A 56079-nucleotide genomic window follows, 5' to 3' on the forward strand; every position below is an offset into this window, starting at 1 on the left:
GCCCCGCGGGCGTTGCGCCGCGGCTGGTCGGGGTTGGGCTCCACCTGCTCCAGCGGGATCTCGCGGTGGCGCATCTTGCCGGACAGGCCGAACAGTGCGGCGTTGCTGCCCCCGCCGCTGCCGGTGCGGCTGAGCGCCCGCTTGAACAGGCCGGCGTTGGAGGTGTCGAGCTTACGCGCCATGGCGCATCTCCTCCCCGGCGAGCGCCAGCAGGGCGTCGGCGATCTCGCGGTAACTCTCCGCGCCCGCGGAGTTCGGGTTGTAGGCAAGGCCGGGGCGCCCGGCCATCACGCTCTTGGAATAGTCGGCGGCGCGCTTGACCGGAGAGAAGAGGTGGAGTTGCTCCGCTGCGGCAAGCTCGCGCAGCTCCTTCATCACCGTCTCGTCCTGAAGGCGGCGCGGGCTGTACATGGTCGGTAGGACGCCGAGGATCTGCAGGCGCGGATTCACCAGCTCGCGCACGCCGGCGATGGTCTCGAAGAGCTGCGGGATGCCCATCATCGACAGCATCTCCGTCTGGGTCGGAATCAGCAGCTGGTCGGCGGCGTTCAGCACCGAGACGGTCAGTTCGCCCAGATGCGGCGGGCAGTCCAGCACCACGAAGTCGTACTGGCCGGCGAGCTGAGCAATCTTGGCGCGCAGGATCAGCGTGCCGTTGGGCTGGCGCAGCAGCTCGCGGTCGGTCGCCGCCAGCGAGATGGAGGAGGGCAGCAGATCGAAAGCGCCGTCGCAGACCGGAGTCATGAACTCCCGCATCGGCCGGCTGGCCTTCAGCGCGTGGGTCAACGTCGCCTTGGCCAGTTCCCGCTCGTGCGGATCGACGCCCAGATGCACGGTGGCGTTGGCCTGCGGGTCGCAGTCGATCAGCAGCACGCGCCGCCCCGATTGGGCGAGCAGCCACGCGACGTTGACGCAGGTGGTCGTCTTGGCGACTCCGCCCTTCTGGTTGGCGGCGCAGAACACCACCGGGGCCGCCCGCACCGCCGCCGCCGCGGGGATGCCCACCGGCTCCGTCGCGGTCTTCAGGGCGCCCGCGACGTTCTGCGGAATCCGCTCCGCCCCGGTTTCCCAGCGGGAGATCTTGGCGCGGTCGTAGCGCCGGTTCAGCCGTTCGTTCAGCCAGCCGACCAGAGCCTGCTGGTTCATGCCGCGCTGTTCGCGGTAGCGGCGCAACTCCTCGCCGCTCATCTCGTGGGCCACGGGGGCATCCCTTATTTGGGGTGATCGCGCGGGCACCATGAGTCATGTTGATGGTGGTGTCAACTGCCGTGCAGCACATGTGATGACGCTTCGAAACGGACATGGATGCGAGCCTCGGCGTGGAACAAGGGGGGCGCGCTGCGGCTTTCCAGTGGTGCGAAAGGCCGCTATGGTCGCGGCCGAAAAAACCTGCGCCAGGAATCGTGAGGGAGACCCAATGGACGCCGACTCCATCCGCGCCGCCTACCGGCGCTACGCGCGCTTCTACGACCCCGTCTTCGGGAACCTGCTGGCGTCGGGCCGGCACGCCGCCGTGAAGTGGATCAACCGGCGAGGCGGCCTGCGCGTTCTGGAGGTGGGCGTGGGCACGGGCATCTCCCTGTCCGACTACCGCAAGGACAACCGCGTGGTCGGGATCGACCTGTCGTCGGACATGCTGCGCGTCGCCCAGGACCGGGTGGACCGCGAGCGGCTGGAGAATGTGGACGGCCTGCTGGAGATGGACGCCGGCACGCTCGCCTTCGCCGACGGCAGCTTCGACCTCGTGGTCGCCATGTATGTGATGACGGTGGTCCCCGACCCGCAGGGCACGATGAACGAGCTGGAGCGCGTCTGCCGTCCCGGCGGCGACATCCTGATCGTCAACCATTTCGCCGCCGACAAGCCGGGCGTTCGCCGCTCGGTGGAGAACTGGATGGCGCCCTTTTCCAAGAAGCTGGGCTGGCGGCCCGACTTCACGCTGGACACTCTGATGTCCGGTTCCCGCCTGAAGGTCGAGGAGTTGCAGACCGTCCCGCCCTTCGGCCTGTTCAGCCTGCTGCATTGCCGCCGCGAGGCCGCCACCCCCGCCTGACGGCCGGGGCATAAGCGTCAGGGAACTCGACCGCGGCCATTGCAGTTTCCCTTCCGGACCTGGATCGACCGGGAATGGAAGGGGCTCCATGGCGTGGCGATGGGCGCGGCGGTGCGCATTGCTCTTGGCGGGGATGCTGACGGCCGTCTCGGCGCTGCCCGCCGCCGGGGCGACGGTGACGCTCGCCTGCAGCGGGCTCGGCATCAGCTTCGACCTGTGCCGCGACGGCGCCCAGGAGTGGGCGCGGCGCAGCGGGAACGAGGTGCGTTTCGTCTCCCCGCCCAAGGGGGCGAGCGAGCAGCTGGCGCTCTACCAGCAACTCCTTGCCGCCGGATCGGCGGACATCGACGTGTTCCAGATCGATGTGGTCTGGCCGGGCATCCTCGGCAACTACTTCATCGATCTGAAGGACCGCGCCGGGCCGGATGTTGTTCGCCAACATCTTCCAGCGATGATCGAGGCCGCGACGGTCAAGGGCCGGCTGGTCGCAATGCCCTGGTTCGCCGACGCCGGGGTCCTCTATGCCCGAAAGGATCTGCTGGAGGCCCACGGGCGCCCCGTCCCGCAGACCTGGGAGGAGCTTCAGGACACCGCCGCCCTGATCCAGCGGGCCGAGCGCGCCGCCGGGCGCGACCGCATGTGGGGCTATGTCTGGCAGGGCCGCGCCTATGAGGGCCTGACCGTCAACGCGCTGGAATGGATCGCCAGCCGCAACGGCGGCACCATCGTCGACCCCGACGGCACCATCACCATCGACAACCCGCAGGCCGCCGAATCGCTGGCCATGGCCCGCGGCTGGGTCGGCTCGATCAGCCCGCCCGGAGTCCTCAATTACATGGAGGAGGAGGCGCGCGGCGTCTTCCAGTCCGGCAACGCCGTCTTCATGCGCAACTGGCCCTACGCCTGGACACTGGTCAACGCGGCCGACAGCGCGGTCGGCGGCAAGGTCGCCGTGGTGCCGCTGCCCAAGGGCGGGCCGGGCGGGCACCACACGTCCACGCTGGGCGGGCAGTTGCTGGCGGTCAGCAAATTCTCCGCCCATGCGGACGAGGCCGCCGATCTGGCGCTTTACCTGACCGGGGTGGCCGAGCAGAAGCGCCGGGCTATCCACGGCGCATCCAACCCGACCATCCCGGCGCTCTACGAGGATGCGGAGGTGGTGGCCGCCAATCCCTTCTTCGCGGCGCTGGCCGACTCCATCGCCAACGCGGTCAACCGCCCGGCCCAGGCGACGGGCATGCGCTACAACCAAGTGTCGGCGGAGTTCTACGCCAACGTCCACGAGGTGCTGACCGGACGGCAGGACGCCAAGGCGATGCTGCCGGACCTCAAGGAGGCTCTGGTCCGCATCAGCCGGGGAGGGCGCTGGTGAGCGGTCTTCCGCAATCCAGTCTGGAGCGGCAGCGGCGCCGGGCGGCGTGGCTGTTCCTGCTGCCGATGCTGATCGTTCTGGCGGGGGTGGCCGGCTGGCCGCTGTTCCGCACCGTCTTCTTCTCCTTCACCGACGCGACGCTCGCCACGCTGGACGGCTTCCAGGGGGTGGGGCTGGACAATTACCTGTGGCTGCTGCGCGATCCCGTCTGGTGGCGGGCAGTACGGAACACGCTGGTCTTCACCGTGGTGTCGGTGGGGATCGAGACGGCCTTGGGGCTGGGAATCGCGCTGATCCTGAACGCGCATCTGCCGGGACGCGGTCTGCTGCGCGCCGCCGTTCTGATCCCCTGGGCGATCCCAACCGTGGTATCGGCCCAGATGTGGGGCTGGATGTTCCACGACCTCTATGGCGTGGTGAACGCCGCCCTGATGGGGCTGGGGGTGATCGCCGAACCGAGGGCCTGGACCGCCGATCCCGATCTGGCGCTGCCGGTGGTGATCGCGGTCGATGTCTGGAAGTCCACGCCCTTCATGGCGCTGCTGATCCTGGCCGCCCTCCAGATGCTGCCGCGCGACCTCTACGAGGCGGCGCGGGTGGACGGGGTGCATCCGGTGAAAGTGTTCCTCCGCATCACCCTGCCGCTGATCCGTCCGGCGCTGATGGTGGCGGTGCTGTTCCGCACGCTGGACGCGCTGCGCGTGTTCGACCTGATGTATGTGCTGACCGGCAACAGCCGGTCCACCATGTCGATGTCAGTCTACGCCCGGCAATATCTGATCGACTTCCAAGACGTGGGCTACGGCTCCGCCGCGGCGACTCTGCTGGTCCTGGTGCTGGCGGTGGCGACCGTGCTGGCGGTGACGCTCGGCCGCGTCCGCGTCGATGCGGGGAGGTGAGGGAATGGGCCTGAAGCGCATCGCCTTTGCTCTCGTGGTTCTGGGAATCGTCGCCTGGGCGGTGTTTCCCTTCGCCTGGGCCATCGTCACCTCGCTGAAGGCGGGCAGCGCGCTGTTCACGGTGGAGGCATGGCCGTCGCAGCCTTCGCTGGCGAATTACGCGGCGATCTTCAAGGAGCAGCCCTTCGGGCGGAACATCCTGAATTCGCTGGTGGCCGCTTCGGCGGTGGTGGCGCTGTCGCTGGGGCTGGCGGTTCTGGCCGCCTACGCGCTGGGGCGGGTGCGCTTCCGCGGGCGGGGGCTGCTGCTGTTCGTGGTGCTGGGCGTGTCGATGTTCCCGCAGGTCGCCGTGCTGTCGGGCCTGTTCGAGCTGGTGCGCTGGCTCGGCCTCTACAACCGGATCGGCTCGCTGGTGCTGTCCTACCTGATCTTCACGCTGCCCTTCACCGTCTGGGTGCTGACCACCTTCATGCGCGAGCTGCCGAAGGAGCTGGAGGAGGCCGCCATGGTGGACGGCGCCGGCCCCTTCGTGATCGTGACGCGGGTGTTCCTGCCGCTGATGGGGCCGGCGCTGGCGGCGACCGGTCTGCTCGCCTTCATCGCCGCCTGGAACGAGTTCCTGTTCGCCCTGACCTTCACCCTGACCGACGACGCGCGCACCGTGCCGGTGGCGATCGCGCTGATGTCGGGGGCCAGCCAGTACGAACTGCCCTGGGGCCAGATCATGGCGGCGTCGGTTGTGGTGACGGTGCCGCTGATCGGGCTGGTGCTGCTGTTCCAGCGGCGGATCGTATCCGGCCTGACCGCCGGCGCTGTGAAGGGGTAGGGCGATGGCGGGCGTCACGCTGCGCGGGGTGCGCAAGAGCTTCGGGCGGATCGAGGTCATCCACGGCGTCGATCTGGAGGTCGCGGACGGCGAGTTCGTCGCCTTCGTCGGGCCGTCCGGCTGCGGCAAGTCCACCCTGCTGCGCCTGATCGCCGGTCTGGAGGAGCCGAGCGGCGGGGACCTGTTCATCGGCGGGCAGCGGATGAACGACCGGCCGCCGGCGGCGCGCGGCATCGCCATGGTCTTCCAGTCCTACGCGCTCTACCCGCACATGACGGCCTACGAGAACATGGCCTTCGGCCTGACGCTGGCGCGGACCGACAAGGGGACCATCGCGGAGCGGGTGCGCGACGCCGCGCGGCTCTTGCAGATCGAGGACCTGCTCGACCGCAAGCCGCGCGACCTGTCCGGCGGGCAGCGCCAGCGCGTCGCCATCGGGCGGGCCATCGTGCGCGAGCCGCAGGTCTTCCTGTTCGACGAACCGCTGTCCAACCTCGACGCCGGCCTGCGCGTCCAGATGCGTCTGGAGATCGCCAAGCTGAAGGCCGACCTGCGCGCCACCATGATCTACGTGACCCACGATCAGGTGGAGGCGATGACCCTGGCCGACCGCATCGTCGTGCTGAACGCCGGGCGGGTGGAGCAGGCCGGCACGCCGCTGGAGTTGTACCACCGCCCGCGCAACCGCTTCGTCGCCGGCTTCATCGGCTCGCCGGCCATGAACTTCCTGGACGTGGTCTCGGAGGGGCGGGCGGACGGGTCGGTGCGGGTGTGGTTGCCCGGCGGGGTGCCGCTGGACGTTGCTGTGGACGGCGCCGCGCCGCCGGCGGGCACGCCGCTGACCTTGGGCGTGCGGCCGGAGCATGTCGGGCTGGCGGACGGCGGGGCCGGGCTGCTCGCCGCCATCCTGGCGGTGGAGCGGCTGGGCGGCGAGACCCATTGCCACGCCGCGCTGGAGGATGGGCAGCGGCTCCTGGTCCGCCTGGACGGCGACCGGCCGGTGGCGGCGGGCGAGCGCTTGCGCTTGAACCTGCGGGGCGAAACCGCGCATCTCTTCGGTCCGGACGGGCAAAGGCTCTGAGCGCCGTGGCGGGGTGAGCTGCACCGCTTTCGAATGAACTTGCGGGCGAAGCGGCGGTCGGCTTGAATGCCGCCATGGACATCATGACTCCCCGGCAGACCGACATCCTGGCGCTGGCCCGCACGCAGGGGCGCGTGCTGGTCGACGATCTGGCCGCCCGCTTCAACGTCACGCCGCAGACCATCCGCAAGGACTTGAACGAGCTGTGCGACCGCCGCCTGCTCCAGCGGGTCCATGGCGGCGCCGTCGCCGGATCGGGGGTCGAGAATCTCGGCTACGAGGCGCGGCGGCTGATCGCCCAGGACGAGAAGCGCGCCATCGGCCGCCGCGCGGCGGAGCTGGTGCCCGACAGCTCCTCCCTCTTCATCAACATCGGCACGACGACGGAGGAGGTGGCCCGCGCCCTTCAGGGGCGGAGCGGGCTGGTGGTCATCACCAACAACATCAACGTCGCCAACCTGCTGCGCCCCGAGCCGCACATCGAGGTGATCGTGGCCGGCGGCGTGGTGCGGCGGTCCGACGGCGGCATCGTCGGCGAGGCCGCCATCGACTTTTTCAACCAGTTCATGGCTGATTTCGCGGTGATCGGCGCTTCGGCCATCGACGAGAGCGGGGCGCTGCTCGACTTCGACTACCGCGAGGTGCGGGTGTCGCAGGCGATCATGGCGAACGCCCGCCACGTCATCCTGGTCGCCGACCGTGGCAAGCTGGAGCGCACCGCCCCGGTGCGCATCGGCCACATCTCGCAGGTCCACACTTTCGTCACCGACGTCCTGCCCTCCGACCGGCTGGCCCGCATCTGCCGGGAATCCGGCGTGCGGGTGGAGGAGCTGTTCCCCGACCGCGCGACGGAGCCGGAACCCCAGGACTGATTGAGGGGAGGCGGGGGATCACACCAGCCAGACCCAGACGGTGACGACGAGGAGCAGCGACGCCGTGGAGGCGACGCCGATGGGCAGAGCCAGCCGGTAGATCGCGGACTCCGCCTTGGTCAGCCCCAGCAGGCTGGAGGCCAGCACGATCCGGCCCGGAGTCAGCAGCGTGCACACGCTGCCGGCCACCACCTGGATGGCGGCGGCGGTGATCAGCGGCAGGCCGCTGCCCGAGGCCAGATTGACCTGGATGTGCATCATCAGGGCGTTCGACGCCGTGTTGGAGCCGGTCAGCATCCCCGTCGCCGCCCCCAGCACCGGGACTGCCAGCACGGCGGCGGAGCCCGCCACCGCCTGCCACGCCTGCCCGAAGGCCGTGGCCCCGCCGGAGGCGGCCATGAAGGCGGCCAGCTCCACGAAGACCAGGGTCGCCGCCATCGGGACCAGCGCAGCGCGCAGCGCGGGGCCGGCCACCGCCAGGGCGCGCCCGCGCGGCAGGCTCGCGAGCATGACCAGGGCGATGGCGACCAGCCATGTCGAGGGGTGGCGCAAGAGGGGCATCGGCGCCAGCCCGCCGAATGGGTCGAGCACCAGCCGGTCCGCCGTCCAGCCCGACAGCGGTGGCACCAGCCGCGTCGCCATCAGCCCGCCGACCAGAACCACGTAGGGCCACAGCAGGGCCAGCAGCCGCGACAGGCCGGCGGCGTCGCGCGGCAACCGCCGCGCCTCCACCGCCAGCAGAAGCACCGCCGTCGCCAGCCCGCCGCCCAGCTCTGGCGCCACGTAGCGGTTGGTCAGCCAGAGCAGCCCGGCCAGCGCCAGCATCAGGGCGACGTCCCTGGCCCGGTCGGTCAGGCTGGAGGTCAGGCCGGCGCCGTGGATCAGCCGCCAGAACACCAGCAGCAGGCTGGGCAGCACGACCACCATCAGAGCGGCGCTGGCCGTCCCAAGCTCGGTGAAGGACACGCCGATCAGCTCCGCCCCGACCCGCGTGCCGACGCCCAGCGCCCCCCAGGGGGCGAGCATCTGGCTGAACAGGCCCAGCGCCGCGGCGTGGGCCGGCGGCAGGTTCAGCGGGCGCAGCATGGCGAGCGCCACCACCAGCCCGACGCCGAATCCGGTCACCGATTCGGCGAAGGGACCGGCGAGCAGGCAGGCGACGAAGACGGCGCGGCGGCGCTCGGCCGGTGTCTTCGCCTCGACCTGCGCCTCGGCCTTGACGGCGCGGGCCTCGAAAGCGCGGTGGAACAGCAGGCCCGCCGCGATGATCGACATGGCGTGCCACGCCAGCCAAGCCCCTTCGCCGGCCTTCAGCGCGACGGTGGGAAGCAGGCCGGGCAGTCGGGCCAGCCAATCCGGAGCGGTGGCGCCGCTCGGCTGCGCCACCATCAGGGCCGCCATCAGCACCCCGGCGGCCAGCGCCATGCCCGCGGTTCCGGCGGTCAGCATGCTGACGCGCCGGGACACCAGAAGGGCGACGGTGGCGGCGAGCGGCAGCAGATGGAGGGTCAGGGGCATGATCGACACTAGGGACCGTGATTGAAGCGTGCTGATATACTAATATCGGTACGTTTCAGCCAGCCCCATCGGTCTTTGCGCGGCTGCCCCGCGCGCCCGGCCCCTCCTTCCGAAGGTTCAGGCGCCCCCGGCGCCGCGCAGCAGGGCGATTTCCGACAGAAGGTCGTCGATGGCGGCCAGCGCGAAGTCCAGCGCGGCTTGGTCGGTCAGGCGACCGTCCTTGATCTTCTCGTGCACCATGCCGATGACCACCTGCGGGCGGGCGATGACCCGGCCCATCATGCCGGACAGCGTCTCGCGCATCTCGTGCTGGGCACGCACGCCGCCGGTGAAGGCGGGGGAGGCGGTCATGATGAGGATCGGCTTGCCCCGCACCGGCGACTTCATGGCCGGGCGCGACGCCCAGTCCAGCGCGTTCTTCAGCACGCCCGACATGCCGTAATTGTATTCCGGAGAGATGATGACCAACCCGTCGGCCGCGGCGATGGCGTCGCGCAGGGCGGTGGCCGGGGCGGGTGTGTTCTCCGCGTCCAGGTCGGGATCGTAGGGCGGGATGTCGTTCAGCGCGAACAGCGTCATCTCCGCCTTGTTGCCCGCCTTGTTGCCCAGCGAGTCGGCGAGCGTGTTCAGCACCGCGGTGCAGTGGGAGTGGCGGCGGATGCTGCCGGAAAGACCGAGAAGGCGGACGGGCTTGGCGGTGTCGGTCATCGTGGCTGTCCTGTTGCGGTTTGAGAGGGATGTCCGTTCCAACGGTGCGCGTGGAGGATGGTGCCGCCCCCGCCATCGCTCCGCAACCCGGAGGAACCGATGGCCGGCGCCGATCTTGAATCGGGACGGACTCCGTAGAATCCACAATAGGGGCGAAGCGCCTCGAAAACGTTTAAAATACAAGACAAATCGCCGATTTTCTCAACGCCAGCAGTGACCTAGCGGATGGACGGCTCCCTGAACGCCTCTGACTTAGGTCGGGTAGGGTGCGACAATATGGGGGTGATTTTCTGGCCTTAATACAGTAGAAATAAAACTTAAGTAGTGTTTTATGCGTGTTCTCCGCGACGGGGTGCTGGCTTATGCGCGATAATGGACCGGTTACGAACCGCGAAATCGAAATGACCGACGATATGCTGCTTGTGTCGCGAACCGACACCCGCGGCAAAATTACGTTCGTCAATAAAGCATTCGTTGATATTAGCGGTTTCTCAGAAACGGAATTAATCGGCGCCCCCCACAACGTTGTCCGTCATCCGGACATGCCCCCGGCGGCCTTCGCCAACCTGTGGGAAACCATCAAGGATGGCCGGCCGTGGGAAGGTCTGGTCAAGAACCGCTCCAAAAACGGTAACCATTACTGGGTGAAGGCAAACGTCACCCCGATCACCGAGAAGGGCGTGGTGACGGAGTACATCTCGATCCGCACCAAGCCGACCCGCGAGGCGGTGGCGGAGGCCGAGCGCATCTACGCCGAGATCCGCGCCGGGCGCGGCCAGCAGTACGGGTTGCTGGACGGCCAGATCGTCCGCCGCGGCTTCGGGGTCTGGCTGGGCAATCTGGCGTCCAGCATTGCCGGACGGATCGTGGCGACCACCGGCCTGCTGCTGCTGACCGTCATGGTCCTCGGCTGGCTGAGCCTGACCGGCAGCGACAGCGTTGAGGTCTTCGTCGGGCTGATGCTGTTCGGCCTGCTGGTGGCCGGCGTCGGCACGCTCAGCGTTCTGGGCACGGTCCGGCGCCCGCTCGGGCTGGTCGAAACCCATCTCGACGCCATCGCCCGCGGCGACCTGATGACCAACGTCCCCAGCTCCGGCGTGGCGGAGTTCGCCCGCATCCGGTCGCAGATCCGCGCCGTCAAGGCGAAGCTGAGCTACTCCATCCAGGAGCGCGCGGAACGTCAGCGCCAAGCGGAGGAGGAGCGCATCACCGCCCTCCAGGCCATGGCCGAGACGGTGGAGCGCGAGGCCAGCCACGCGGTGGAGCAGGTCGCCCTGCGCACCGGCGGCATGGCCCAGGACGCCGATGCCATGGCGACCTCCGCCGAGCGGGTCAGCATCAACGCCCAGAACGTCGCCGCGGCGGCGGAGGAGGCGCTGGCCAATGCCCAGACCGTGGCGGCGGCGACGGAGGAGCTGGCGGCCTCGATCCGCGAAATCTCCGCCCAGATCGCCCATTCCAGCGCGGTCACCCGCCGCGCCGTAGAGAACGGCCAGCGCACCCAGGGCACCATCCAGTCGCTGTCCGAGGCGGTCGGCCGCATCGACGAGGTGGTCAAGCTGATCACCGACATCGCCAGCCAGACCAACCTTTTGGCGCTGAACGCGACCATCGAGGCGGCGCGTGCGGGCGAGGCCGGCAAGGGCTTCGCGGTGGTGGCGCAGGAGGTGAAGAACCTCGCCAACCAGACCGCCCGCTCCACCGAGGAGATCACCCGCCTGATCGCGGAAATCCAGGGGGTGACCAGCACCGCCGTGGGTGCGGTGGCGGAGATTGGCGACACCATCGGCGAGATCGACCAGATCTCCAGCGCCATCGCCGCGGCGATGGAGGAGCAGGCCGCCGCCACCCAGGAAATCAGCCGCAACGTGGTGGAGACCTCCAACGCCGCGCAGGAGGTGTCGGTGCGCATCGCCGCCGTCTCCAGCGACGCCGACCAGACCGGTTCCCAGGCCTCGGGCGTGCGGGCCGGTTCGGACGAGGTGGCGACCAGCATCGACGAGTTGCGCCGGGTGCTGGTGCGCGTCGTCCGCACCTCCACGACCGACGCCGACCGCCGCCGCAGCCCGCGCTACCGGGTCAACGAGGCGTGCATCGCCGTGGTGCACGGGCGCGACCAGCCCGGCACCCTGACCGACCTGTCGAACGGCGGCGCGATGCTGAACGGGATCGCCGGTCTCGGTGTGGGCGACCGCGGCACCCTGCGGCTCGACCGCTTCGGCCTGACCGTCGCCTTCGAGGTGCGGGCCATCGACAAGGCGGCGGTCCATGTCCGCTTCGCCGAAAGCGACGTGGCCCAGCCGCGCTTCCGTGACGTCTTCACCCAGCTCACCCGCGGGCTTCAGCCGGTGGCGGCCTGACGAATTGCAGCCTGTCCTGAAAAAGCGACGGCCCGGCGTGCGGAACGCCGGGCCGTCGTCGTTTCGGGCTTTCCCCCGTCAGCCCTGTGGCTTGTCCACGCGGTAGCGGAAGTCGCAATGGCTGGCGCCCTGCATGATGGTCTGCGTCCGCTCCATCTTGATCGACGGGTCGTAGCCCGTGCAGAAGGCGGCGTCGCGGTTGCAGGACAGCAGGTGTCCGATGTGACCCAGCCCCATCTCCCGGTACATCTCGGCGTAGCGGCAGCGGGTGACGTTGTAGTCGAACCGCGTCTCGTCCTGGTGCAGCACCTCCAGCCGCAGCGCGTCGTCCTTGGTCCACAGCGGCTGCAGGTCGGCGAAGCTTTTCAGGCTGGTGCCGTTCGGCTCGGTCGCGGCGAAGGCCGCGGCGGATTCCACGGCGGCGCGGGTGATGGCGGCGCCCAGGATGTCCTGCGCCACCGCCTCGCCCAGCCGGGCGGCCATCTCCTCATAGACCGGCTTCAGGATCGCCGCCTCGATCCCGCGGCGCTCCAGCATGCCCATCGCGGGCTTGGCCGCGGGCGTGTCGGTCGGTTCGGTCATCGGTGTCTCCGTCTCAAGAAGCCGTCAATGCGCATGCCCGCCGAGATAGGCTTCGGCGATGCGGGGATCGTCGCGGAGCTGGGCGGCCGGTCCGGCCAGCACGATGCGCCCGTCCTCCATCACCGCCGCGTGGTCGGCGACCCGCAGGGCGGCGCGGGCGTTCTGCTCGACCAGCAGGATCGACACGCCCTCCGCCCGGATGCGCTGCACCAGATCGAAGATTTGGGCGACCACCATCGGGGCCAGCCCCAGCGACGGTTCGTCGAGCAGAAGCAGGGCCGGACGGCGCATCAGGGCGCGGGCGATGCACAGCATCTGCTGCTCGCCGCCCGACAGCGACCCGGCGTTCTGGCGCAGGCGCTCCCTCAGGACCGGGAACATGTCGAGCATCCGGTCGAGTTCGCCGAGCCCGATGTCGCCACCGCCGAGCACCAGATTCTCCCGCACGCTCATGTTGGAGAAGATCTGGCGGCCTTCCGGCGCCTGCGACAGGCCGAGCTTGACGATGCGGTGGGCGGGCAGGTTGGCGATGGGCTCGCCGCGGAAGGCGATGCCGCCCCGGCTCGCCCGGTAGACGCCCGAGATGGCCCGCATCAGCGTCGTCTTGCCGACGCCGTTGGAGCCCAGCACGGCGACGATGGCGCCCTGCGCCACGGTCAGGTCGATGCCGTGCAGGATCTCCTGCGGCCCCATGGTGACGTGCAGGTTCTCGATCGCGAGGATCGGCGCGTCGGAGTGCGGCTGGCTCATGCGTCCACCCCCAGATAGGCTTCCAAGACCGCCGGATCGCGGCGGATGGCGTCGGGCGGGCCGTCGGCGATCTTGCGGCCGGAGGCGAGCACCAGGATGCGCTGGCAGATGCTCATGACCAGGGTCATGTCGTGTTCCACCAGCATGATGGTCAGGCCGGTGCTGTGCAGCCGCTTGATGAAGTCGGCCAACGCTCGGGTCTCGGTGTCGTTCAGGCCGGCGGCGGGCTCGTCGAGGATCAGGAAGCGCGGCTGCATCGCCAGCGCGCGGGCGATCTCCAGATACTTGCGCTGGCCGTAGGGCAGGTTGGCCGCCAGTTCACCCGCCACATGGGTTAGGCCGACGGCCTCCAGCGCTTCCCAGGTGCGCCGGCTGATCTCGGCGGAGCGGGCGCCGCCCCCGGCGAGGGAGCCGAACAGCGCCCCCAGCGCCCCCTGCGGCAGCGCGCCGACCGCGCCCACCGACACGTTGTCGAAGACCGACATGTTCGGGAAGACGCGCAGGTTCTGGAAGGTGCGACTGATGCCCAGCCGGGCCACCTGGTTGGTCTTCAGCCCGCTGATGGTCCTGCCGTCGAAGGCGACGGTGCCCGACGACAGCGGCGTGAAGCCGGAGATCAGGTTAAACAGGGTGGTCTTGCCGGCGCCGTTGGGACCGATCAGCCCGACCAGCTCGCCCTCGTCCACATGGCCGGTCACGTCGTTCACCGCCAGCACGCCGCCGAAGCGGCGGCTGACGTTGCGGATGTCGAGAAGATGGGTCATCGCCAGCCGATCCCTTCGCCCTTCACGGTGTTGCGCCACGCCGCCCCCAGCTGGCGCCGCGCGAGCTGGAGCGCGGAGACCTCGCCCAGCAGGCCCTTCGGCAGCAGCAGGATCGACAGGAACATCACCAGACCGACCATGATGTTGCGGAAGTCGCCGAAGGCGCGCAGCCCTTCCGGCAGCAGGATCAGCAGAAGCGCGCCGATCACCGCGCCGGGCAGGCTGCCCAGGCCGCCCACCACCACCATCGCCAGGATCAGGATGGATTCGGAGAACTTGAAGTCGCCCGGCGAGATGTAGCCGGTCATGTGCGCCCACAGGCTGCCGGCCACCCCGGCGAAGAAGGCCGACAGCGTGAAGGCCTCCATCTTCAGGCGCGCCGTGCTGACCCCCATGGCGTCGGCGCATTGGTCGTCCTCGCGGATCGAGCGCAGGGCGTTGCCGTAATAGGAGTGGCTGAGCCGCCCGATCGCCAGCACGCACAGCGCCACCACCGTCGCCACCGTGTAGTAGGTGGCCAGCCGGCCCGACAGGCTGAAGCCGAACAGCTCCAGCCCCTTGGTGACGATGATGCCGTTGGGGCCCTTGGTGAACTCCACCCAGTTCAGCATGACCAGATAGAGCATCTGCCCGATGGCCAGCGTCGCCACGGCGAAATAGATGCTGACCAGCCGCATGGTCGGCAGCGCCACCAGGAAGGCGATCAGCGCCGCCACCAGACCGGACAGCGGCAGCGTCACCGTGAAGCCCAGCCCGAACTTGGTGGACAGCAGGGCGGCGGTGTAGGCGCCGACCCCATAGAAGGCGGCGTGCCCGAGATGAAGCAGCCCGGCCACCCCGGTGACCAGATGCATGGAGGCGGACAGCAGGATGAAGATCAGCGCCAGATTGGCGATCTGGTAGAAATAGCCGCGGTCGAAGCCGGCCAGCACGGCCGGCAGCCCGACAAAGACCAGCAGGGCGAGCAGGAGCGGAATCAGAGCGCCTTGCCCGCGCCGCGGCGCCGACAGGTCAGACACGTTCACGGCGCGCTCCAAACAGTCCGTTGGGGAAGAAGATCAGGGTCAGGATCAGGAAGCCGTAGGCGACCATGTCCGACCAGCCCGACGACACGAAGGTCGTCGCCATGCTCTCCGAGATGCCCAGGATCAGGGCGCAGATCACCGCACCGGGGATCGAGGACAACCCGCCCATCACCATGGCGACGAAGGCCTTGATGCCCGGCACGAAGCCCATGGCGGGGAAGATGGCGCCGTAATAGAGCCCGGTCAGGATGCCGGCCGCCGCCCCCATCATCGAGCCGACGACGAAGGTCATGATGATGGTGCGGTCGGTGTCGATGCCGACATACTTGGCGCCCAGCGGGTTGTTCGACACCGCCCGGATCGACAGGCCGATGCGGGTGCGGGTCAGCAGATACTGGAGACCGATCAGCATCGCCGCGGCGACGCCGAAGATGATGAAGTCGCCGGTCACCAGGATCACCGGCCCGATGCGCACCGGCGTGTTGATGAGATACTCGAACGGGACGGAGCGCATCTGCGACCCGAACACGATCTCCAGCGCCTCGCGCACCACGATGGACACGGCGAGCGAGGACAGCAGGGTGGATTCGCGCATCGCCCGCGACTTCAGCGACGCTTCGTCGGTGAAGCGGCGGAAGGGTTTGAAGGCGATCCGCTCCAGCGAGAATCCGGCCATGGCGCCGATCGCCAGGGCGATGAAGATCACCGCGAAGATCGGCGGGGCCGTCGCGGAAATCAGCACCAGCCCGGCGAAGGCGCCCAGCGTATAGACCTCGCCATGGGCGAAGTTGACGACGTTCAGCACGCCGAAGATCAGCGTGAAGCCGATCGCCATCAGCGCGTAGGTCATCCCCAGCGACAGCCCGATGGCGAGCTGCTGGAGGTAGTAGGGGTCGATCATGCGGGCCGTTCGCTGGAGATCGTTGTCTTATCGGGTCGGTCTGTACGAAGCGGTCAGTCGGCGACCGGCACGAAGGCGCCGCCCTTGACCTCGACCTTCACCAGCTCCTTCTCGGCTTCGCGGTCGGCGCTGAAGCTGGTCTTGCCGGTCACGCCGGGGAAGTCCTTGGTCTCGGCCAGGGCGTCGCGCACCTTCTCGCGGGTCGGGTTCGGGTAGGCCTTTTCGACCGCAGCCAGCATGATGCGCACGGCGTCATAGGCCTGGGCCGGGAACTGGCCCGGAACCGCGCCGTTGGAGGCGGCCTTCCACTCCGTCACGAAATGCTGGATGTGCGGGGCCGGATCGGTCGGCAGGAAGTTGGAGGTCAGGTGCACGCCCTCCGCGGCTTCGCCGGCCAGCTCGATCAGCTTCGGGCTGTAAGCGGCCGAGGTCGAGTAGACCGGCGTCTTGATGCCGAGCTGCTGCACCTGACGCAAGAACTGCGCGCCGTCCTCGTAGAAGAAGCCGGTGTAGATGGCGTCCGGCTTCGCGCGCTCCAGCTTGCTGATCAGCGAACGGTAATCCTTCAGGCCGCGGTTGAAGAACTCGGAGAAGACCACCGTGCCGCCGTTGGCCTTTACGCCGTCGGTGAAGCCGGAGACGACGGACTGACCCCAGTCGGTCTGCTCGGCGATGACGGCGATGTTCTTGTAGCCCTTGGACAGCATCCACTTGGCGTTGTAGGGGCCTTCCTGCGCCTGGGTGGCGATGTTGCGGAACTGGTACTTGGAAACCTTGGTGTAGTCGGGGTGCGAGGCCGTCTGCGAGAGCTGCGGCATCCCGGCGTCCTTGTAGACCTGGGCCGAGGCCATCGACACGCCCGAGGTGAAGTCGCCCAGCACGCCGACAATCGCCTTGTCGTCCACGAACTTGCGGGCGATGTTGGTGCCCTCCTTGGCGTCGGAGCGGCTGTCCTCGAAGACGATCTCCGCCTTGAAGGGCTTGCCGGACGCGTTGAACTCGGCCAGGGCGATCTCGGCGGCCTTGCGGAAATCCTGGCCGTACTGGGCGGTCTCGCCGGTCAGCGGCAGCTGGTAGCCGATCTTCACGGTGTCGGCGGCCAAGGCGGTGCCAGCCAGCGCGGCTGTCATGAGGGCGGCGAGGGAGGCGGTCTTCAGGGCGGTCATCGCGGGTGAACCTTTCTTGTGAAGGCCGGCTTCGAGGCCGGTGTTGGGCAGCGTCGTACGGTTGGGGGGCTTGCTCGGCTCAGGCGGCCTTGGGGCCGGGCAGGACCTTCAGGCGGCAACAGCCTTCGTCGCCGGGCTTCCAGGTCTCGCCGCGGAAGACGAAGCCGGCCGCCTCGAACAGGCCGCCGTCGATGGCGCCGGCCATGTTGCAGAGCAGTTCCAGATCCTCGTCGGACTTGCCCTGGGCCTGCCACGCCTCCTTCAGGGGACAGCGGTGGAAATGGATTTCCAGCGCGTTGCCGTCGCAGCGCTTGATCTCCGGCGCGAACATGGAATCGCGGTTCGGGATGCCGTCGAGGAAGGCGTGGCACAGGCCGGCGAGGTCGTCGGGGCCGTGCGCCGCGTACTTCACACCCATCGCCTCGCCCAGGCGGCGGGTCGCCTCGCGCCCGATGTCCAGCGCCGTCTCGGTGCCGTAGCGCTCGCGCAGCACGTCGAACATGTGGGCGTAGGACGCGGCCCGCATGGCGTAGGCGTTGCGCAGCTGCGTGGCGTGGTCCGGGGCGGCGCCAGCGGCGGGTGCAAAGGCCGGCGGCTTGGTGTCTTCAGTCATCGTCAGATTTCCCGGATGTCGTTCCAGCGGTATTGCAGGAGTTTGAACGGCCCGATGCGTTGCAGCAGGTCGTTGAAGGGCAGGGGGCGCGGCTCGGTCAGCGGCAGCGCCAGCTCCGCCGGATCGCGGCCCAGCGCGGCGTAGGCCAGCTCCCGCCCCAGCGAGACGGACAGGGCGACGCCGCGCCCGTTGCAGCCCGCCCAGGTGAAGGCGTTGGGGCCGAGCTGATGGACCCGCGGGGTGTAGTCGGTGGTCATGGCGATCCGCCCGTTCCACACATGGTCGAACCGCAGGCCGCGCAAGGTCGGGAACATGGAGGCCAGACGCAGGCCGACGATGCGGCGCAGCCGGTCGGCCCCGTCGATGGGAACCAGCAGTGCGCCGCCGCTGACCAGCCGGTGGTCGGCGGTGTAGCGCATGAAGCGCAGGTCGCCGTGGGTGTCCGACATGGCCTGACGGCCGGGCAGGATGCTGCGCCGCTGCGCTTCGTCCAGCGGCTGGGTGGCCATCTGCCAGGACAGGACCGGCACGACCTCCGTGCGGATCTCCGGGAAGACGGCGGCAGTGTAGCCGTTGGTGCCCAGCACCAGGGCATGGGCGGTCACCGTGCCGGCCGGCGTCCGGGCGACCCAGCGGTCGCCGCGCCGCTCCACCGAAAGGACCGGAGAGTTGATGAAGACCGACGCGCCGGCCTCCACCGCCTTGCCGGCCAGCCCGCGGGCCAGGGCCAGCGGGTTGATGTGGCCGCCGCTGCGGTTCATCCAGCCGCCGTAATAGACGTCGGTGCCCAGCAGGGCCGAAATGCCGGCGCGGTCGAGAAGCTCCACCGGAGCGCCGCGACTGCCCCACTGCTTCGCCCGCCGTTCGGCGATGGCGATGCGGCCCGGCGAATGGACGGGCTGCACCCAGCCGGTCTGCTCGGCCGCGCAGTCGATGCCCAGACGGCGAATCAGGGCGAACAGGGTCTCGGCGCTGTCGCGGATCAGCGCGACGAAGCGCTCGCCCCGTTCCGGCCCGAATTTGGCGACGAGGTCCTCGGGATCGGGGCGGGTCAGGGTCGGGATGACCTGCCCGTTGTTGCGCCCGGACGCGCCGCGCCCGATCTCCGACGCCTCCAGAACGATGGCGCGCTTGCCCGATTCGGCGGCGTGCAGGGCCGCCGACAGGCCGGTGAAGCCGCCGCCGATTACCAGCAGGTCGGCCTCCACCGCGTGTTCAAGCACCGGAAGGGCGGGCGGCGGCGGAGCCGTGGCTTCCCACAGGGAGTCGGGCCGCTGCCAGATGCCGCCGGTTCCAGGAACACCGGTCTTGTTCTCTATCGCCTTCACCGTGCCTTGTCCCACGTCTGTCGGGTGAAATCGGCCCGATCATGGGACAAATTGCATACCCGGGCAATTACCATAGCGAGGACGCGGTAATTTTCCTGTTTTATACGCAAACCATAGGGAGATAGGAATGATTTTTACAAAGGTGACCGTAATGATCGCGGTGACCTTTGTAACCCTCTCCCCTCTGGGGAGAGGGTGGCCCGTAGGGCCGGTGAGGGGGATGCGCTTTTGCCGAACACACCAACACGCGCAACCCCCTCACCCTAACCCTCTCCCCAGAGGGGAGAGGGAACTCGAGATGCGCTTGCCATCACGCCGCGCGCGGCAGCACGGTCTCGGCCAGCCGCACCCAATAGCTGAGGCCGATGGGCAGAACCGCGTCGTTGAAGTCGTAATGCGGGCTGTGCAGGTTGCGCCCGCCGTCCGACGGCCCGGCGCCGACCCAGACGTAGCAGCCCGGCCGCTGCTGCAGCATGAAGGCGAAGTCCTCAGCCCCCATGCTGGGCATCGGGTCCAGGTCCAGCCCCGATTCGCCGACGACTCCGGCGGCGGCGCGGCGGGCCAGTTCGGTCGCCCCGGCCTCGTTCACCGTGGAGGGGTAACGGCGCTCGTAGCGCATCTCCGCCTCGACCCCGAAGCCGCCCGCGATGGCCTTCGCCAACTCGCCCATGCGCCGCTCCACCATGTCCTGCACCTCCTTGCGGAAGGTGCGGGTGGTTCCACGCAGGACGGCGGTGGCCGGAAGGACATTCCACGTGTCGCCCGCGTGGAACTGCGTGACGCTGACCACGGCGGAATCGACGGGATGCACGCTGCGGCTGGCGATGGTCTGCCAAGCGTTGACGATCTGGGTGCCGGCCAGGATCGTGTCGGTGCCCAGATGGGGCATGGCGGCGTGGGTGCCCTTGCCGGTCAGGGTCAGCTCGAAGATGTCGTAGGCGGCCATGATCGGGCCGGGGCGCAGCGCGATCTTGCCGACCTCCAACCCCGGCCAGTTGTGCATGCCGTAGACCTGTTCGACGGGGAATTTCTCGAACAGCCCGTCCTCGACCATCACGCGCCCGCCGCCCTCGTTCTCCTCCGCAGGCTGGAAGACGAAGGCGATGGTGCCATGGAAGTTCGGATGCGCCGACAGGTGGCGCGCCGCGCCCAGCAGCATCGCCGTGTGCCCGTCATGCCCGCAGGCGTGCATGCGCCCCGAATTGCGGGAGGCGTGGGGCAGGTTGGTCTGCTCGTGGATGTGCAGGGCGTCCATGTCGGCGCGGAAGGCGACCGCCGGCCCCTCGCCGTTGCGCAGCACGCCGACCACGCCGGTCTTGGCAAGGCCGCGGTGAACCTCCAGCCCGAAGGAGGCCAGCTTCTCCGCCACGAAATCGCTGGTCCGCTCCTCCTCGAAGGCCGTTTCCGGGTGGGCGTGCAGGTCGCGCCGCCACGCGGTCATGTCGGCCGTCAGCGCCTCCGTCCCGTCGATCGTCCTCACCATGTCCCTGGTTCCCTGTGTTTCATGAGTGTGTGCGAATGATCTTGCCCAAAAAAGCACCCGCCGTGCAAAGCGCGTGGCGATGCGGTGCCGACACATCACCCTTGCAGCGCAGACCGGTTCCGTGCAGGATGTGAGTGAACGTTCACTCATGACAGACGTCACGAACGGAAGCGCCATGTCCAAAGATGCCCGCAGCGACGCACGCAACAAGGTCCGGGACGCCGCCATCGCGCTGTTCGCCCAGAAGGGGGTGAAGGCGACCACCATCAAGGACATCGCCCGCGCCGCCGGGGTGTCGGAGGGGGCGCTGTACCGCCATTGGGCCAGCAAGGAGGATCTCGCCGCCGCCCTGTTCGCCGCCGAATACACCGCCCTGTCGCACAGCCTGCGCGAGGCGGCGGGGACCGGCTCGGCGGCGGAGCGGCTGCGCCGCGTCATCGCCTGGGCCTTCGGGCTGGTCGAGGCGGCGCCGGACCGCGCGCGCTTCCTGCTGCTGTCGCAGCACGACGCGCTGCCGCTGGTGCCCGCCCTGATGAAAGACAAGTTGGAGACGCCGGTGGACGTGGTCTGCGCCATCGTCGGCGACGGCATCGCGGAGGGGAGCATCGTCGACGCTGATCGCGAGGCGCTGGCCCACACCGTGATCGGCGCCATTGTCCTCAACATCCAGTCGCACGTTTACGGACGGCAGACGGCCCCGCTCGGCACGCTGGCCGACACGGTCGCCGACGCGCTGCTGCGCGGCCTGTCCACCGGAAAGGAAACTTGAGCCATGGGCGAACTCGGTCTTCTCGCCACGCGGCGCTTCCTGCCGCTGTTCGTGACGCAGTTCCTCGGCGCCTTCGGCGACAACGTGCTGCGCGGCGCCATCGCGGTCCTGGCCGTCTACGGCATGGCGGGAACGGCGGGAGACGGCGCGCTGATCTCGACGCTCGCCGCGGCGGCCTTCACTGTGCCCTTCCTGCTGTTCTCGGCGACCGCCGGCCAGCTGGCCGACCGGTTCGACCGCACGCTGATCGCCCGCGCGGTGAAGGTGGCGGAGATCGGCCTGATGACGATCGCCGCATGGGGCATCCTGCGCGCCGACCTCGGCGTGCTGGTCGTCGCGCTGGTCGGCATGGGCGCCCATTCCACCGTCTTCGGGCCGGTCAAGTATGGCCTGCTCCCTGATTTGCTGAAGCCGGAAGAGCTGACCGCCGGCAACGGTCTGGTGGAGGCCGGGACCTTCGTGGCGATCCTGCTCGGCACCATCGCCGGCGGCTCGCTCGCCCTGGCCCACCCGCTGGCGCTTCCGGGGCTGCTCGGGGCGACGGCGCTGGGCGGGCTGGCGGCGTCGCTGCTGATCCCGCGGGCGGGCAACGCCGACCGGACGGTGCGCGTCGGGCTGAACCCGGTGTCGGTCACCCTGCGCGTTCTGCGCGCCACCGCGCAGGACCGCGTGTCGATGCTGGCGATCTACGGCATCTCCGTCTTCTGGGGCGTCGGCGCGGTCGTCATGGCGCAGTTCCCGGCCATCGCGCGGGAAACGCTGGGCACCGACAGCGAGGGGGCGACCCTGCTTCTGGCGGTCTTCGCCGTCGGCGTGGCGGTCGGCTCGGTCTATGCCGGGCTGGGTCACCGGGTGCCGTCGCGCGCCGACGCGCGGCGCGCCGCCCTGGCGGGCCTCGTCGCGGCGGTGGCCGGTGCGGCGCTGCCCTTCCTGACGCCCGACGCGCCGTCGGCGGAGCCGCTGTCGGCGCTGGCGCTGCTGGCCCAGCCCTGGGCGATGCCGCTGCTGGCCGACCTGTTCCTGATCGCCGCCGCGGGCGGCGCCTTCGCCGTGCCGCTCTACGCGCTGATCCAGCATCGCGCGGCGGCCTCGGCCCGCGCGCGGGTGATCGCGGCAGCCAACGTGGTCAACGCGCTGTTCATGGTGGTCGGCTCGGGCATCGCGGCGGCCATGCTGGCGCTGGGCGTGACACCGCTGACCGTCGCCGCCTGGGGCGGGGCGAGCATGCTGGCCGCCGTCGTCCTGGCGCTCGCCATCGACGCGGTGGGACTGGGGCGGGCGCTGGCCCGCGCCTTTTTCCGGCTGGCCTTCCGGGTCGAGCTGCGCGGCGCCGAGCATCTGGAGCGGCTGGAGGGTGCGGCCGTCGTCACGCCGAACCACCAGTCCTTCCTCGACGGCGCGCTGCTCGCCGCCTTCCTGCCGGGGATGCGCTTCGCCGTGGACAGCTTCATCGCGCAGCAGGCCTGGGCCAAGCCCTTCCTGGCGCTGGCCGACCATGTGACCATCGACCCGACCAAGCCGATGGGCACGCGCCTGCTCGCCCGCAGCCTGGCCGAGGGCCACAAGATCTGCATCTTCCCGGAGGGGCGGATCACCGTCACCGGCTCGCTGATGAAGATCAACGGCGGCCCCGGCATGCTGGCCGATAAGGCGGGCTGCCCCATCGTGCCGGTCTGCATCGAGGGGGCGCAGCGCTCGATCCTGTCGCGGATGCACGGGCGGCTGCGGCTGGGCCTGTTCCCGCGGATCACCATCACGGTCATGCCGCCGGTCGCCACCCCGGACGTGACGGGTCTGGCCGGCAAGAAGCGGCGGGCGGCGCTGAAGTCCTGGCTGTCGCGCGTCATGACGGAAACCGTCTTCGCGGCCGGGCAGCGGCGCGACACGCTGGCGCTCGCCTTGCTGGAGGCCGGACGGAAGACCGGCTGGGGCAAGGCGGCGGTGCAGGACGGTGACTTCACGACGCTGTCCTACCGCGCCCTGACCGCGCGCTCCCTGGTGCTGGGCCGCATCCTGGCCCGTGGTACCGAACCGGGCGAGGCGGTGGGCGTGCTGCTGCCGACCGCTTCGCCGACCGCGGCGGTGTTCTTCGGGCTGGCGGCCTACGGGCGGCCGGCGGCGATGCTGAACTTCACCGCCGGGGCGGAGGCCATCAAGGCCGCCTGCCGCGCCGCCGGGCTGCGCCGCATCGTCACGTCGGCCCGCTTCGTGGAGATGGGACGGCTCGGCCCGCTGGTCGAGGCGCTCGCCGCCGAGCACAGCATCGTCTATCTGGAGGACGTGAAGCGCGGGCTGGGCATCGGCGACAAGCTGCGGGCGCTGGCCGCGTCGGTGGCGCCGGAACGCTTCCTGCCGGAGCAAGGGGAGCCGGACGACGTGGCGGCGATCCTCTTCACCTCGGGGTCGGAGGGGCCGCCCAAGGGCGTGGCGCTGACCCACGACAATCTGCTCGCCAACATGGCGCAGGTGGCCTCCGTCGTCGACTTCACGCGGCAGGACGTGGTGTTCAACTGCCTGCCGGTCTTCCACTCCTTCGGGCTGCTCGGCGGGATGCTGCTGCCGATCCTGAACGGGGTGAAGACGGTGCTCTACCCCAACCCGCGCCATGTCCGGCTGATCCCGGAACTGGTCTACCAGACCAACGCCACGGTGCTGTTCGGCACGGACTTCTTCCTGAACGCCTGGGCGCGGGCGGCGGACCCCTACGACTTCCGCTCGCTGCGGCTGGTCTTCGCCGGGGCCGAGCGGTTGCAGGAGGAGACGCGCCGCACCTACACGGAACGGCTGCGCGTGCATCTGCTGGAGGGCTACGGCACCACCGAGACCTCCCCGGTGATCGCGGTCAACACGCCGGCGCGCTTCCGCCCCGGCACGGTCGGGCAGGCCCTGCCCGGCATCGAGACGGAGCTGCTGCCGGTCCCCGGCGTGCCGGTCGGTGGGCGGCTGCGGGTGCGCGGGCCGAACGTGATGAAGGGCTACATGCGCGCCGACAACCCCGGCGTGGTGGAACCGCCGGAGGACGGCTGGCACGACACCGGCGACATCGTGGACATCGACGCCGACGGCTTCATCCGCATCGTCGGACGCGTCAAGCGCTTCGCCAAGGTGGCCGGGGAGATGGTCCCGCTGGGGCTGGTCGAGGAACTGGCGCTCCAGGCCGCGCCGGACGCCACCCACGCCGCGGTCTCCCTGCCGGACGCCCGGCGCGGGGAGCGGATCGTCCTGGTCACCGCCGGCGCCAGCCTGACGCGCGACGCGCTGGCGGCGGCGGCCAAGGCCAAGGGCGCGCCGGAGATCGCCATTCCCCGCGACGTGCTGCGGGTGGAGACGATCCCCCTGCTCGGCACCGGCAAGACCGACTACCCCGCCGTCAGCCGGCTGGCCGCGGAAATGCTGGCGAGCGAAACGGCCTGACGTGTGGTGAGGTCAGGGGCGGCAGGCGACGTGCAGCCCCTTGCCCACCGGGAAGATGGTGGAGCCGAAGCCGGGCAGGGCGTCCACCGCCGCGATGTAGCCGGCGATCTCCTGCGGGTGCGACAGGGCGTTGTCGGCCAGCAGCAGGCAATCCGGCTCCAGCTTCGGCAGCAGCAGGCGAAGCTGCTCCGGGGCGCTCCAGCGGTCGGCGTCGAAGAAGACACAGTCGAAGGGGCCGTCCAGCCCGGCCACCGTCTCCGTCGCGTCGCCGACCAGCAGGTTGACGCGGCTGGCCAGCCCGGCGCGCTCCAGGTTGGTGGCGGCCTGCGCGCTCTTGCCCGGATCGCGCTCGATGCTGGTCAGGGGGTCCGTGGCGCCGACGGCCTGCAACGCCGCGGCGAGCCACAGGGTGCTGACGCCATTGGATGTGCCGATCTCCAGCACCCGGCGGCGGCGCCCGCTGCGCACCAGGATGTGGAGAAGCTCCGCCGTCTCGCGCTCCAGGTTCAGCATCTTGCGGGCGCGGTCGCCCTCGCGCGCGTCGTTGTCGCGCCCATAGCTCTCAAGATCGCGGAGCACACGGTCGACGGAGTCATCCAGCAGCATGGTGTTGGTCCCGGTGGCGGAGATAGGGACAAGACCCTGCGCCGATTGTGGCCGTGGGGTCAAGAGAGTGCGGTCAATAGGCTGCGGTCAATGGAAAGCCCCCTCCCGCAAGGCGGCGGAAGGGGGCTTTGCGGTTGGAGCGGTCACGCCGCCTGGTTGAGCTGTTCGGCGCGTTGCGGGGCGATCTTCAGGCGGGTGGCGAGGTAGGTGAGATAGGCGCGTTCCGCCTCATGCTCGCGGTCCACCGCCATCAGCGAGGCCAGATAGACCTGCTCCGCCATGTCCGGATCGGTGACGGAGCGGACCAGCGAGTCGAGCGACTGCGGCTGGGACAGTTCCTGCTCCACGATCCGCCGTTCCTCCGGCCCGCCGCCGGCCTCGTCCAGGGCGGACATGACGCGCTGGCGCTCGGCCGGGGAAATCTCGCCGTCGGCGTTGGCGGCGGCGATCATGGCGCGGATCAGCAGCAGGGCGTGCTGGTCCTCCATGGCGAGTTCGGGAAAGGCGCCCTCATCGGCTCCCGACGGGGCGGCGTCGGGCGGGGGAGCGGTGCGCTGCTGGAAGACCTGGGACAGCCGTTCGCCCAGCGATCCGCCGCCGGAAGCACTGGCCCCGCCGAGGATGCCGCCCAGGATGCCCCCCGGCGTGCTGCCCGAACCGGACGACGGCGCCCCCCACGGACTGGTCCCCGGCTGCCCGGAGCGGGCCGGCGCCTGTCCGGAGGAGGGCTGTCCGGAGGACGGCCCCGACGGAGGCATATTTTGCTGCCGTTCCTGATAGGCGCGGTAGGCGAGATAGGCCAGCGCGCCCAGCCCGGCCATGGGGCCGACGCCCATGCCGCTGCGGGCGTGCATCGCCGGCCCGGCGCCCATCCCTGACCGGTTCAGGATCGCTCCCAGATCCTGCGGGCTCCTGCGGCTGTGCCCTCCCATACCGGTCGCCAGAAGGGTGCCGAGGATGTTCTGAAGATTCGCCATGACGCGCCTCTCTCCTTATCGGTGTCCGTGTCGATGCAGCTTCGCGCCTCATCAACAGACGAAAGGGATTGGCGTCACGGCACAGCTATCGGTGCCAATGATGGGCCTGACCAGCCGATCCCTCTTCTATGACGGCCTCTATGCCAGAGGTGGGGTGGCTTTCGAACAGGCTGTGCAGAACACTGACTTCCGCTATCGTGGCGCGCATCAGAGCGCAGCAAGCGCCAACGCCCGCCGGTCGGCGGGTGGCATTTGGAGGAGACGCCCATGACCTTCGACCGGCACGCGGAGCCGTCTCCGCTGGACCTGTCGCCGACACCGTTCGTTCCGCCGCCGGCGCCGGCCTGCGGGTCGCTGTGGAACGACTATCTCCACCGCCTGCTGGACACGGCCCACGGCTGCGTCGCCGCAAACGACGACGAGTCCGATCCGGAGCCCGCCTCCTGCTGCGCCGCCGGATGATGCCGTGAAACCGTGACCCTGAAACTGTGACCGGGAGCGGTCGGGTGCCCGTCAGCGGGCGCCCGCCGCCTCGATGATCACCGCCGCCACCGCGTCGGGCTGGGAGGCGTGCGGGATGTGGCTGGCCCCGATCTCCACCGTCCGCGCGCCGATGCGCTCGGCGGTCGCCCGCAGGAAGGCTGGGGGAAGCATCCGGTCCTCGCTGGCGACGATGTACCAGGACGGCTTGTGCTCCCACGCCGCGGCGGTCACCCGCGTGCGGAAACAGCCGGCATGGACCGGCCCCTGCGTCGCGGCCAGCAGCGCTGCCTCCGCCGCCGGCACATCCTGCGCGAAGTTTGCCGCCAAGCTCTCCGCCGACAGATGCAGATAGCCCGCACGGTCCATCGACACGCTGGACAGTCCGGGCGAGGGCGGGAAGGGCTTCAGCGTGTCGTTCGGCGACTGCCCGATCCCCGGCGCGAAAGCCGCCACATAGACCAGCGCCTTCACCTTGTCCTGATTCCCGATCTGGGTGATCACCGCCCCACCCCAGGAATGGCCGACCAGCACCACCGGTCCCTTGGCACGGTCGATGGCGCGCTGGACATGGGCGACGTCCTCGTCCAGCGAGGTCAGCGGATTCTGCACGGCGATCGCCTCCAGCCCCTGGGCCTGGAGCAGGGGGATCACGCGGCTCCAGGCGGAGCCGTCCGCGAAGGCGCCGTGGACGAGGATGACGGAAGTGGCGACCGGGTCCATGGACCGATTCCCGTGACAGTGACCGACCCTATCCTCTGAACACGCCCGCGCCCGCCTGTCCAGCGCGGAGCCTCCGCTTTTCCTCCCTGCGGAAAAGCCGCCCGGACTCTGGGGTCAAAGGATGTCTTGCTGCGGAGCGGGATGAAAATTTCGCAAAATCGCCCTTGAAGCTAAGATTGTTCTGGGATACGGTATACCAACAGTGAGGCGGGGCGATTGTCCGCCCCTTCCGCCAAGCCAGTCCGTCCGTATCGCCAGCCCGAGCCCTTGAGGTGAGCCATGGTCAAGACCCTTTCCGCCGTCCGTCCCGGAAGCCGCCCGAACGCCGTCCGCGGTGTCGAGGATGCCGCTCCCGCCGGCGTCGTGGTCGCCCTGCGCCCCGATCACCGCAATTCCGATCATCGGCAGCGGGCTGCGGTGCTGGCGGCGACCACCGGTGGGCGCGGCCCGCGCATGGACATGCTGACGATCACCCACAGCCGCGGCGCGGCGGAGGATCGCGGGGCGGAACTCATCCACATCGACGGTCCCTACGCGGATGTTCTGGCCTACATCGCCGACTCGCCGGAGTGCGTGGTCTGCTTCGACACGCTGCACGGCGGCATGGCCCGCGCGCAATTGTCCGTGCCCTGACCCGGCGTCTGGTCCTGCTGGAGAGCGAAACGATGAACGCTTGTATGATGAGTGATTGTGTGACGACGCCCTTCTCCGGGCAGGAACTGGCCTCCGCGATCATCGCGGCGGCGCTGTCGCTCCCATCGGCCAACGGCCGGCTGCATCTGCCCAACGGTGCCGTGCTGTGCGACCCGGCGGCGCTGGAGCGGGAGTTCGCGCTGGCCGCGCAGGGGCTGTCCCACTGGCTGGCTCAGAACGAGCCGCGCATCGCCGAGGCCGCGCGGGCCAGCCGGTTGAAGATCGGGGCTGGGGTCATCCGGGCCGCCGTGGCGACCCTGGAGCACGCCGGGCGCCGTTGCGGCGCATTGAGCGACCGTGGAGAGCGGACGCTGTCCATCGACTTCAGCGCGGTCTGCGACCGGGTTCAGGAGCGTCCGGGCCTGCTCGCCCAGACGGTGGCCGCCGTCGCCGCCGGCCACACCATCCACGCGGTCGCCGCCTGAGGAGGGCGACCGTTGGCGGTTGGGCGTTACAGAAGGGTGTGCTCGACCAGGATCTTGGTGCCGATGGCGAGCAGGCCGAGGCCGCCGATCAGCTCCGCCCGGCGCCCCAGCAGCGGGCCGGCGGCCCGGCCCAGCAGGACGCCGCCGAAGCCCATCAGGAAGGTGACGACGCCGATCAGGCTGGCGGTCACCGCGATGTTGACGTCCGCCATGGCGAGGCCCACCCCCACCGCGCTGGCATCGATGCTGGTCGCCACCGCCACGGTCAGCAGGGCCAGCCAGCCCGAGCGGGCGGCGGCGGCCTCGTCGTCCCCTTCCCCGGCGAGCGCGTTGCGGATCATCGATCCGCCGATCAGCAGCAGCAGGCCGAAGGCGATCCAATGGTCGATCGCCTGGACGAAGCCGGCGAAGGCCGAACCCACCGCCCAGCCGATGGAGGCCATCGAGAGCTGGCAGAGGCCAAAGGCGAAACCGACCCGCAACGCCTCGGACAGGCCGGGACGCTTCTGAACGGCGCCACGGCCCAGCGCCGCGGCGAAGCTGTCCATGGAAAGGCTGACGGCGAGGACGAGGGAGGTCACACCGAGCATGGCAACGAACTCCGGCCAAACGGACACGACAGCACGGCTACCCCCGGTTGGCCTTCGGGAGCGTCCGCACCATCGGTCTTGCCGAACCGGCCGGACTTTGTCCGGCTGCCGCGTGCGCCACGGGACCGCCTGAGGCAGGATGGTCCCGAGTCTGTTGGCGCACGCCCCTCTCGCAGGAGGGTGGCTACTCCCCAATGACGGGGCGGACCCTAACGCCGGAGAGTCTGGGTGTCAATCTATATGAACAGCTGTTCATATATATTTGAATCGCTCTAAAAAGGATGCGCCGCGCCCCGCCGTAGGTAAGGCGTGGTGCGGCCCGGAACGATTTGTTAAGAGCCTCTGACGCTTTTATGCCGCTGCGGTTCGTTGGGGTACGAAACGCTCGGATTCACTGGGCATCATTGGGCGCGGGGGTTCGCCATGGGGTTGCTGACGGGGGTCGGCTCGCTGTCGCTTTCGGGCAAGACGGTGTCGCTGTGTGTCGGTGGATTGGTCGTGTTGACGAGCGCCACCTTTGCGGTCAATGAGACGTTGCTGAGCCGCTATGCGGAGCGCATGGCGGTCGAGCGGCAGGAAACCAACATGCGCGTCGCCTGGGACGTGCTGAACCAGTACGGGCGCGACATCAGCGTCCGCGACGGCGCGCTGTACGCCGGCGACCGCGCGCTGAACGGTTTCTTCGAACCGGTGGACCGGGTGAAGGCGCTGGTCGGCGGCACCGCCACCCTGTTCATGGGCGACACGCGGGTCACCACCAACGTCCAGAAGCCGGACGGCGGGCGCGCCGTCGGCACCACGCTGGCCAAGGGTCCGGTCTATGACGCCGTGCTGGTCCGGGGGGAGCCGTACCGCGGGCAGGCCGACATCCTGGGCGTTCCCTTCTATACCGCCTACGACCCGATCAAGGACCGCTCGGGCAAGGTGGTCGGCGTGCTCTATGTCGGCGTGCCGAGGGCGGAGTTCTTCGCCCCGATCCGCGACACCCAGACGATGATCGGGGGGCTGGGCGCCGTGGTGACGCTCCTGGTGGCCGGCGGCAGCCTGCTGCTGTCGCGGCGCATCTTCCGCCCTCTGTCCGCCATGCGCGGTGCCATGGAGCGGCTGGCGACGGGGAACCTGTCGGTCGAGATTCCGGCGCTGGGCCGCAAGGACGAGATCGGCGGCATGGCCCGGGCGCTGAGCGTCTTCAAGGAGAACGCGCAGCAGGTCGCCCGGCTCGACGCCGCTCAGGCGGAGGAGCGCGCCCGCGCCGAGCGGGACCGCCGCGACGCGCTGGAGGCGGTTGCCCGCAACTTCGAAGGCACGATGCTGAGCGTCGTCGAGACGCTGAGCGCCACCACGGCCCAGCTCGAATCCAACGCCCAGCGCCTGCATGGCATCGCCGAGAGCAGCAGCGGGCAGGCCGCCGCGGTCAGCGGTGCGGCGGGCGAGGCCAGCGACGACGTGCGGACCGTGGCCGGCGCCACCGAAGAGCTGACGGCGTCCATTGTCGAGGTGTCCCGCCAGATCGACGAGTCCTCCCGCATGGTCCGCAACGCGGTGGAGGAGGTGGAGCGCACCAACCACACGGTCGAGGGCCTTGCCGCCGCCGCCGGCAAGATCGGGGAGGTGGTGACGCTGATCCAGATCATCGCCGCGCAGACCAACCTGCTGGCGCTGAACGCGACCATCGAGGCGGCGCGGGCGGGGGAGGCCGGCAAGGGCTTTGCCGTCGTCGCCAACGAGGTGAAGGGGCTCGCCAACCAGACCGCCAGGGCGACCGACGAGATCGCCCAGCAGGTCGCGGAGATTCAGGCGGTGACCGGCAGCGCGGTGACGGCCATCGGCGGCATCGGGCGCACGGTGGTCGCGGTGAACGATCTGGTCGGCCGCATCGCCGGGTCCGCCGACCGCCAGAACGCCACCACCGGTGAGATCGCCCGCAGCGTCCAGCGCGCCGCCGACCGCACGTCGGAGGTGACCCACAGCGTCCGCGACGTGTCGGCCTCCGCGCACGAGACCGGCACCATGGCGTCGGAAGTGCGCTCCGCCGCCGCCGATCTCGGCCGGCAGGCGCTGGCCCTGCGCGAGCAGGCCGGTGCGTTCCTGCGGCAGATCCGCTCGGCCTGAAGAAAGGGTTCCGCCCGTGTTCCGCAACCCGCGTTCGCTGCTGTTCGTGTTCTTCTTCGCGTCGCTGGCGGCCCTGCTGGTCTTCAGCGGCGACCCGCCGGACGGTGGGCGGACCGACGCGAACCGGGAGTTCCTGGCGGCCTGTGAGGCCAGCCCCTTCGCCGCGCAGAGCACCGGCTCCACCGAGGCGGCGGTGCGGGTGTGCTCCTGCATCCTGTCCTGGCACCGCAAGGAGGGCGAGGCCACCGGCCGGCCGCTTCCCGCCGCGCTCTATGGCGGGGAGGGGGGAGCCGGCGCCGCGGCGGTGGCGGTGGATGAGCGGGCGCGGGCCTCCTGCCTGTCCGGGCGCGTGACGCCCTGATCATCGCAGACCCGCTTTTTTGAGAATCGTCCGCAGGACGGGGCGGCCGGGGCTTTTCCTTCAGCCCTGCCGCACCCATCCTATGGCGCTATGAGCACGCACGACACCCGCAATCCCTGCACGAAGCTCTGCCGCTACGATGCGGCGGACCGCTGCATGGGCTGCTTCCGCACCCGCGCGGAGGTGAGGCACTGGAAACGCCTGCCGGACGAGACGAAGGCGGCGATCAACGCCCGCATCGCCGCGCGCGGCGGCACCGTCTCCAAGAGGGACGGCAAGCGGGCGAAGAAGCTCGACAAGAAAATCCACAAGCTGGAAGCGAAGCTTGCCACCCTGCGCGCCCGCCGGTCGGAGCTGGAGGGGTCGGTCGTCAAAGCGGCGGAGTAAACACCGCCTCACCCAATCCCGGCGTGCCGTTCCACATAGAGCAGCAGGGCAGGATAATAGTGCCTCTGTGACGCCGTCAGTTCCTGGCAGTAACGGCGGGCCATGCCGTTGGAAAGCCAAGCATCAAGCTCGCCGCTCTCGCGTTTCTGGGCGATGACGCGGTCGATCTTGTCCATGATCTTGTGGATCACGTCCGTTCCTTTTCGGGTGTTGATTTGCCGTGGGAGGGGCGGGCGCCGCAAAGGCGGCGCTGTCGATTGCCTGTTCAATATGAACCTCGGAGCGGCGGTGAGCTGCGCATTATGGGCATGCCTGCATACCGCATTGCACAAAAGTCCGTCCGGGCCATCGAGCCCACGCGCGGGTCTGCCCTTCGCAGGCGTTCGTTGACCGGCTTCCCGGCGCCGTCCCATTCTGCACGTCGAAGGAAGAAAAACCGGGAGGACGTGCGGTGGGGATGGCGGTGGACCGCCGCGCCGCCGCAGCCATCATCATGACCGCCATCGCCATGACCGAACGCCGCGCGGAGCTGGACGGCGCCGCCTCCGCCACGCTGGTTCTGCTCTGCCTGCTCTGGGGCCTGCAGCAGGTCGCCATCAAGGTTGCCATGACCGGATTCTCGCCGGTGCTCCAGGGCGGGTTGCGCTCGCTGGGCGCGCTGGCGCTGCTGTGGGCCTGGGCGGCGCTGCGCGGCATGCGCCTGTTCGAGCGGGACGGCACGCTGGGGCTGGGTCTGCTGGCCGGGCTGCTGTTCGCCGGGGAGTTCCTGCTGGTCTATGCCGGGCTGTCCTACACCACGGTGTCACGCAGCATCCTGTTCCTCTACACGGCCCCCTTCCTGGTGTCGGTCGGCGCGCATCTGCTGCTGCCGGGGGAGCGGATGCGCGGCGTCCAGGCGGCCGGGCTGGTCTGCGCCTTCGTCGGGGTGGCCGTCGCCTTCGCCGACGGGCTGCGCCTGCCGACGAACCACGAGATGATCGGCGACCTGATGGTGCTGGCGGCGGCGGTGCTGTGGGCGGCCACCACCCTGGTCATCAAGGGCAGCAAGCTGGTCCGCGCCAGCTCGACCAAGGTGCTGTTCTACCAGCTCGCCGTCTCCGGGGCGGTGATGCCGCTGGCCTCGCTTCTCATGGGCGAGGCGGGGGTGACGGCGCCCGGCCCGCTGGCGCTCGCCTGCCTCGCCTTCCAGATCGTGGTGGTTGCCTTCGCCTCCTACCTCGCCTGGTTCTGGCTGGTCGCCCGCTACCCGGCGGCCCGCCTGTCGGCCTTCACCTTCCTGACGCCGCTGTTCGGCGTGCTGTCCGGCGCCCTGCTGCTGGGCGAGCGGGTCAGCGGAAGCCTCGCCGCGGCGATGCTGCTGGTCTGCGCCGGCATCTGGCTGGTGAACCGCCGCGCGCCCGCCGCGGGCGCCTAGAAAGACGGGACACGGAAAGACGGGAACCGGCCCGGCCGCCATCGGTTGGCTCTGCTGTCCCAGCACAAGCAGCGGAGCCGGTTACATCATGGATTTGAACGGAAAAGTCGCCCTCATCACCGGGGCCGGGTCGGGCATCGGCAAGGCGTCGGCCACCCTGTTCGCCAGCGCCGGGGCGAGCGTCGGCGTGCTCAGCCGCACCGAGGACGAAATCCGCAAGACGGCGGAGGAGATCACCGCGGCGGGCGGCAGGGCCATCCCCCTGGTCGCCGACGTCGCCGACAGCGAGGCGGTCAAGCGGGCGGTGGACCGGCTGGTCCAGGAGTACGGGCGGCTGGACATCGTCTTCGCCAACGCCGGCATCAACGGCGTCTGGGCGCCGATCGACGAGCTGACTCCGGAGGAATGGGACCGCACCATCAACATCAACCTGCGCGGCACCTACCTGACGCTGCACCACGCGGTGCCGTATCTGAAGAAGGCGGGCGGCGGGTCGGTGCTGGTGACCGCCTCGATCAACGGCACGCGGGTGTTCAGCAACGCCGGGGCCACCGCCTATTCCTGCACCAAGGCGGCGCAGGTCGCCATGGTCCAGATGCTGGCGCTGGAGCTGGCCAAGCACCGCATCCGCGTCAACGCCATCTGTCCGGGGATGATCGACACCAAGATTCAGGACAACACCCAGGCGCGCAACACCGCAGAGGCCGAGGAGGCCGCCGAATATCCCGACGGCGAGATACCGCTGACCCGCGGCAAGCCGGGCAGCAGCGCCGATGTGGCGGAGCTGGCGCTGTTCCTGGCGTCGGACCGCTCGAAGCACATCACCGGCACGCCCGTCTGGATCGACGGCGCCGAGTCGTTGCTGATCGGCTGAGGAAGCGCTTATGGCGGACGGCTTCGCGTGGTGGCAGAGAGGGGTGATCTATCAGGTCTACCCGCGCTCCTTCCAGGATTCGAACGGCGACGGGGTGGGGGACCTGCCGGGGATACTCGCCCGGCTCGACCATCTCCAGGCGCTCGGGGTGGACGCGCTGTGGGTGTCGCCGATTTACCCGTCGCCGATGGCTGATTTCGGCTACGACGTGTCGGACTACACGGGCATCCACCCGCTGTTCGGGACGATGGAGGATTTCGACCGGCTGCTGGCGGAGCTGCACCGCCGGGGCATGAAGCTGATCCTGGATTTCGTACCCAACCACAGCTCCGACCGGCACCCGTGGTTCCAGGCCAGCCGTTCGTCGCGCAGCGATCTCAAGCGGGACTGGTACATCTGGCGCGACCCGGCCCCGGATGGCGGCCCTCCCAACAATTGGCTGTCGGAGTTCGGAGGGGGCGCCTGGGAATGGGACGCGGCGACCGGCCAATACTATTACCACGCCTACCTGAAGGAGCAGCCGGACCTCAACTGGCGGAATCCGGCGCTGCGCGAGGCCATGCTCGACGCGCTGCGCGTCTGGCTCGACCGCGGGGTGGACGGCTTCCGGGTGGACGCCATCCATCACCTGATCAAGGACGCGCGGTTCCGCGACAACCCGCCGAATCCCGGCTGGCGGGAGGGCATGTCGCCGGTCCGCCGGCTGATCCGCCTCCACACGGTCGACCAGCCCGAGGTTCACGACGCCATCGCCGCCATGCGCCGCGTGGCGGACGGCTACGACCCCGACCGGCTGCTGATCGGCGAGGCCTATCTGCCCATCGACCAGCTCATGGCCTATTACGGCGCCGACCTGACGGGCTTCCAGCTACCCTTCAACTTCCATCTGCTGTCCACCCCGTGGGAGGCGAAGGCGCTGGCCGCGCTGATCCGGACCTACGAGGCCGCCCTGCCGCCCGGCGGCTGGCCGAACTGGGTGCTCGGCAACCACGACCGCTCCCGCGTGGCGAGCCGGCTGGGGCGGGGCCAGGCGCGGGTGGCGGCCATGCTCCTGCTGACCCTGCGCGGCACGCCGACGCTGTACCAGGGCGACGAGATCGGGATGACCGACGTGCCGATCCCGCCGGACCGCGTGCAGGACCCGTGGGAGAAGAACATCCCCGGCCTGGGGCTGGGCCGCGATCCGGTGCGCACGCCGATCCCCTGGGACGGCGGTCCGCAAGGCGGCTTCACGACGGGCGAGCCCTGGCTGCCGCTCGGCCCCGACCACGAGCGGGTGAACGTCGCGGCGCAGGCGGCCGACCCCTTCTCCATGCTGGCGCTCCACCGCGCTCTGCTGGCCCTGCGGCGGGCGGAGCCGGCTTTGTCGGTCGGGCGCTACGAGCCGGTGTCGGCGGAGAACGACGTCCTGGCCTATGAGCGCCGTCACGGAACCAGCCGCTTCCGCATCCTGCTGAACCTGTCAGCCGGGGAGCGGATGGTGGACGCGGTGCCGGACGCTGCCCATATCCGGCTGTCCACCCATCTCGACCGCGGTGAGGAGCCGGTGTCCGGCGCCCTGCGCCTGCGGCCCGACGAGGGGGTGGTGATCGGTTTCGACGACAAGGGAAAGGGTGGGGAATGAGCGGAGACGTGAAGAACAACGCGGCCAAGAACCGCTACGAGCTGACCGTGGGCGACGCCACCGCGGTGGTGGAGTACGAAAAGCGCGACGGGGCCATCGTCTTCACCCACACCGAGGTTCCGGAGAGCATGGCCGGGCAGGGCATCGGCTCCGCGCTGGCGCGCGGCGCGCTGGAGGACGCGCGCTCCAGCGGGCAGAAGGTTGTGCCGGTCTGCCCCTTCGTGGCCAAATACATCCAGCGCCACCCGGAGTACCAGGATCTGGTCGTCGCGGAGGGCGGACCATCGACGTGAGGCGATCGCCGTGAAGCGGATTCTCCTGGCCGCCGGGCTGCTGATTCTTCTGCCGGCGGCGGGCCGGGCCGCCACGCTGGAGCTGGACTTCGCCGCCTATGGCGGCGGCGTCTCCCTGGCGCGCGGCAGCGTCGTGCTGACCGAGGAGGCGGAGGGGGGCGCCAGCCGCTACCGGGCGGCCCTGGAGGCGGAGGCGGTGCCCTGGCTCGGCCTCTTCACCAATTTCCGCTACCACGCCGAGTCCGCGGGACGGCTGGAGGCCGGCGCCGCCCAGCCGGACCGTTTCCGCGGCGAGCGCCGGCTGCGCCGCAAGCAGGACATCATGACGCTGTCCTTCGGTCCCGACGGGGTAGACGTGACGGCCGATCCGCCGCTGAGCCCCGACAAGGCGGCGCGGGTGCCGCCGGACAGCCGCCGGGGCAGCATCGATCCGTTGAGCGCCGGGGCGGCGGTGATCCTGACCGCCAGCCGGGCGGGCGGCTGCGGAGGACGCTATCCCGTCTATGACGGGCGCCGCCGCTACGACATCATCATGACGCCGCAGGGCAAGGGCGACCTGCCGTCGTCGCGCTACCGCATCGCCACGGGTACGGCGGAGGTCTGCGCGGTCACCGTCCGCCCGGTGGCCGGCTTCCAGGGCGACCGCGACCGGGACCGCTTCTTCGCCGAAGGGGTCGAGCGCAAGGCGACCGTGTGGTTCGCCCGCGCGCCGGAGAGCGGGCGCGTCGTCCCGGTGACGGTGGAGGTGCCGACCGACACCATGACGGTGCTGGTTCACACCGTCGGCGTGAAGGCTGGCTTGTAACCGGAGTTACGGGTTGGCGGCGAGGCGCCACTGGCCGTCGTCGCCGCGGCAGGCGGTGCCGGTGGCGGACTCCTGGCGGCCGTCGATGGTCACCTTGTGCTGGAACTCCTTGCACTCCCGCCCGGCGGAATCACGCCCGGCGCGGATCGGGGTGATGGTGCCGCTGGTGTTCGTGCTGTCCGGGCTGTTCCAGCGGATGGTCTGCCCGACCGGCGCGTCGAGCGCGCGGGTCTCCGCGCTCTGCGCCGCGTTGCGGCTGCCTGGGCTCAGCTGCTCCATCAGGTAGCCGCCGGCGAAGTAGCCGAGCAGGCCGCCGGCGCCGATGGCCAGCAGGTTGCCGCTGCCCTTGCCGATCTGCGACCCGGCGAGCGCCCCGACGGCGGCCCCGCCCAGCTTGCCCAGCAGGTCGTTGTCGATGCCGAAGGTGGTGTTGTTGCCGCCGTTGCCCAGCGGGCCGCCTTGCGGATTGGTCTGGGTCGGCGCGCCGTAACCGCCCTGGGTGAACACCTGCGCCGTGGCGGGCACGGAGGTCAGGGGCAGGGCGACGGACAGGCCAAGGCACAGGACCGAGGCGAAGCGAATCCCGGACAGGCGGACAGCGGACACGTCGGCTACTCCTTTATTGCAACGCGACCGTCATCTGAACACCACGGCCCCGCTCACGGTTGAGGCAAAAGGGCGACAATGGCCTTCAACAGAGACGGCCTTTGACGGAAATGATCTTTGACGGAAATGGCAATCGTCAGGCGCTCTTCAACTCCGGGAAAGCATCCGCCGCGCTGACGCCCAACGCCTTGCGGACGGCGCGGGCGAGGTCGCGGTCGCGGTAGGGCTTGATCAGGAATTCCGCCCCCGGCCCCTCGCCGCTCAAACCCCCGGCCACGCCATGGGCGTAGCCGGAGGCGTAGAGCGCCTTCAAGGCGGGATGGCGGCGCTGCGCCTCCTGGGCCAGTTCCAGCCCGTTCATGCCGCCCGGCATCACCACGTCGGTGAACAGCAGGTCCACCCGCGGCTCCCCGGCCAGAACGGCCAACGCCTCCGGCCCGTTCTCCGCCTCGACCACGGTGTAGCCGAGATCCTGGAGGGTCAGCACGGCGACCTGACGCACGTCGCGGTCGTCGTCCACCACCAGGATCACCTCGCCCTGGCCGGGCAGCAGACCGCTGTCCTCGGTGTCCTCCGGTGCCTTCGCCTGACGGACGGCCGCGGGGGCGCAGGGCAGGTGGAGGTGGAAGGAGGTGCCGCGGCCCGGCTCGCTCTCCACCCGGATCAGCCCGCCCGACTGCTTCACGAAACCGTGGATCATGCTCAGCCCCAAACCGGTGCCCTTGCCGATCTCCTTGGTGGTGAAGAAGGGTTCGAAGGCACGGGCCAGAACCTCCGGCGGCATGCCGCAGCCGGTGTCGCTCACGGTCATCCGCACATAGCGTCCGGGGCTCAGCTCCGCGTCCCCCTCCTCGGCCTCCACCATCGCGGTGGCGATGGTCAGCGTGCCGCCCGCCGGCATGGCGTCGCGCGCGTTGATGACGAGGTTCAGCAGGGCCGACTCCGCCTGGGTGCGATCCACCAGCGCCGGGCAGAGGGACGGCGCGCTGTCGATCTCGACGGTGATCGCCGAGCCCAGCGTGCGCTCCATCAGCTCGCCCATGTTGCGGACCAGCGCCTCCACGTCCACGCTCTCGGGGTGGAGCTGCTGGCGCCGCGCGAAGGCGAGCAGCCGCCGCGTCAGGTCGGAGCAGCGCAGCGACGCCTGCAGGGCCATCTCCACCCGACGCGCCGCCTTGGGGTCGTCGAAGGCCATGCGGCCCAGCCGCTCCAGGCTGCCGATGACCACGGTCAGCATGTTGTTGAAGTCGTGGGCGATGCCTCCGGTCAACTGGCCGATGGTCTCCATCTTCTGGACATGGGCGAGCTGGAGCTGAAGCTCCCGCGTGTCGGTGACGTCCAGCACCGTGCCGCAGAGTTCCGGCGGCCGGCCGCCTTCGCCCGGCAACAGCATGGCCTTTTCCAGGAGCGTACGGTACTGCCCGTCGGCGGCGCGCCAGCGGTATTCCACCGTGGACACGCCGCCCTGCCGCATCGCGTCGAACTGGACGGCGGCGCGCTCGCGGTCGTCCGGGTGCAGGCGTGATTCCCAGAAGCCGCCGTCCGTCAGGAAGCGTTCGGCGGGGAAGCCGAACAGCGCCTCGACATTCTCGGTGACGTAGCGGAAGGGCGTGCCGCGCTCCGGCCCGGCGGTGTAGAGCAGGATCGGCAGGGAGCGGGCGATCATTGCCTGCCGCTCCTCCGACCGGCGCAGCGCCTGTTCGGCCTCCAGCTTCTCGGCCCGCACGCGGTAGTTCTCGGCCATCAGCCGCTCGCGCAGGGCGGCCTGGCGCTTTACCTCCTCAGTCTTGCGGTACAGCTCGACGAAGACGGTGACCTTGCTGCGCAGGATGACCGGGTCCACCGGCTTGAACATGTAATCGACCGCTCCCGCGGAATAGCCGCGGAAGATGTGCATCTCGTCCTTGTTTATGGCGGTCAGGAAGAGGATGGGGATGTGCCGCGACTTGCGGCGGTTGCGGATCAGCTCCGCCGTCTCGTAGCCGTCCATGCCGGGCATATGGACGTCCATCAGGATCGCCGCGAAGTCCTGGTCGAGAATACGCTTCAGCGCCTCCTCGCCGGAGCGGGCGAGGATCACCGTGGCGTCGAGGTCGGCCAGCGTTTCCCGCATCGCCAGCAGGTTCCGGGGATCGTCGTCCACGACGAGCACGCGGACCTCCGGCGGCGGCAGTGTGGCGTCCTCGATTTCGGCGAAGCTGGCGGGCATGTAGGGGTGGGGCATGGGCTTCTCCTCACTCCCGTCCGGCATGGGTGTGCCCCGCGTCGTCGTCCTGCCGACGTCCGGCCCAGACCCGCAGCAGCGACAGCAGGTGATCGATGTCCACCGGCTTGGCGAGATAGTCGGTCGCCCCCGCCTCGATGCACTTCTCGCGGTCGCCCTTCATCGCCTTGGCGGTGACGGCGATCACCGGCAGCCCGCGCCCGGACGCGGTCGCACGGATTTCCCGGATGGTCTGGTAGCCGTCCATCAGCGGCATCATGATGTCGACCAGAGCCACGTCGAGGTCGGGGTGCGCCTTCAGCAGCTCCAGCCCCTCCGGCCCGCTCTCGGCGTGCAGCACCGTCATGTCGTGGGCCTCCAAGACGCTGGCGAGCGAGAAGATGTTGCGGAAATCGTCGTCCACGATCAGCGCCTTGCGCCCCGCCAGCACCGGGTCGCGCTGGCGGATCTGGTCGAGCGCGTTGCGCTTGTCGTCGGGCAGCCGGTCCACCGCCCGGTGCAGGAACAGCGCCGTCTCGTCGAGCAGCGAGTCCGCGGAATGGACGCTGCGCAGCACCACCGTCTCGGCGAGCCGGCGCAGCCGCGCCTCGTCCTCCGGCGCGATGGCGTCGCTGACATAGGCAACGACCGGCATCCAGGCGGTGGAGTCGCGGGTGCGCAGGCTGTCGATCAACTCGAAGTCGCTGGGCTGGGGAATCGTCAGGTCGAGCACCATGCAATCGAACCGCTCCTGCGCCAGCAGCGCGCGGGCGGCCTCGGCGGAGGTGACGGTGCTGATGTCGATGTCGTCACCGCCCCCGCCCCCGACGCCCTTGTCGTGGTCGATCAGGCCGGCGATGCCGCCGGTCTCTGGGTTGGGGACCTTCTCGACGATCAGCAGCCGGCGCTGGTGGCGCTCCACGAAGCCCTTGACCTTGGCGAGCGCCGCGAAGATCGCCTCGCGGTCGGCCGGTTTCTCGGTGTAGTCGAAGGCGCCCATGGCGAGGCCGCGGCGCCGCTCCTCCTTGGCGGAGATGACGTGCACCGGAATGTGGCGGGTGTGCGGGTCGCGCTTCAGCAGGTCGAGCAGCGCCCAGCCGTCGATATCCGGCAGGCCGATGTCCAGCATCACCGCGTCCGGCCGGTATTTGCGGGCCATCGGCATGGCCGGGCTTCCGGCGTGGGAGAGGATTGCCTTGAAGCCTTTCTCCCGCGCCAGATCGACCAGGATCGAGGCGAACTTCACGTCGTCCTCGACGATCAGGACCACCGGGTCGCCGGGGCGGATGCGCTCGCGGTCGTCGGCGACGGGGTGGTGCTGCGGCAGTGCCAGCCGCTCCTCCGGCCCCGGCACCACGATGGGCCGCGTCGGCGTCGGGAAGGGGGCCAGCTTCGGCGCCGGGTCGCCGTAGCGGGCGATGTCGAACTCCATCGGCACGTAGAGCGTGAAGGCGCTGCCCGCCCCGGACTCGCTCTGCACGCGGATCTCGCCGCCCAGCAGGCGGGCGATCTCGCGGCTGATCGACAGGCCGAGGCCTGTGCCGCCGTACTTGCGGCTGGTCGTGCCGTCGGCCTGCTGGAACGCCTCGAAGATGATGCGCTGCTTGTTCTCGGGAATGCCGATGCCGGTGTCGACGACGGTGAAGGCCAGCACCCCCTCCGCCGCGTTCAGCACGGGGTGGGCCGCGCTCCAGCCTTCGCTGGCCAGCCCGACCCGGAAGGTGACGCCGCCGGTCTCGGTGAATTTGAAGGCGTTGGACAGCAGGTTATTCAGCACCTGCTCCAGCCGCTTCTGGTCGGTCTGGATGGCCGCGGGCAGCGGTTGGGTCATGTCGATGTCGAAGCGCAGCCCCTTCTCCTCGGCGAGCTGGGCGAAGGTGCGCTCGACATGGCCGCGCAGGTCGTCCAGCACCACCGCGCCGATCTCCAGCGTGACCGTGCCGGATTCGATCTTCGACAGGTCGAGGATGTCGTTGATGAGGTTCAGCAGGTCGGAGCCGGCGGCGTTGATCGTGCGGGCGAACTCCACCTGCCGGGGGGTCAGGTTGTGGTCGCCGTTGTCCGACAGCAGCTTGGACAGGATGAGCAGGCTGTTCAGCGGGGTGCGCAGCTCATGGCTCATGTTCGCCAGGAACTGCGACTTGTATTTGGAGGTCAGGGAGAGCTGCTCCGCCTTCTCCTCCAGCGCCTCGTTGGTCTGGCGCAGCTTTTCCTGCTGGGCCATCAGCAGCTCCTCCGACTGGCGGAGCGAGGCGGCCTGATGCTCCAGCCGCTCGTTGGTGGTCTTCAGCTCCTCCTGCTGGCTCTGCAGCTCGGCGGTCAGGCGCTGCGACTGCTTCAGCAGCCCCTCGGTCCGCATGTTGGTGGCGATGGTGTTGAGGACGATCCCGATGCTTTCCGTCAGCTGCTCCAGGAAGGAGCGGTGCGTCTCGCTGAAATGGCCGAAGGAGGCCAGCTCCAGCACGGCGTTCACCTCGTTCTCGAACAGCACGGGCAGGACGATGATGTTCAGCGGCGCCGCCTCGCCGAGGCCGGAGCTGATCCGCACATAGTCCTTCGGCACGTTGGTCAGCAGGATCGGCTTCTTCTCGTGGGCGCACTGGCCGACCAGACCCTGCTTCAGCGTGAAGCGGGTGCCCAGCCCGTCGCGCTCCTTCAGGGCGTAGCTGGCGACCAGATCGAGAACCGGCTCGTCGCCATCGCGGCTGGTGACGTAGAGGACGCCGTGCTGGGCGTTCACCAGCGGCGCGATCTCCGACAGGATCATGTTGGTGACGGTGACCAGATCGCGCTCGCCCTGAAGCATCCGGGTGAATTTGGCGATGTTGGTCTTCAGCCAGTCCTGTTCCGCGTTCTTCTGCGTCGTGTCGCGCAGGTTGCGGATCATCTCGTTGATGTTGTCCTTCAGCGACGCCACCTCGCCCGACGCCTCGACGGCGATGGAGCGGGTGAGGTCGCCCTTGGTCACCGCGGTCGCCACCTCGGCGATGGCGCGCACCTGGGTGGTCAGGTTGGCGGCGAGCTGGTTCACGTTGTCGGTCAGGTCGCCCCAGACGCCGGTGGCTCCGGGCACCTTGGCCTGCCCGCCCAGCTTGCCTTCGATGCCGACCTCGCGCGCCACGTTGGTGACCTGATCGGCGAAGATGGCCAGCGTCTCGATCACGCCGTTGATGGTGTCGGCCAGCGCCGCGATCTCGCCGCGCGCCGCCACGGTCAGCTTGCGCTTCAGGTTGCCCTCGGCAACCGCCGTCACGACCTCGGCGATGCCGCGCACCTGACCGGTCAGGTTGGCGGCCATCATGTTGACGTTGTCGGTGAGGTCCTTCCAGGTGCCGGCGACGCCCTTCACCTGGGCCTGTCCGCCGAGCTTGCCCTCGGTGCCGACCTCGCGGGCCACGCGGGTGACTTCGGAGGCGAAGCTGTTGAGCTGATCGACCATCGTGTTGATGGTGTCCTTCAGCTCCAGGATTTCGCCCTTCACGTCGACGGTGATCTTGCGCGACAGATCGCCGTTGGCGACGGCGGTGGTCACGTCGGCGATGTTGCGGACCTGATTGGTCAGGTTTCCGGTCAGCAGGTTGACGTTGTCGGTGAGGTCCTTCCAGGTGCCGGCGACGCCCTTCACCTGGGCCTGTCCGCCGAGCTTGCCCTCGCTGCCGACCTCGCGGGCCACGCGGGTGACCTCGCTGGCGAAGCTGTTGAGCTGGTCGACCATCGTGTTGATGGTGTCCTTCAGCTCACGGATCTCGCCCTTCACATCGACGGTGATCTTGCGCGACAGGTCGCCCTTCGCCACCGCCGTGGTGACCTCCGCGATGTTGCGGACCTGACTGGTCAGGTTGGTCGCCATCGCGTTGACGTTGTCGGTGAGGTCCTTCCAGGTGCCGGCGACGCCCTTCACCTGGGCCTGTCCGCCCAGCTTGCCTTCGGTGCCGACCTCGCGCGCCACGCGGGTGACCTCGCTGGCGAAGCTGTTGAGCTGGTCGACCATCGTGTTGATGGTGTCCTTCAGCTCACGGATTTCACCCTTCACGTCGACGGTGATCTTGCGCGACAGGTCGCCGTTGGCGACGGCCGTGGTCACGTCGGCGATGTTTCGGACCTGATTGGTCAGGTTGCCGGTCAGCAGGTTGACGTTGTCGGTGAGGTCCTTCCAGGTGCCGGCGACACCCTTCACCTGGGCCTGTCCGCCCAGCTTGCCCTCGCTGCCGACCTCGCGGGCGACGCGGGTGACTTCGGAGGCGAAGCTGTTGAGCTGGTCGACCATCGTGTTGATGGTGTCCTTCAACTCGCGGATTTCGCCCTTCACGTCGACGGTGATCTTGCGCGACAGGTCGCCCTTCGCCACCGCCGTGGTGACGTCGGCGATGTTGCGGACCTGGGCCGTCAGGTTGGCGGCCATCAGGTTGACGTTGTCGGTGAGGTCCTTCCAAGTGCCGGCGACGTCCTTCACCTGGGCCTGCTCGCCCAGCTTGCCCTCGATGCCGACCTCGCGCGCCACCCGCGTCAGCTCCGCCGTCACGGTGACGAGCTGCTCGACCATCCGGTTGACCGTGCGGGCGGTGTGCAGGAAGTCGCCCTGGAGCGGACGCCCGTCGACCTCCAGCGGCATCGACTGCGACAGGTCACCCTTGGCGACCGCGCCGATGACGCGGGCCATCTCCTGGGTCGGCTGGGTCAGGTCGGCGACCATGGCGTTGACGCTGTCCACGCAGTCGCCCCAGCCGCCCGAGGCGGTGGGCAGGCGGACGCGCTGGCCGATGCGACCCTCCTTGCCGATGGCGACGCTGACCCGGCCGACGTCCTCCACCAGGGCTTCGTTCATCTCCACCACGTCGTTGAAGGCGGCGGCGATCTCGCCGTCCAGCCCGTCCAGGTCGAGCGGCAGGCGCACGGAGAAGTCGCCCTTGCGGAACTGGCGCAGCGCGCGCAGGAGAAGCTGGGGGGAAAGCCGGTCGTGAGCGTCGGTCATCGTCATGACGCGATGGTCCCTAAGAAGTCCAGGCCTGTGTCTCGGGTGTCCCCTTGCGCGTGGTCGACGGCGCATCCGGCGGAACGCCGGATTGGCCGCGCGCCGGAGCGGCGCAGCCATGGGACGGCAAGCGGAAGGCGGCGGGGGCTAATGCTGGGGGGCGGCGTTGTGCAGCAGGGTCTTCAGCTGGCGCTCGTCGTAGGGCTTCTGGATGAAGCCGTGCGGGCCGGCGGCGCGGGCGCGCTCCAGCAGGACGGGGTCGCTGGCCCCGGACATGAAGATGCTGCCAACGGCGAAGCGCTCGCGCAGAGCCTGCGCGGTCTCGATGCCGTCCTGCGGACCGGCGAGACCGATGTCCACCAGGGCCAGAGCGGGGCGTTCCCGCTCGGCGATCTTCAGCGCGTCGGCGGCGTTGGCGGCGACGCCGCACACCTCGTAAGACAACTCCTCCAACATATCGGTCAGATACATGGCAACGATCGTCTCATCCTCGACGACCAGGACCCGGACGGGGGTTGTGGTTTCGGCGGGCGCGGTCCCGTCCGCCCCGGCCCGTGGTGACCTGTTGATCGGGTTGGTCATCCCTTATCCCTCTTGTCGTTCTGCCGGCTGCGGTGCCGGAACGGCGTCGATGAGGCGCCTATCCCGCCCGCCGCCGGAACCCGAGCGGAGACGTCGGATACCGGCGAAGCTGACCGGGACGAGTAGCACGGAGGGGTGAGGCAATTAAGGGAGAAAAGGTCAAATACCCCCAACAGGTTATACCCAGTAGGGTGACCGCACTCCAAAAGAGGGCAAGCATATTCCTTAAATTCAATATGGAATAGTTCGAATCCGGCGCGTTTGGGCCGTCTTTGCTTGGATTCGATTGAAATGTGCGGTGCAAACGCGCGGCAGCCATGTAGAGATGTGTGACCTTTTTAACAATTTTGCAAGTAATTTTGCGCGTAAACTTGCTACTGCGCCGCGGGGCGGGCGTGGAGTCGATTGCAGGGGTGCTGGGAAGCGGGATGAGCGGTGCCCCGACAAGCGGGCCGGGTGACGGGACGGACCTGAGCCTGGAGGATCTCGCGCAGGCCATCAGAGCCCACCGGCTTTATCTGGCGGCGCGCCCGAACGGACTGCGCCTTCAATTGAAGGCGGCGGACCTGACCGGTTTCGACCTGTCGGGGCTGCTCCTGTCGGACGCCATTTTGACCGGAGCGAATTTCCGGCGCAGCGTCCTCCAGCGCTGCAACTTCGACGGAGCGGATCTGTTCGGCGCCAGCTTCGTCTCCGCCGATCTGCGGGAGGCCTCGCTGGTCGGGGCGGACATGCGCGGGGCGAATTTCACGAAGGCCTGCCTGCGCAACACCCTGTTCGAACGGGCCGACCTCCGCCCCGGCCAACTCGTGCTGTGGAAGGACCGGCGCAAAGCGCGGGAGGCGGCGCTGCGGGAAGCCGTGCTGGTCAACGCGAACTTCACCGACGCCGATCTGACCGGCGCCAACCTGACCCGCGCCAGCCTGGAAGGGGCGGACTTCAGCAACGCCGCCCTGTTCGGCGCCAACCTCAGCGGTGCCGATCTGCGGGGCGCCGATTTCAGCATGGCGAAGCTGAAGGGCGCCATCCTGAACAACGCCGTCGTTGCCGGCGCCACCTTCCAGGGCGCCGACCTGCGCGACGCCGAACTGCGCAACGTCGCCATGGCCACCGCCGATTGGGCGGAGGCGCGGATGATGGGCGCCATCTACCATCGCAACCAGTCGGACTTCCCGCCGGAAATCCGGGAGGGGCTGGACGGCCATGTCCGCTGGATCAACAGCAACGGAAAGCAGGGCAAGCGGTTCGACGTGTCGGACGGGGCCTTCGTCGGGACCGATTTCGACGGCTGCGATCTGAGCGGGGCGATCTTCCGCAATTGCGACTTCACGCGGGCGAGCTTCCGCGACAGCAAGCTGCAGATCGCCCAGTTTCCCGGCTGCCGCATGCGGGAGGCCTGTTTCGAGAATTCGGAACTGTCCGGGGCCAGCTTCGAGGGCTGCGACCTGACCCGCGCCATGATGCGCAACGCGGTGATGCGGGCCATCGAGCTTCTGGCGGCGGACGGCCAGCCCACCGGGCGCCTGTGGCCGACCAACCTGCGCAACGCCCAACTGGCCGACAGCGACATTCGTGGCGCCGACCTGCGGGGTGCGCGGCTGGCCGGAGCGGACCTGACCAACTGCAACCTGTCGGGAGCCGACCTGCGCGACACCGACATTGAGAAGGCCAACACCACCGGAACGACGCTGGTCCATTGCCGGTTGAAGTGACCGAAAATTTTAATCCCGAAAAATTTTCGAAAAGAGTCGGGCATTTTGTCGCAGGGGCTGGCCTCCAGCCATGCCCGGCATTGTGCATACCAGCATGCGGGGATTACAACGCCGGCCGAGGTGGCGGCTGGTTTCCCAAGCCGCTTGTCATGATCGAGGCCAAGTAACGGAGCGGCGGACGCCGCGCGCCGATGCGACGAATATTGATCGTGGCGAAGCGAACAACGCAGGATGCCCTGCGGGCCTTGGGTGGCCGTGCCTGTCTTTTGGGCATTGGAAATCGAGGATAGTGCAATGAAGCGTAGTGTTGCCGTTCTGGCCTTCGGCCTGTTCGCCGCCCTTCCCGGCATCGCCTCGGCGCAGGACGCCGATGCGGGTGAGAAGGTGTTCAACCAGTGCAAGGCCTGCCACACCATTGAGGCCGGCGGCCCCAACCGCGTCGGCCCGAACCTGCACGGCGTCGTCGGCCGCCCGTCGGGCTCCATTGAGAGCTTCAAGTATTCCGACGCCATGAAGGGCGCCGGTCTGACCTGGGACGAGGCCAATCTCGACAAGTACCTGACCGATCCGAAGGGCACCGTTCCCGGTAACAAGATGGCCTTCGCCGGCGTGAAGAACGAGCAGGCCCGCAAGGACCTGATCGCCTTCCTGAAGAAGAACAGCTGACGCGTCCGCAAGGACCGCGCTGCGTGATCGGGAGGGGCGACGGCCTCTCCCGCGACCGGCGCCCCGCCGTCAGGCCACGCCCGTCCGGGCAGGATCGCCTGCCTCCCTGCGGTCCATCCTATGAGGATGGCATCGGTCAACCTGCCCTTGTGGGCAGGGGACCCGTAAAAACGCTCGTCGCCAGGCACAAGGAGAATAGGAGGCTGTTGGGGATCGGTGTGTCCCAACGCAAGATTGTAGATCGGGAGGTCGGAATGCCCATGCTGCGAACCGCGGCCCTTGCCGCCGTGTCCATCCTCGCGCTCGCGGCCTGTTCGAGCGAGCCGGGCCTCGTGCCACCGATGGGCAACTCCGGCGCTTCCGCGTCCCAGATGGGAAGCACCGGGTCGGGCGCCTCCTCGACGCTGACGGTGGCGGACCAGTCCTTTCTGACCCAGGCGGCCTACGGCGGCTTCGGCGAGGTGGCGATGGGCACGCTGGCCCAGCGGCAGGCGTCCAGCGCCACCGTGCGTGACCTCGGCCGGCGCATCGCCGCCGACCACACCCAAGCCAATCAGGAACTCGCCCGGCTCGCCCAGGCCAAGGGCGTCACGCCGCCCACCGCCCCGGACCCCGGCCGGCAGGCGGTCGCCGACGCGTTGGCCACGCTTCAGGGCACCGCGTTCGACCGGCAGTATCTGCAACAGCAGATCGCCGAGCACGAGGTGTCGATCGCCCTGTTCAACGCGCAGGCCCAGGGCGGCACCGACCCGGACGTCCGGTCCTTCGCCGCCAAATGGTTGCCCGGCCTGCAAATGCATGCGCGCGAATTGCGCGCGCTCGGCAACCCGCTGGCGCAACTGCCGTAGCGGAGGGCTTCTGCGGCCAAGCCCGCGGAATCGGCCGCAGGCTTGGCCCGATGATCCGCCTCAGGCGACCGCCGGAAGCGGGTGCAGGCCCGCGGTGAGGCGTTGGACGTCCGCGGCGAAGCGGTCGGCGACGTCCGGCGTCAGCTCGAACCGGACATGCAGATCCTGCTCCTTGCCCCCCAGCACCGCAAAGGGGATGGAGACGGTGCAGCCCGGAATGGTCAGCACGCCACGGCTGCCGACCTGCGACCGGTCCAGGCCGCGGATCGTGGCGCCGCCTTCCGACAGGTTGGTGAGGTGGCCCGACAGCGACCCCACCGCCCCGGAGATGGTGCAGGGCAGGTTGACCTCGAACCGCGGGGCGCGGCGGCGGTCCACCTCCGGCGTGGCGGTGCGCACGGCGCGGACCAGCATCTCGCGCAGATGGTCGATGCTCCCCGCCACGTCGGACGCCACCCGGCGCACCTCGTCGGCACGGTTGCCGGTCACCGCCGCTTCCTCCGACACATGGGCGATGCGGGACGACACCTCCTGCGCGGCGGCGGCGGTCTGGCCGACGTTGCGCGAAATCTCGCTGGTCGCGGCACCCTGCTCGTCCATGGCGCTGGCGATGCTGCTGGCAACCCCGTCGATCTCGGTGATGGTCCGCCCGATGTCCTGCACCGCGTCGACGGCCCCGGCGGTCATGCTCTGCAGGTCGGTGATCTGGCGGGAAATCTCCTCCGCCGACTTGGAGGTCTGGGTGGCGAGGTTCTTCACCTCCTGGGCGACCACGGCGAAGCCCTTGCCGGCCTCGCCCGCGCGCGCCGCCTCGATCGTCGCGTTCAACGCCAGCAGGTTGGTCTGGCTGGCGATGTCCTGGATGAAGGTGGCGACCTCCCCGATGTGGCCGATGGCCTCGGACAGGGAGAGCACCACGTCCTCGGTCTTGCGGCCGCTTTCCACGGCGCGGCGGGAAATCTGGCTGGCGAAGGTAACCTGACCGGTGATCTCGGCGATGGAGGCGGTGAGCTGGTCGGTGGCCGCCGCCACGGCCTGGGCGTTGCCCAGCGCCTGTTCCGCCGCCGCCGCCACGCTCTGCGAGTTGGCGGAGACGGTCTCGGCCGAACTGGCCATCGCCTGCGCATTGCTGTCCATCGAGACCGACCGCTCGGCGACGCGGTCCACGGCGGTGCGGGTTTCCTGCTCCACCGTGCGGGCCATGGATTCCAGGGCGGCGATCTTGGCGGCCTCGGCCTCGCGACGCTCGCGCTCCTGCGCCTCGCGCAGACGCTGGTTGTCGATCCCCTTCAGGCGGAAGACCTCGACGGTCTTGGCCATGGCGCCGATCTCGTCCTGGCGGTCCAGGCCGGGCACCGCCACTTCGTAATGCTCGTCGGCCAACTGGAACATGGTGCCGCGGATCTGGTCCAGGGTGCGGAACTGGCGCCGCACCACCAGCAGCATCACCAAGGCCATGCCGACGGTGATGACCGCCGCCACCTGGATGATGTTGGGCACCACCTCCTCCAGCACGCCCAGGGCGACGCTCTTCTTCAGGCCCACGAACAGCACGCCGATGACCTCGCCGTTCCGGTCGATGATCGGGTCGTAGGCGGTGAAATAGGCCTCGCCCAGGATGTCGGCCTCGCCGCGGAAGGGCTCCTTGCCATCGATGACGGCGCTATAGACCGGACCGCGGGCCAGCTTCGTCCCGACGGCCCTGTTGCCGTCCGGGTTGTGGATGTTGGTCGCCACGCGAGTGTCGCCGCGGAAGATGGTGGCCACGCCGCCGGTGACGCTGCGGACGGTGTCGACGATGTCGTTCGCGCCGTCCAGCTTGACATCGTCGATGTAGAGCGCGCCGTCCTTGAGCCGGTACTCCGACCCCCTCTGGTCGAGCAGCATCCGGAAGTTGGTGATGGCCTGCTCCCTCCGCTCCGCCGCGTCCTTGCTGATGCTGGCGGTGACCTTGGCGATCGTCGCGTAGGTCAGAGCGCCGGACAGGGCAATCAGGCCGAGCGTGCACAGAATGGTCAGCTTCGTCGCAAGGCTGAGCGTGCGGAGGGGATTCATCGGCCGAGAACTCCTTGAAAAATCGTCGGGTCGCTCCGGAGGCGCCGGAACGGCGGCGCATTGGTAACTTTGTCGCGTATTTGTAACAAATGGTTTTATCAACCTCGGGACGCCCCGGAATCACGCAATGTGAAGACCCCGTTGCGACTTTTTCCGACCGTCTTGAGCAAAGTGATTGTGTTTCAAGGCTTATTCATTGCACTCCTGTTGTGCGCATCACAAAATAAACCATCTGTTAATCATGAAGTGGGACAGCATGTCGCACTCGAATTCCTGTTAGCGATACCTTTGGTTTGGCGGAAATGTTATCGGTTGGCGTTCCTTCATTACAGAATACAAACATTCGCCATGCCGGACTCGCTGCACGCCCTGGATGTCACCAAGACCGCCTATTTCGATCTGGGACCGGAAGCGGTCGGCAGCCTGCGGCAGGCGTTGCCGATCATCTCCAAAGCCCTTCCGGGAATTCTGGACCGCTTTTACGCCCGCACGCTGTCGCAGCCCGAATTGGCCGCCCTGTTCGCCAACCCGGCGCAGGTCGAGGGGGCCAAGCGCGCCCAGATCGCGCATTGGACCCGGCTGTTCGAAGGCCGCTTCGACGACGGCTACAAGGAATCCGTGCGCGCCGTCGGCATCGCCCATCACCGCATCGGGCTGAGCCCGAGCTGGTACGTCGGCGGCTACGCCTTCATCCTGGGGGAGATCATGGCCGCCCTGGCGCAGAGCATGGGCGGGACCCTGCTGACCGGTGGCCGGCTGGGCTCCATCGTGACCATGCAGCGCGCCGTGGTGTCGGCGGTCCTGATGGATCTTGACGCCGCCCTGTCCGTCTATTGGGACCGGCTGATCGACGAGCGGCTCCAGGCGGTGGACGCGATGGTCGATTCCATCGACCACGAGGCCAACGACGTGGTGGACAGCGTCGCCAGCTACACCGCGGATCTGCGCCGCACGGTCGGTGACCTGGACAGCGTCTGCGCGTCCGTGAAGGACAGCATCGCCGGCACGTCCGCCGACACCGAGGAGGCGCTCGACGCCGCCCAGACCGTCGCCGCCGGGGCGGAGCAGCTTCAGGCCGCGGTCCGCGAAATCTCGGTGCAGGTCGGCGGCGCGTCCCGGATCGCCAGCGAGGCGGTGGAGAAGAGCGGCGAGGCCCGCCAGGTCATGGCGCAGCTCAGCACCGCGGCGCAGGAGATCGGCGGCATCCTGAACATCATCCGCGCCATCGCCGGGCAGACCAACCTGCTGGCGCTGAACGCCACCATCGAGGCGGCCCGCGCCGGGGAGGCCGGCAAGGGCTTCGCCGTGGTGGCGACGGAGGTGAAGAACCTCGCCGGGCAGTCGGCCAAGGCGGCGGACGAGATCGCCGCCAAGGTCGGCGCCATCCAGGCGGTGGCGGAGCAGGCCATCACCGGCATGGACGGGGTGGCCACCACCATCATCACCATGCAGGAGATCAACGCCTCGATCGCCGCGGCGGTGGAGGAGCAGTCCTCGGCTTCGCGCGAGATCGCCCGCAACATCGGCGAGGTCGCCGGCATCTTCCGCGGCATCGCCAGCCGGATGACCGAGGCCGGCGGCGAGACCGAGCGCGCCACCACCGTGGCCTACACGGTCGGCGAAAGCGCCAACCGCATGCAGGAGGCGCTGGACACCCTGCCGTCGCTGCTGGCCCGGGCCATCCGCACCTCCTCCGATCTGGCGAACCGGCGCCACACGCGGCGCCGCCCGGTGTTGCTGGACGGCAGCGTGGACGAGACGCCCGCGCTGGTCCGCGACATCTCCGAATGCGGCTGCTACGCCGAGACGAAGGGGGCAGCGCCCACCGGCGGGCAGGTCACCGTGTCGCTTCCCGGCTACAAGCTGTCCCTGCGCGGCTCGGTGGTGGCGCGGCACGACAACCGGCTGCACATCCGCTTCGACGAGCGGAAGATCGGCCGCGAGGAGGTCGACCGCATGAGCCGCGACGGGGTGGGCGAACTGGTCCGGCTGGCCAAGCAGGACCATCTCGCCTTCGTGGACAGGATCATGGAGGCGGTGGGCGGCCAGCGCACGCTTCTGCCGGCGGATCTGTCCACCCATCACTCCTGCCGCCTTGGCCGCTGGTACGACAGCGTGAACGACCCCCGGACGATGCGCCTGTCCACCTACAAGGGGATGGCCACCCCGCACCGGACCGTCCATGAGTCGGGGCGCGAGACGCTGCTCGCCCTTCAAACCGGCAACCGCCTGGAGGCCGAACGCCACGCCGCCGAGATGAAGCGGGCGTCGGCGGAGGTGGTCCGGCTGCTCGACGAGCTGGAGCGCGATTTCGCCCGGACCCTCGCCGAGGCCGCCGACTAGCCGGTTCCTTGGACACCGCCGGGCCTCAGCGCCCGGCGGTGTCCGGTGGTGCTTCCGGCGCGCTGTTCTCCGGCGGCGGTTCGTCGAGGGTGGACAGGCGGCCGGCGAGTCCGTCCGGTTCCTTGGCGGCGGTTTCGTGAGGGGCTGCGGTCCCGGCCGCCGTTCCCGACGCTCCCGTTCCCGATTTGGCGTCGTCGCCGGTGTTCAGGATGACCGGCAGGCCGTCGCGCCCGCCGATGATGATGGTCTTGGCGTTGGAGGAGGTGGCGAAGGCCCGCGTCGCCTCGATGCCGCGCAGGCGCAGATACTCCGGCGTGATGTTGCGGGCGACGATGTCCTGGAAGTCGCGCACGCCCTCCGCCTCGATCCGCTTGCGGTCGCGCTCCTTGGCCTCGCGGGCGATGCGGAAGTCGTATTCCTCCATGATCTGCTGCTGCTCGATCTTGCGGTCGATGGCCTGACGGACCAACGGCGGGAAGCTGACTCCGGCCACCAGCACGTCCTCCACCCGGATCATCACGGAGCTGTAATCGTCGGCGATCGCGCCCGGAGGGAGCTTCAGCGCCTGCAGATCGGTCGGCGGCGCCGGGAATTGGCGGCGTGCCTCGGTCAGCAGGAAGCCCTGGATGTCCGCCCGGTTGATCGAATAGAAGTTTTCCGGATTGTGCTTCGACACGAATTCGTAGACGAGGCTGGCGATCTCCGGATGCACCAGCTTTTCCGCGTAATCGTCACCGGCCAGCTTGTGGAGCAGACCGGCGGCCGGCGGGTTGACGCGGTAGCGCAACGCCACGGTCACCGTCATCGACATGCCGTTGGCCGCCACCGCCTCGTAGGTGCGGGTGTCGGTGCGCAGGCGCACGTCGTACATCGTCACCCGGTCCCACGGGAAGATCAGGTGGGTGCCCTCGCTGTAGACCCGGTCGGTGACCGTGCCGCCGAAGAAGCGCAGCCACAGCACGCCGACATGGCCGGAGGGCACCTCGACGAAGACGGCGGGGGCGATGGCGAGGAAACCGAGGATCAGGGTCAGCGTCACCGCGTAGATCGACACGCTGCGCCGCTTCAGCCAGAGGCCGGCGCGCTGCGGCAACGGCGCACGGGCGAGGCCGTCCTCGGCGGACGGGTCCAGGGTGGTCATCGCGGTCTCGTCGTCAGCATCTTCTCACGTTCCCGCGTGCTGGGGCGGCCCACCGCCTGGATCACGAAGTTCACCGGCGGAGTCAGGAAAAGGGCCAGCAGGAAATGGCCGATGAAGCCGATCGTGGTGTTGCGGCCCATGACGGCGCACACCAGACAGGCGAGGAGATAGAGCATGACGAGAACGAGGGGCATGCGCGTCCGGCCTTGGAATGGGAGCAGGGCGGAGGGGTGACGGCGGCCGGAGGGGGCGGGGATGCGCGGAGGCGTCCCCGCCCGTCCTCCCGGTCCGTGGCGGCGTCCGGGTTCGCGGTCAGGCCGCGGCCGTGGCCGCCTCCGGCGTGGCGCCCTTGCGGCGGCGGGCTTCCTCGAACTTCTCGCGGAAATAGGTCTTCACCTTTTCCGGTTGGAAGGTCAGGAAGGTGCCGCCCGACGCGAAGTGCTGCTGGAAGACCTTGCCCAGCGCGTAGGTGAAGGCGCTGTTGAAGGCCGGCTGGGTGGCCAGCCGCGTCACCGTGCCGATCACCGGCACCGAGCGCAGAGCCATGTTGAACGCCATGGAGCCGAGCAGGCTGCCGCCCAGGGCGGTCGGGGCGACCGTCGCGAACAGCGTGCCGACCGCGGAGCGGCCGATGTCGCCGCGGAAGTCGACGCCGTGCAGTTCCGACAGCTCCTTGAGCAGGCGAAGCTGGACGACGGCGAGCGCCGCGGTGTCCACGAAGTTCAGCGGGATGACGCCCGCCGCGGCCGACAGCAGCACATGCTTGCGGATGATCTCCGCCGCCTGCGCCTCGGTGGACACCGGAGCGGCCGGGGTGGCTTCCGGAGCGGCTTCGGAGGTGCTGGCGGCCGTGTTGGGGGTTGTGCTGGTGGTTTCAGGGGCGGCCGTCACGGCCTCCGGAGCCGGGGTGGGGGCCGGGGCGACGGCCGTTTCCGGCTTGGCCTTGCCGCCCGGGGTTTCCTTCTCACTGACCATGCTGTGGTGCTCCAAAAAGGGACGTTGTCGAGAGAAAATCAGCAATGAACACCGCGCACCGGATGGCCCGCGGCGACAGTCGGCCCCAAAGGCCGGGCAAACGCATTTGGAATCCCCTCTCCCCCTCCGGGGAGAGGGTTAGGGTGAGGGGGATGCGCTTTTGCCGGACGTACCGCCGCGCGCAACCCCCTCACCGGCCCTTCGGGCCACCCTCTCCCCAGAGGGGAGAGGGCTAGGAAAGACCAAATGCGAATGCCCCGACCTCGCAGGAACGGCCCGCTCCGAAAACGCCGCCGGTGGTGGCCGGCGGCACCGTCATATGGGCTAACGAATGCAGTTGTTTTCGTCAAAGGATTTGCCATCAAAAAGAATGTCCACGCTCGATAGTGGTTTCATAAATTTTCCATCGTCAGATATTTGACAATCACCGCGCGCTGCCCGTGCAGGAAAAAATGGCCGCCGGGAAGCGTGCGCAGGCTGAAAACCCGCCCCGGCCAGCCGTTCCCACCCGGCGAGCTCTTCCACCGTGGCCTCGGTATCCTCCGCCCCGGCGAAGGCCAGGATCGGCACCGGAAGCGGTGGTGGATCAGGTTCGAGGAAGGCGTCGGACATGGCGAAGTCGGCGCGCAGCATGGGCAGCATCAGTTCCATCAGGTCGTCGCAGGCCAGCACCTCGGGCGGGGTGCCGCCCAGCGTGGCGAGGCGGGCGCGGAAGGCCGCGTCGTCCAGGCCATGGACGGGTGGCCGCCGCGACGCGAGGTGCGGTGGCCGGCGCCCTGACACGGCCAGCAGGGCGGGTGAATGGCCCCGCGCCACCAGAGCGCGGGCCGTGGCGTAGGCCAGCGTGGCGCCCAGCGAGTGGCCGAACAGGATCAGCGGGCGGTCCCCCAGCGGTTCCAGCGCGGCCAGCAGGGCAGGCACGGCGTCCCCGATCCGATGCAGCGGCGACTCGCCGATGCGGCTCTCTCGCCCAGGCAAGCGCACGGCCAGCAGCTCAGTGTCCGAACCGACGGCCGAGGCCCAGTCGCGGAAGACGGCGGCGCCGGCCCCGGCGTAGGGGAAGCAGACCAAGGAGCGGCGCGGCGCCGAAACCGCTCGGAAACCTTGAAGCCAGGAGGACAGGGGCGG

General features: G+C 69.2%; 51 protein-coding genes and 1 riboswitch (2 of these 52 cut by a window edge). Of the genes, 24 read left to right on the forward strand and 27 right to left on the reverse strand.

What is annotated here, in order from left to right:
* A protein-coding gene (locus tag ABAZ39_RS23570) for a ParB/RepB/Spo0J family partition protein (RefSeq protein WP_051658455.1) crosses the window boundary here: on the reverse strand, positions 1-182 show its 5' end (the start). 676 nt of this gene lie to the left of the window's left edge; only the first 182 of its 858 coding nucleotides appear in the window; its start codon is at positions 180-182; its stop codon lies off the left edge, out of view.
* Positions 172-1200: an AAA family ATPase gene (locus ABAZ39_RS23575; protein ID WP_051658456.1), complete on the reverse strand. Its 1029-nt coding sequence runs from the start codon at positions 1198-1200 to the stop codon at positions 172-174. The genes ABAZ39_RS23570 and ABAZ39_RS23575 overlap by 11 nt, the downstream gene beginning before the upstream one ends.
* Positions 1201-1417: 217 nt before the next feature.
* Here ABAZ39_RS23575 and ABAZ39_RS23580 point away from each other — a divergent pair, with 217 nt between their 5' ends.
* The 6 genes from ABAZ39_RS23580 (at position 1418) to ABAZ39_RS23605 (ending at position 7103) form a co-directional block, all read left to right on the forward strand.
* Positions 1418-2053: a class I SAM-dependent methyltransferase gene (locus ABAZ39_RS23580; protein ID WP_040136261.1), complete on the forward strand. Its 636-nt coding sequence runs from the start codon at positions 1418-1420 to the stop codon at positions 2051-2053.
* A gap of 133 nt (positions 2054-2186) precedes the next feature.
* Positions 2187-3425, forward strand: coding sequence for an ABC transporter substrate-binding protein (locus ABAZ39_RS23585; protein ID WP_247881758.1), 1239 nt, complete (start codon positions 2187-2189; stop codon positions 3423-3425).
* 65 nt (positions 3426-3490) lie between these two features.
* The gene (locus tag ABAZ39_RS23590) at positions 3491-4324 is read left to right on the forward strand and encodes a carbohydrate ABC transporter permease (protein WP_200885649.1); all 834 of its coding nucleotides are present in this window, start codon (positions 3491-3493) and stop codon (positions 4322-4324) included.
* Between the two features lie 4 nt (positions 4325-4328).
* Positions 4329-5150: a carbohydrate ABC transporter permease gene (locus ABAZ39_RS23595; protein WP_040136266.1), complete on the forward strand. Its 822-nt coding sequence runs from the start codon at positions 4329-4331 to the stop codon at positions 5148-5150.
* A gap of 4 nt (positions 5151-5154) precedes the next feature.
* Complete coding sequence (locus tag ABAZ39_RS23600) at positions 5155-6231, forward strand: ABC transporter ATP-binding protein (protein WP_040136268.1); 1077 nt, start codon at positions 5155-5157, stop codon at positions 6229-6231.
* A gap of 74 nt (positions 6232-6305) precedes the next feature.
* A complete protein-coding gene (locus tag ABAZ39_RS23605) occupies positions 6306-7103 on the forward strand; it encodes a DeoR/GlpR family DNA-binding transcription regulator (protein ID WP_014242462.1) in 798 nt (265 codons plus the stop codon).
* A gap of 18 nt (positions 7104-7121) precedes the next feature.
* On the opposite strand, the gene ABAZ39_RS23610 is transcribed toward ABAZ39_RS23605, so the two are convergent.
* Both ABAZ39_RS23610 and ABAZ39_RS23615 read right to left on the reverse strand, forming a co-directional pair.
* Positions 7122-8621: an L-lactate permease gene (locus tag ABAZ39_RS23610; protein ID WP_040137180.1), complete on the reverse strand. Its 1500-nt coding sequence runs from the start codon at positions 8619-8621 to the stop codon at positions 7122-7124.
* A gap of 117 nt (positions 8622-8738) precedes the next feature.
* Positions 8739-9329 (reverse strand): NADPH-dependent FMN reductase, encoded by a 591-nt coding sequence (locus ABAZ39_RS23615; protein WP_040136271.1) that lies wholly within the window; start codon positions 9327-9329, stop codon positions 8739-8741.
* A gap of 413 nt (positions 9330-9742) precedes the next feature.
* Between ABAZ39_RS23615 and ABAZ39_RS23620 the strand changes: the two genes are divergently transcribed.
* A complete protein-coding gene (locus ABAZ39_RS23620; protein ID WP_144243639.1) occupies positions 9743-11689 on the forward strand; it encodes a methyl-accepting chemotaxis protein in 1947 nt (648 codons plus the stop codon).
* A 78-nt stretch (positions 11690-11767) separates the two neighbouring features.
* On the opposite strand, the gene ABAZ39_RS23625 is transcribed toward ABAZ39_RS23620, so the two are convergent.
* From ABAZ39_RS23625 to ABAZ39_RS23665, 9 genes are all read right to left on the reverse strand, one after another.
* Positions 11768-12271 carry an L-2-amino-thiazoline-4-carboxylic acid hydrolase gene (locus ABAZ39_RS23625; RefSeq protein ID WP_014242467.1) on the reverse strand — a complete coding sequence of 168 codons (504 nt, stop codon included), beginning with the start codon at positions 12269-12271 and terminating at the stop codon, positions 11768-11770.
* A 24-nt stretch (positions 12272-12295) separates the two neighbouring features.
* Positions 12296-13021, reverse strand: coding sequence for an ABC transporter ATP-binding protein (locus ABAZ39_RS23630; protein WP_040136275.1), 726 nt, complete (start codon positions 13019-13021; stop codon positions 12296-12298).
* The gene (locus ABAZ39_RS23635; protein ID WP_040136277.1) at positions 13018-13785 is read right to left on the reverse strand and encodes an ABC transporter ATP-binding protein; all 768 of its coding nucleotides are present in this window, start codon (positions 13783-13785) and stop codon (positions 13018-13020) included. The genes ABAZ39_RS23630 and ABAZ39_RS23635 overlap by 4 nt, the downstream gene beginning before the upstream one ends.
* On the reverse strand, positions 13782-14810 hold the full coding sequence (locus ABAZ39_RS23640) for a branched-chain amino acid ABC transporter permease (protein WP_199228224.1): 1029 nt from the start codon (positions 14808-14810) through the stop codon (positions 13782-13784). Before ABAZ39_RS23640 ends, ABAZ39_RS23635 begins: the two co-directional genes overlap by 4 nt.
* Positions 14797-15711: a branched-chain amino acid ABC transporter permease gene (locus tag ABAZ39_RS23645; protein WP_040136279.1), complete on the reverse strand. Its 915-nt coding sequence runs from the start codon at positions 15709-15711 to the stop codon at positions 14797-14799. The genes ABAZ39_RS23640 and ABAZ39_RS23645 overlap by 14 nt, the downstream gene beginning before the upstream one ends.
* Before the next feature lie 53 nt (positions 15712-15764).
* Positions 15765-16877 carry an ABC transporter substrate-binding protein gene (locus ABAZ39_RS23650; RefSeq protein WP_040136281.1) on the reverse strand — a complete coding sequence of 371 codons (1113 nt, stop codon included), beginning with the start codon at positions 16875-16877 and terminating at the stop codon, positions 15765-15767.
* A 79-nt stretch (positions 16878-16956) separates the two neighbouring features.
* The gene (locus ABAZ39_RS23655; RefSeq protein ID WP_040136284.1) at positions 16957-17490 is read right to left on the reverse strand and encodes an L-2-amino-thiazoline-4-carboxylic acid hydrolase; all 534 of its coding nucleotides are present in this window, start codon (positions 17488-17490) and stop codon (positions 16957-16959) included.
* A gap of 2 nt (positions 17491-17492) precedes the next feature.
* A complete protein-coding gene (locus ABAZ39_RS23660; RefSeq protein ID WP_081863290.1) occupies positions 17493-18818 on the reverse strand; it encodes an NAD(P)/FAD-dependent oxidoreductase in 1326 nt (441 codons plus the stop codon).
* Between the two features lie 310 nt (positions 18819-19128).
* Entirely contained in the window at positions 19129-20301 is a 1173-nt protein-coding gene (locus tag ABAZ39_RS23665) for a M20 aminoacylase family protein (RefSeq protein ID WP_040136286.1), read from the reverse strand.
* 175 nt (positions 20302-20476) lie between these two features.
* Between ABAZ39_RS23665 and ABAZ39_RS23670 the strand changes: the two genes are divergently transcribed.
* Entirely contained in the window at positions 20477-21070 is a 594-nt protein-coding gene (locus ABAZ39_RS23670) for a TetR/AcrR family transcriptional regulator (protein WP_040136287.1), read from the forward strand.
* Positions 21071-21073: 3 nt separating this feature from the next.
* The gene (locus tag ABAZ39_RS23675) at positions 21074-24484 is read left to right on the forward strand and encodes an acyl-[ACP]--phospholipid O-acyltransferase (protein ID WP_040136289.1); all 3411 of its coding nucleotides are present in this window, start codon (positions 21074-21076) and stop codon (positions 24482-24484) included.
* Positions 24485-24496: 12 nt separating this feature from the next.
* On the opposite strand, the gene ABAZ39_RS23680 is transcribed toward ABAZ39_RS23675, so the two are convergent.
* Positions 24497-25090, reverse strand: a complete 594-nt coding sequence (locus ABAZ39_RS23680) for an O-methyltransferase (protein ID WP_040136291.1) — start codon at positions 25088-25090, stop codon at positions 24497-24499.
* A 143-nt stretch (positions 25091-25233) separates the two neighbouring features.
* The gene (locus tag ABAZ39_RS23685; RefSeq protein WP_040136293.1) at positions 25234-26067 is read right to left on the reverse strand and encodes a tellurite resistance TerB family protein; all 834 of its coding nucleotides are present in this window, start codon (positions 26065-26067) and stop codon (positions 25234-25236) included.
* Between the two features lie 267 nt (positions 26068-26334).
* Between ABAZ39_RS23685 and ABAZ39_RS23690 the strand changes: the two genes are divergently transcribed.
* Positions 26335-26529, forward strand: coding sequence for a hypothetical protein (locus ABAZ39_RS23690; protein WP_040136296.1), 195 nt, complete (start codon positions 26335-26337; stop codon positions 26527-26529).
* Positions 26530-26580: 51 nt separating this feature from the next.
* Here the strand turns inward: ABAZ39_RS23690 and ABAZ39_RS23695 are convergent, their stop codons facing one another.
* Entirely contained in the window at positions 26581-27270 is a 690-nt protein-coding gene (locus ABAZ39_RS23695) for an alpha/beta fold hydrolase (protein ID WP_040136298.1), read from the reverse strand.
* A gap of 279 nt (positions 27271-27549) precedes the next feature.
* Between ABAZ39_RS23695 and ABAZ39_RS23700 the strand changes: the two genes are divergently transcribed.
* Together ABAZ39_RS23700 and ABAZ39_RS23705 are read left to right on the forward strand one after the other, a co-directional pair.
* Positions 27550-27903 (forward strand): hypothetical protein, encoded by a 354-nt coding sequence (locus tag ABAZ39_RS23700; RefSeq protein WP_040136299.1) that lies wholly within the window; start codon positions 27550-27552, stop codon positions 27901-27903.
* Between the two features lie 59 nt (positions 27904-27962).
* Positions 27963-28388, forward strand: a complete 426-nt coding sequence (locus ABAZ39_RS23705; protein WP_040136301.1) for a hypothetical protein — start codon at positions 27963-27965, stop codon at positions 28386-28388.
* Between the two features lie 26 nt (positions 28389-28414).
* On the opposite strand, the gene ABAZ39_RS23710 is transcribed toward ABAZ39_RS23705, so the two are convergent.
* Positions 28415-28978 carry a manganese efflux pump MntP gene (locus tag ABAZ39_RS23710; RefSeq protein ID WP_040136303.1) on the reverse strand — a complete coding sequence of 188 codons (564 nt, stop codon included), beginning with the start codon at positions 28976-28978 and terminating at the stop codon, positions 28415-28417.
* Between the two features lie 83 nt (positions 28979-29061).
* Positions 29062-29183, reverse strand: a riboswitch (yybP-ykoY riboswitch).
* Positions 29184-29401: 218 nt separating this feature from the next.
* Here ABAZ39_RS23710 and ABAZ39_RS23715 point away from each other — a divergent pair.
* From ABAZ39_RS23715 to ABAZ39_RS23725, 3 genes are all read left to right on the forward strand, one after another.
* Positions 29402-31090, forward strand: coding sequence for a methyl-accepting chemotaxis protein (locus ABAZ39_RS23715; RefSeq protein WP_040136305.1), 1689 nt, complete (start codon positions 29402-29404; stop codon positions 31088-31090).
* 16 nt (positions 31091-31106) lie between these two features.
* Positions 31107-31451: a hypothetical protein gene (locus ABAZ39_RS23720; protein WP_040136307.1), complete on the forward strand. Its 345-nt coding sequence runs from the start codon at positions 31107-31109 to the stop codon at positions 31449-31451.
* A gap of 90 nt (positions 31452-31541) precedes the next feature.
* Positions 31542-31838 carry a DUF1289 domain-containing protein gene (locus tag ABAZ39_RS23725; RefSeq protein ID WP_040136310.1) on the forward strand — a complete coding sequence of 99 codons (297 nt, stop codon included), beginning with the start codon at positions 31542-31544 and terminating at the stop codon, positions 31836-31838.
* A gap of 8 nt (positions 31839-31846) precedes the next feature.
* Here the strand turns inward: ABAZ39_RS23725 and ABAZ39_RS23730 are convergent, their stop codons facing one another.
* Positions 31847-32029: a hypothetical protein gene (locus ABAZ39_RS23730; RefSeq protein WP_040136312.1), complete on the reverse strand. Its 183-nt coding sequence runs from the start codon at positions 32027-32029 to the stop codon at positions 31847-31849.
* 317 nt (positions 32030-32346) lie between these two features.
* Between ABAZ39_RS23730 and ABAZ39_RS23735 the strand changes: the two genes are divergently transcribed.
* From ABAZ39_RS23735 to ABAZ39_RS23755, 5 genes are all read left to right on the forward strand, one after another.
* Complete coding sequence (locus ABAZ39_RS23735) at positions 32347-33252, forward strand: DMT family transporter (RefSeq protein ID WP_040137184.1); 906 nt, start codon at positions 32347-32349, stop codon at positions 33250-33252.
* An 88-nt stretch (positions 33253-33340) separates the two neighbouring features.
* Positions 33341-34126 carry an SDR family oxidoreductase gene (locus tag ABAZ39_RS23740; RefSeq protein WP_040136314.1) on the forward strand — a complete coding sequence of 262 codons (786 nt, stop codon included), beginning with the start codon at positions 33341-33343 and terminating at the stop codon, positions 34124-34126.
* Between the two features lie 10 nt (positions 34127-34136).
* Positions 34137-35750, forward strand: a complete 1614-nt coding sequence (locus tag ABAZ39_RS23745; RefSeq protein ID WP_040136316.1) for an alpha-amylase family glycosyl hydrolase — start codon at positions 34137-34139, stop codon at positions 35748-35750.
* Positions 35747-36043 (forward strand): GNAT family N-acetyltransferase, encoded by a 297-nt coding sequence (locus ABAZ39_RS23750; RefSeq protein WP_014242492.1) that lies wholly within the window; start codon positions 35747-35749, stop codon positions 36041-36043. Before ABAZ39_RS23745 ends, ABAZ39_RS23750 begins: the two co-directional genes overlap by 4 nt.
* Before the next feature lie 10 nt (positions 36044-36053).
* Positions 36054-36848, forward strand: a complete 795-nt coding sequence (locus ABAZ39_RS23755; protein ID WP_040136318.1) for a DUF3108 domain-containing protein — start codon at positions 36054-36056, stop codon at positions 36846-36848.
* 6 nt (positions 36849-36854) lie between these two features.
* Here ABAZ39_RS23755 and ABAZ39_RS23760 read toward each other — a convergent pair whose 3' ends face one another.
* From ABAZ39_RS23760 to ABAZ39_RS23775, 4 genes are all read right to left on the reverse strand, one after another.
* On the reverse strand, positions 36855-37454 hold the full coding sequence (locus tag ABAZ39_RS23760) for an RT0821/Lpp0805 family surface protein (RefSeq protein WP_051658458.1): 600 nt from the start codon (positions 37452-37454) through the stop codon (positions 36855-36857).
* 136 nt (positions 37455-37590) lie between these two features.
* Positions 37591-39678 (reverse strand): PAS domain-containing hybrid sensor histidine kinase/response regulator, encoded by a 2088-nt coding sequence (locus ABAZ39_RS23765; RefSeq protein ID WP_247881759.1) that lies wholly within the window; start codon positions 39676-39678, stop codon positions 37591-37593.
* Positions 39679-39688: 10 nt separating this feature from the next.
* Entirely contained in the window at positions 39689-44635 is a 4947-nt protein-coding gene (locus tag ABAZ39_RS23770; protein ID WP_349619700.1) for a HAMP domain-containing protein, read from the reverse strand.
* Between the two features lie 141 nt (positions 44636-44776).
* Entirely contained in the window at positions 44777-45211 is a 435-nt protein-coding gene (locus ABAZ39_RS23775; protein ID WP_051658460.1) for a response regulator, read from the reverse strand.
* 428 nt (positions 45212-45639) lie between these two features.
* Between ABAZ39_RS23775 and ABAZ39_RS23780 the strand changes: the two genes are divergently transcribed.
* From ABAZ39_RS23780 to ABAZ39_RS23790, 3 genes are all read left to right on the forward strand, one after another.
* On the forward strand, positions 45640-46923 hold the full coding sequence (locus ABAZ39_RS23780; protein WP_040136320.1) for a pentapeptide repeat-containing protein: 1284 nt from the start codon (positions 45640-45642) through the stop codon (positions 46921-46923).
* Between the two features lie 294 nt (positions 46924-47217).
* Complete coding sequence (locus ABAZ39_RS23785; RefSeq protein ID WP_040136324.1) at positions 47218-47589, forward strand: c-type cytochrome; 372 nt, start codon at positions 47218-47220, stop codon at positions 47587-47589.
* A 254-nt stretch (positions 47590-47843) separates the two neighbouring features.
* Complete coding sequence (locus tag ABAZ39_RS23790; protein ID WP_103039481.1) at positions 47844-48437, forward strand: DUF4142 domain-containing protein; 594 nt, start codon at positions 47844-47846, stop codon at positions 48435-48437.
* 60 nt (positions 48438-48497) lie between these two features.
* On the opposite strand, the gene ABAZ39_RS23795 is transcribed toward ABAZ39_RS23790, so the two are convergent.
* Positions 48498-50492 (reverse strand): methyl-accepting chemotaxis protein, encoded by a 1995-nt coding sequence (locus ABAZ39_RS23795; RefSeq protein ID WP_051658462.1) that lies wholly within the window; start codon positions 50490-50492, stop codon positions 48498-48500.
* 348 nt (positions 50493-50840) lie between these two features.
* Here ABAZ39_RS23795 and ABAZ39_RS33365 point away from each other — a divergent pair, with 348 nt between their 5' ends.
* Entirely contained in the window at positions 50841-52835 is a 1995-nt protein-coding gene (locus ABAZ39_RS33365) for a methyl-accepting chemotaxis protein (protein WP_051658463.1), read from the forward strand.
* 25 nt (positions 52836-52860) lie between these two features.
* On the opposite strand, the gene ABAZ39_RS23805 is transcribed toward ABAZ39_RS33365, so the two are convergent.
* The 4 genes from ABAZ39_RS23805 to ABAZ39_RS23820 all read right to left on the reverse strand — a co-directional run.
* Positions 52861-53976 (reverse strand): prohibitin family protein, encoded by a 1116-nt coding sequence (locus ABAZ39_RS23805; protein ID WP_051658464.1) that lies wholly within the window; start codon positions 53974-53976, stop codon positions 52861-52863.
* Entirely contained in the window at positions 53973-54170 is a 198-nt protein-coding gene (locus ABAZ39_RS23810; protein ID WP_040136327.1) for a hypothetical protein, read from the reverse strand. Before ABAZ39_RS23810 ends, ABAZ39_RS23805 begins: the two co-directional genes overlap by 4 nt.
* 118 nt (positions 54171-54288) lie before the next feature.
* A complete protein-coding gene (locus tag ABAZ39_RS23815) occupies positions 54289-54951 on the reverse strand; it encodes a YcjF family protein (RefSeq protein WP_051658465.1) in 663 nt (220 codons plus the stop codon).
* Between the two features lie 324 nt (positions 54952-55275).
* On the reverse strand, positions 55276-56079 hold the 3' portion of the coding sequence (locus ABAZ39_RS23820; protein ID WP_051658466.1) for a thioesterase II family protein. The gene runs 6 nt beyond the window's last position; the window shows 804 of its 810 coding nt (coding positions 7-810); its start codon lies beyond the right edge, outside the window — the gene reads right to left on this strand; its stop codon occupies positions 55276-55278.

The organism is Azospirillum argentinense, from assembly GCF_000632475.1.
Classification (GTDB): Bacteria; Pseudomonadota; Alphaproteobacteria; order Azospirillales; family Azospirillaceae; genus Azospirillum; species Azospirillum baldaniorum.

What these genes read in the sequence shown, in the direction of transcription:
- ABAZ39_RS23580 (WP_040136261.1), top strand. Translation starts at nt 1,418, where the DNA reads ATGGACGCCGACTCCATCCGCGCCGCCTACCGGCGCTACGCGCGCTTC.
- ABAZ39_RS23585 (WP_247881758.1), top strand. Translation starts at nt 2,187, where the DNA reads ATGCTGACGGCCGTCTCGGCGCTGCCCGCCGCCGGGGCGACGGTGACG.
- ABAZ39_RS23590 (WP_200885649.1), top strand. Translation starts at nt 3,491, where the DNA reads ATGCTGATCGTTCTGGCGGGGGTGGCCGGCTGGCCGCTGTTCCGCACC.
- ABAZ39_RS23595 (WP_040136266.1), top strand. Translation starts at nt 4,329, where the DNA reads ATGGGCCTGAAGCGCATCGCCTTTGCTCTCGTGGTTCTGGGAATCGTC.
- ABAZ39_RS23600 (WP_040136268.1), top strand. Translation starts at nt 5,155, where the DNA reads ATGGCGGGCGTCACGCTGCGCGGGGTGCGCAAGAGCTTCGGGCGGATC.
- ABAZ39_RS23605 (WP_014242462.1), top strand. Translation starts at nt 6,306, where the DNA reads ATGGACATCATGACTCCCCGGCAGACCGACATCCTGGCGCTGGCCCGC.
- ABAZ39_RS23610 (WP_040137180.1), bottom strand. Translation starts at nt 8,621, where the DNA reads ATGCCCCTGACCCTCCATCTGCTGCCGCTCGCCGCCACCGTCGCCCTT.
- ABAZ39_RS23615 (WP_040136271.1), bottom strand. Translation starts at nt 9,329, where the DNA reads ATGACCGACACCGCCAAGCCCGTCCGCCTTCTCGGTCTTTCCGGCAGC.
- ABAZ39_RS23620 (WP_144243639.1), top strand. Translation starts at nt 9,743, where the DNA reads ATGCTGCTTGTGTCGCGAACCGACACCCGCGGCAAAATTACGTTCGTC.
- ABAZ39_RS23625 (WP_014242467.1), bottom strand. Translation starts at nt 12,271, where the DNA reads ATGACCGAACCGACCGACACGCCCGCGGCCAAGCCCGCGATGGGCATG.
- ABAZ39_RS23630 (WP_040136275.1), bottom strand. Translation starts at nt 13,021, where the DNA reads ATGAGCCAGCCGCACTCCGACGCGCCGATCCTCGCGATCGAGAACCTG.
- ABAZ39_RS23635 (WP_040136277.1), bottom strand. Translation starts at nt 13,785, where the DNA reads ATGACCCATCTTCTCGACATCCGCAACGTCAGCCGCCGCTTCGGCGGC.
- ABAZ39_RS23645 (WP_040136279.1), bottom strand. Translation starts at nt 15,711, where the DNA reads ATGATCGACCCCTACTACCTCCAGCAGCTCGCCATCGGGCTGTCGCTG.
- ABAZ39_RS23650 (WP_040136281.1), bottom strand. Translation starts at nt 16,877, where the DNA reads ATGACCGCCCTGAAGACCGCCTCCCTCGCCGCCCTCATGACAGCCGCG.
- ABAZ39_RS23655 (WP_040136284.1), bottom strand. Translation starts at nt 17,490, where the DNA reads ATGACTGAAGACACCAAGCCGCCGGCCTTTGCACCCGCCGCTGGCGCC.
- ABAZ39_RS23665 (WP_040136286.1), bottom strand. Translation starts at nt 20,301, where the DNA reads ATGGTGAGGACGATCGACGGGACGGAGGCGCTGACGGCCGACATGACC.
- ABAZ39_RS23670 (WP_040136287.1), top strand. Translation starts at nt 20,477, where the DNA reads ATGTCCAAAGATGCCCGCAGCGACGCACGCAACAAGGTCCGGGACGCC.
- ABAZ39_RS23675 (WP_040136289.1), top strand. Translation starts at nt 21,074, where the DNA reads ATGGGCGAACTCGGTCTTCTCGCCACGCGGCGCTTCCTGCCGCTGTTC.
- ABAZ39_RS23680 (WP_040136291.1), bottom strand. Translation starts at nt 25,090, where the DNA reads ATGCTGCTGGATGACTCCGTCGACCGTGTGCTCCGCGATCTTGAGAGC.
- ABAZ39_RS23685 (WP_040136293.1), bottom strand. Translation starts at nt 26,067, where the DNA reads ATGGCGAATCTTCAGAACATCCTCGGCACCCTTCTGGCGACCGGTATG.
- ABAZ39_RS23690 (WP_040136296.1), top strand. Translation starts at nt 26,335, where the DNA reads ATGACCTTCGACCGGCACGCGGAGCCGTCTCCGCTGGACCTGTCGCCG.
- ABAZ39_RS23695 (WP_040136298.1), bottom strand. Translation starts at nt 27,270, where the DNA reads ATGGACCCGGTCGCCACTTCCGTCATCCTCGTCCACGGCGCCTTCGCG.
- ABAZ39_RS23700 (WP_040136299.1), top strand. Translation starts at nt 27,550, where the DNA reads ATGGTCAAGACCCTTTCCGCCGTCCGTCCCGGAAGCCGCCCGAACGCC.
- ABAZ39_RS23710 (WP_040136303.1), bottom strand. Translation starts at nt 28,978, where the DNA reads ATGCTCGGTGTGACCTCCCTCGTCCTCGCCGTCAGCCTTTCCATGGAC.
- ABAZ39_RS23715 (WP_040136305.1), top strand. Translation starts at nt 29,402, where the DNA reads ATGGGGTTGCTGACGGGGGTCGGCTCGCTGTCGCTTTCGGGCAAGACG.
- ABAZ39_RS23725 (WP_040136310.1), top strand. Translation starts at nt 31,542, where the DNA reads ATGAGCACGCACGACACCCGCAATCCCTGCACGAAGCTCTGCCGCTAC.
- ABAZ39_RS23735 (WP_040137184.1), top strand. Translation starts at nt 32,347, where the DNA reads ATGACCGAACGCCGCGCGGAGCTGGACGGCGCCGCCTCCGCCACGCTG.
- ABAZ39_RS23740 (WP_040136314.1), top strand. Translation starts at nt 33,341, where the DNA reads ATGGATTTGAACGGAAAAGTCGCCCTCATCACCGGGGCCGGGTCGGGC.
- ABAZ39_RS23745 (WP_040136316.1), top strand. Translation starts at nt 34,137, where the DNA reads ATGGCGGACGGCTTCGCGTGGTGGCAGAGAGGGGTGATCTATCAGGTC.
- ABAZ39_RS23750 (WP_014242492.1), top strand. Translation starts at nt 35,747, where the DNA reads ATGAGCGGAGACGTGAAGAACAACGCGGCCAAGAACCGCTACGAGCTG.
- ABAZ39_RS23765 (WP_247881759.1), bottom strand. Translation starts at nt 39,678, where the DNA reads ATGCCCCACCCCTACATGCCCGCCAGCTTCGCCGAAATCGAGGACGCC.
- ABAZ39_RS23770 (WP_349619700.1), bottom strand. Translation starts at nt 44,635, where the DNA reads ATGACGATGACCGACGCTCACGACCGGCTTTCCCCCCAGCTTCTCCTG.
- ABAZ39_RS23775 (WP_051658460.1), bottom strand. Translation starts at nt 45,211, where the DNA reads ATGACCAACCCGATCAACAGGTCACCACGGGCCGGGGCGGACGGGACC.
- ABAZ39_RS23780 (WP_040136320.1), top strand. Translation starts at nt 45,640, where the DNA reads ATGAGCGGTGCCCCGACAAGCGGGCCGGGTGACGGGACGGACCTGAGC.
- ABAZ39_RS23785 (WP_040136324.1), top strand. Translation starts at nt 47,218, where the DNA reads ATGAAGCGTAGTGTTGCCGTTCTGGCCTTCGGCCTGTTCGCCGCCCTT.
- ABAZ39_RS23790 (WP_103039481.1), top strand. Translation starts at nt 47,844, where the DNA reads ATGCCCATGCTGCGAACCGCGGCCCTTGCCGCCGTGTCCATCCTCGCG.
- ABAZ39_RS23795 (WP_051658462.1), bottom strand. Translation starts at nt 50,492, where the DNA reads ATGAATCCCCTCCGCACGCTCAGCCTTGCGACGAAGCTGACCATTCTG.
- ABAZ39_RS33365 (WP_051658463.1), top strand. Translation starts at nt 50,841, where the DNA reads ATGCCGGACTCGCTGCACGCCCTGGATGTCACCAAGACCGCCTATTTC.
- ABAZ39_RS23805 (WP_051658464.1), bottom strand. Translation starts at nt 53,976, where the DNA reads ATGACCACCCTGGACCCGTCCGCCGAGGACGGCCTCGCCCGTGCGCCG.
- ABAZ39_RS23810 (WP_040136327.1), bottom strand. Translation starts at nt 54,170, where the DNA reads ATGCCCCTCGTTCTCGTCATGCTCTATCTCCTCGCCTGTCTGGTGTGC.
- ABAZ39_RS23815 (WP_051658465.1), bottom strand. Translation starts at nt 54,951, where the DNA reads ATGGTCAGTGAGAAGGAAACCCCGGGCGGCAAGGCCAAGCCGGAAACG.